The following is a 54744-nucleotide window of genomic DNA, read 5'->3' as shown; positions in this document are numbered from 1 at the left end:
AGGTCTGTGGTTTCGGGACGCAGCGCCAAACAGCGCTTGATCAGCGTGCGCTTGCTCAAGGCGGTGAGCTCGTCCCGCAGCACCGACGGCGAACCGATGATGAGGCCCCACAATGTGTTGAACGTCTGCGTCTTGGCCTTGACGGCGCTGGTCCGCGTAACCCGCAGGGCCCGGATGACCTCGACGGCGCCGTTCTTGCTCTTCGGAATCGCGGTTGAAGCCTGGCTCAGGACAGCCCGGGCGACCTGTTCCGCGTCGAGCCGGTCGGACTTTCCGTCGCGACGCCTGACCGTCACGTTGAGACTGTTGGCCTCGACGACGTGCACCTTCTTGCCGGTCAGGAACCGTGCCAAGCTCGCACCGAAACTCCCGGTGCTCTCGACGCCGACGGCCTCCAGAGGACCGTGCTCGAGGAACCAATCCAACATCGCGTGGTAGCCGCGCTCGTTGGCCGGGAACTCCTGATGTGCCAGAAGGTGGCCTCGGGCATCGACCAGGGCCGCGTAATGAGTGGCCTTGTGGGTATCGACACCCCCGACGTTGCCCATGACATCGGTCGCGAAGGTCGGGGACGGGACGGTAGTGAGGGTCATCAGGGTCCTGTTGGGCTTGTCAAGGTTTCTGTGTAAGCGGGGGTGTTCACAGGTAGGGGTTGATTCGGTCGGGGTAGGCCGCTGCGAGTTGGGCCAGTGCCTGTTTCCAGTTGGTGACGACCTGGCCCTGGACGAGGCGGCCCTTGGCCTTGCGTTCGGCCGCCGGCTTGCCCTTCTCACGGGCTCGTTCAGCGGCTCGTCGGTCCTCGATGTTGCAGATCGCCAGCCACAGCAGCTTGACCGCGGCGTCGGTCGAGGGGAAGTGCCCGCGGGACTTGGTGACCTTCCGCAGCTGATAGTTCAACGACTCGATGGAGTTCGTCGTGTAGATCACCCGCCGCAGCATCGGCGGGAAGGCCAGGAACGGGACGAACCGCTCCCACGCTGCCTGCCAGGTCGCGACCGCCGAGGGGTACTTCCGGCCCATCTCGCTGGCCGCGAAGTCCTCCAACGCGGCTCTGGCGGCCTGCTCGGTGGCGGCGGTGTAGATCGGCTTGAGCTCCTTGGCGACCTTCTTGCGGTCGGTGTACGACACGAACCGTGTGGACGCGCGGATCAGGTGGACCACGCAGGTCTGGACCATCGAGTCCGGCCAGGTCGCCTCGATCGCCTCTGGCAGCCCCTTGAGCCCGTCGCAGCACACGATCAGCACGTCGGACACGCCACGGTTGGCCAGGTCGGCGCACACGTGAGCCCAGAACGCCGATCCCTCGGTGTCCTGGACCCAGATCCCCAGGACGTGCTTGACACCCTCCAGATCGACACCGACCGCGAGATAGGCCGCCCGGTTGAGCACCTGGTGGTCCTGGCGGATCTTGACCCGGATCGCGTCCAGGTAGAGCACCGGGTAGAACTCCTCCAACGGCCGGACCTGCCAGGCCAGCACCTCCTGGGCGACCGCGTCGGTGATCTTGCTGATCGTCTCGTGGGACAGCTCGGTGCCGATCGTGCCAGCCAGGTGGTGCTGGATCTCCCGGATCGTCATGCCCCCGGCGTAGAGGCTGATGATCATGTCGTCCAACCCGCCCAGCCGACGCTGACCCTTGGGGACCAGGCGGGGAGTGAACGACCCGTCCCGGTCCCGGGGGACGTCCAACTCGATCGATCCCACCTCTGAGGCGACCGTCTTCGGGGTGGACCCGTTGCGCGAGTTGCTGTGCGCTGAAGCGTCCACCGAGCCCTTCTCGTAGCCCAGGTGACTGCTGAGCTCGGCCTGCAACCCACGCTCCAGGGCAGCCTTCACCAACGCCGGGACGAAACCACCATCCCCGGTCAGCTCAACCTGCCCGGCATCGATCTGCGCGAACAAGCCGTCCAACTGCCCCGAAGCCTTCAACTCCTCCACCAAGTCCTGCCCCGAGGGCTGGGCACCAGCCCGCTGCTCCTTGTCAGTCATGGTCATGATCCTTCACCGTTCCTCTCAGTACGGCTTACACAGACCATCTGACAGGCCCTTCCTGTTCAGTGGGCAGCAGGGTGTGGGAGCACGCCGACCTAGCGGACGACAGGTCTGTGACGGGACCGCGAGGCAAGCTCCTATCAGGTCAGTTCCGTCGGGTCGGCGAGCACCAGGGTGCTGGACCGCAGCTGACCGACAAATCGAACGCAGGACACCACGGTCATACCTTCGCCGGGGTCAGGCCAGCACGGTCCAGCACCACCAGCGATACTCACAGATCTTCCCGTTGGTCTGCGGCCGATACGGGCGGGTCCGTCTGGGGGTGATCCCCAGGTCGGCGCAGGCCTGGCTCCAGGCGCCGGACCTGTAGGCCGAACCGTTGTCCGACAGCACCCGCTCGACCGTGACGCCACGGTCGGCGAACCACGCGACGGCCCGGCGCAGCACACCGATCGCGGTTTCCTTGCGTTCATCGGCGTGCACCTCGACGTAGGCGACCCGGGAGTGGTCATCGATCACGGTGTGCAGGTGCCCCACGCCCAGTCGTGGCTGGTGCCGGTGGTCGCGGGTGCCTTCCCGGTCCGACGTCGCCGCACGGTGCTTCAGGCCCCGCTGCCGGCCGACGAAGCGGTGCCCACCCCCGTCAGGGATCCGTCCGAACTTCGTGACGTCGACGTGGATCAGCGACCCGGGGTAGGGGTGCTCGTACCGGCGGACTGGTTCACCGGTGACCCGGTCGATGCGGGCCAGCCGGTTCAGCCGGCAGCGCACGAGCACGGCATGGACCGTGGAGGCTGGCATGCCCAGCTCGCCGGCGATCTGTACCGGGCCGAGCCGGCGTCGCCACCTGGCCTTCACGATCTTCTTCACCACTGCTGGTGGTGTCTTGGTCGGCATCACGTGGGGCCGGCTGGTGCGATCTGTCATCCCGGCCGGTCCCTCGTCCCGGTACCGGGCAGCCCATTTGCGGGCCGTGGGTGGTGAGACCAGGAACATCTTGGCTGCCACGGCCACCGGCCACCCCTCTTCGACGATGAGCTTGGCCAGCCGCATCCGAGCGCGTGGAGTCAGAGCGGCGTTAGCGTGGGACATGAAGGCCTCCTGGGTGCGCGAAGCGGTTCTTAGACAGCTCCACTCTCGCAACAGGAGGCCTTCACCTATCAGCGAGTCCCGCAACAACCTCCCTGGACATCACATCTAGTCGATTCTGACCCAGACGTGCTGGCTGGGAGGGGCAGGCCCAGCCGGCCTGGGTTCACGCTGGGTCTTCGCCCTGCGTGCCCCGGCGGGTGATCATCCGGTCGATGTGGCCGATGTGTTCATCGATGCGATCTGCGGGAATGCGCGCAGATGCCTGGAGTGTGGCCAGGCCGTGACAGCAGGCCCACAGGAGCTCGGCTGCGGCTACCGCGTCGCCGATGTGAGGCGCTTGTCGAGCCACGTGCTCCGTGAGCGCGTTGAACGCACCGGTGAGTTCAGGCGGAGTCTCGTTGTCCGCAAAGGGTAGTGGCGTGGGGTTCGTGAACATGGCGTCGTATAGGCGCGGGTGCTCGCGCACGAAGCCGAGATAGGTGTGGCACACCGCTTCGAGGCCAGGGCGTTCGCCAATTCCGGCGTCGAGAGTGCGGACGCGTTTCTCGAGGTCGGGACTGCTGTAGGTTTGGTTGACACTTCGGGTGTGGTGTTTCAGGCCGCGTGAGCGGGCCAGTAGATGGTCTCAAACTCGATCGGGGTGGTCTTGCCCAGAGCCCGTTGCCGGCGTCTGCGGTGGTAGGTCCGCTCGATCCAGGTGACGATGGCCAGCCGGAGCTGCTCCCGGGTGGCCCAGCGGCGGCTGTTCAGGACGTTCTTCTGCACCAGGGCGAAGAAGGACTCCATCGCGGCGTTGTCCGCGCTGGAAGCCACCCGACCCATGGACCCGGTCAGGCCATGCCGGTGCAGCGCGCAGAGGTACGTGCGCGACCGGAACTGGCTGCCCCGGTCGGCGTGGACCACGCACCCGGCGGTGGTGTCGCGGCCCCGGCGGGCGATGGCCATCTCCAGGGCGTCGACGGCCAGCTGGGAGGTCATCCGGTCATTGATGGAGTACCCCACGATCCGCCGTGACCAGACGTCCTTCACGGCGCACAGGTACAACTTCCCCTCGGCCGTGGGGTGCTCGGTGATGTCGGTCAACCACAACCGATTCGGGGCCTCGGCGGTGAAATCGCGCTGGACGAGGTCGTCGTGGACCGGTGGGCCGGGCTTCTTCCATCGTCCCCGGGTACGGGAGTGCGCGGAGACGATCTGCCCCTGGTGGCAGATCTTCCACACGCGCCGCTCAGACAGGGCATGACCGGCGTCCGCGAGTTCATCAGCGATGAATCGATACCCCAGTGCGGGGTCCTCGGCGTGGATCTCGTACGCGGCGTTCATCGCGTAGGCATCCACCAGGTCCCGGTCGCTGACCGGGTGGGCGCACCAGGCGTAGAACGCCTGCGGGGAGAACTTCAGCACCCGGCAGGTCACCGTGACGGGGATCCCGTCAGCGGCAAGGTCACGGACCAGCGGGTAGGTCACTTTGGGGACTGGCCCAGCTTCAGGTTCGCCTGTGACAGGTACGCCGCTGCTCGGCGCAGGACCTCGTTCTCCTGCTCCAGCAACCGGTTACGGCGCTTCAGGGCACGCACCTCCTCGGACTCGGCCACCGTCACGCCCGGACGGGCGCCGTCCTCGACGTCGGCCTGGCGGAGCCAGTTGCGCAGGGTTGATTCCGAGATCCCGAAGTCTTTCGCCGTCTGCGCGATCGACGCCTCGCCACGACGGGCGACACCGATCACGTCGTCACGGAACTCCTTGGGGAGAGGTGCAGGCATGGTGACATCCTTCCAGCAGGGACCCAGTCCCCACAGATCAGGTATCAACCAAACCCTCAGCAGTCCCCCTTGGAACGCAGGCCGGGGTGGTGGATGCGGGAAGACATGGGACCTCTGCTGGCTCGGGGGCGGGGAGTGAGGAAGAACCATCACCTTAGCGGTGACCCCACGGCTCGTGATGCAGCAGGCGCATCGCGTTCACGATGACCACCAGCACCGAGGCCTCGTGCACCAGCATGCCCAGACTCATGGTCACACCGCCGGCGAAGACACCGGCCAGCAGCAGGGCCACCGTCACCAGGGCGATCACGATGTTCTGGTGCATCACGCGCACCGTGGAGCGGGCCAGGCCCAGGGCGTCGCCGACCCGGTCGATGCGGTCGGCCATCAGGGCCACGTCCGCGGTCTCCACCGCGAGGCCGCTGCCCGCTGCACCCATCGCGATGCCGATGTCGGCGCTCGCCAGGGCCGGGGCGTCGTTCACCCCGTCTCCCACCATGGCCACCCGGTGCCCCTCGGCCCGGAGCTGCTCGATGATGGCGAGCTTGTCCTCCGGCAGGAGGCCGGCGTGGACCTCGAGGTCACCCACCTCGGCGGCCACGGCCCTGGCCACCGACTCGCGGTCACCGGTGAGCATCAGCACGCGCTTCACACCGCTGCGGTGGAGCTGTTCCACCACGTCGGCGGACTCGGGGCGCAGGGTGTCGGCGACGGCCACCACGCCCAGCGGCTCTCCGTCGCGGACCACGGCCATGGCCGTGCGCCCCCGGCTCCCGAGCTCGTCCACGAGCTCCCGCAGGGCCGTGGCGTCGGTGCCGGGGAATGCCTGCTCACCCAGCTCGGGCTTGCCCACCGCGATGGTCCGCCCCTCGACCCTGGCGACGATGCCGTGCCCCACCACGGGGCGGAAGTCACCCTCGGGGCTCCCCACGAGCAGGCCCTCCTGGCGGGCTCGGCGGACGATCGGCTCGGCCAGGGGGTGCTCGCTGCCCACCTCGGCCAGAGCGGCGGCACGGAGCACCTCCTCACGGTCGACCCCCGGGGTCACGGGGACGACGTCGGTGAGCTCCGGCGCCCCGGCAGTGAGGGTGCCGGTCTTGTCCAGTGCGACCGCGTCGACGGTGGCGGCCCGTTCCAGGTGCTCACCACCCTTGATGAGCACCCCGGACCGTGCGCCGCGACCGATCCCGGCCACGAGGGCGACGGGGATGGAGATCACCAGCGCGCCGGGGCAGCCGATGACCAGCAGGGTCAGGGCCAGCTCCACGTTCCTGGTGACCAGACCGGTCACCAGGGCCATCAGGACGATGCCCGGGGTGTACCAGCGGGAGAAGCGCTCCATGAAGGTCTGCGTGCGGGCCTTGGCGTCCTGCGCGTCCTCGACCCGGCGGATGATCCGGGCCAGAGTGGTCTCGGCGCCGATGGAGACGGCCCGGGCCCGGACGTGGCCCCCGGTCAGGACGGTGCCGGCGTAGACGGGGTCGCCCTCGGTCTTCTCCACCGGGATCGACTCGCCGGTGATGCTGGCCTCGTTCACCGCGGCCCGGCCGCCGAAGACCTCGCCGTCGACGGGCACGATGCCACCGGCCTTGATGATCACCACCTCGTCCGGGCGGACCTCGTGGGCCGGGACCTCGGTCTCGACACCCTCACGCACCACCATGGCCATGTCCGGGGCGGAGTCCACCAGCTCGGAGAGGGCCGATCGGGTGCGGGCCAGGGTCATGGCCTCCAGCGCCCCGCCGATCGCGAACAGCGTGGTCACCGCCGCGGCCTCCCAGTAGTTGTCGACCAGGACGGCACCGACGGCGGCGACCGTGACCAGCAGGTCGATCCCGACCACCCGGTTGAGCAGCGCGCGCACGGCGCTGAGAGCGATGCGGTGACCCGCCACCACCGCGGCCGCCAGCATGACCAGGTCGGCCGCGCCGTCCCGCCCGGACCAGCCCAGCGTCCACGAGACGACCACGAGCAGCGCGGCCAGGGCGGGGATGGTCCAGGGGGAGCCCTCGAGGCGCCGCCAGAGGGGCGGCCGGGTCATGGGAGTCCTTTCGCGAGGTGCTGGGTGGCGTTCGGGGTGAGGGCCCCGTGCTCAGAAGACGGAGGGGGAGGACTCGTACCCGGCCTTGCGGACGGCTGCCACGAGATCCTCGGGGGTCACGGACTCCGCGTGGTCGACCTCGACCCGGGAGCTCGCGAACTTCACCTCGACCTTCTCCACGCCGGGAAGGCGCTGGACCTGCTTCTCGATCTTGCTGACGCAGGAGGGGCAGGAGAACCCCTGTGCGCGAAGGGTGGTGTGCTGCAGAGCGGTGTTCGTCATGATTCGTCCTTCCGTCCTCGACGGGATCTCCGTCGATGCCCTCACGGTAGGAAGGTCCGCCCCAGGTCTCCTTGACCAAGATCAAGCCGGGCGAGGCAGGATGGATCCATGCCTCAGGACCTCTGCGTGACCCAGGTGCCGATCTTCGCCGGCCTCGACCCGGAGGCCCAGCAACAGGTGGCCTCCTGCGCGCACCCCGAGATGGTGGAGGCCGGGCACGACTTCTACCGGCAGGGCGAGGAGGTCGGTCAGCTGTTCGTGCTGCACGAGGGAACGGTGAAGCTGACCCACGGCCGGGCCGACGGCACCCAGCGGATCGTCCGCACGGTGGCCCCCGGGCAGGTGGTGGGGGAGCACCCCTTGCTGGCCGGTGGGCCCGCCGACCACACGGCCACCGCGATCGAACCGGTCGTGGCCTGCGTGTTCCAGCACGACCAGCTCGCGGGGCTGATGGGGGAGCACCCGCGCATCACGCGCGACCTGCTCGGGGCCATGAGTCGGCGGCTGGCCGACGCCGAGCAGCGCATCGCCCGCCTGACCAGCACCGACATGGCAGCCCGCCTGGCCGACTACCTGCTGGACCTGCCGGCCGCCGTGCAGGGACGGGACGTCCGGGTGAGCCTGCCCATGCGCAAGCGGGAGGTGGCCTCCTACCTGGGTGTCACGCCCGAGTCGTTCAGCCGTGCCCTGGCACGGCTGGAGAAGCGGGGCCTGGTCGAGGTCTCCGGTGCCGAGATCGCCCTGCTCGATCTGGACGGGTTGACCGAGCTGGCAGGCTGAGCGCACCCGAGCGCCGGTGCTGGCGTTGCGCCTCAGCGCTGCTCGCCGTCCACGTAGAACCAGCGCCCGGCCCGCACTGCGAAGCGGGAGCGCTCGCGCAACGCCTCGCACGACCCGTCGGGTTGCCGGGAGCGGGCCGTGAACTCCACCACGCCCTCGGTCTGCCCGGGCCGGCCGCCCACCACCTCGTGCACCTCCAGCCCGGTCCACTCGGCGTCGCCGAGATCCACCGAGGCCGGACGGGTACGGGGGTGCCAGGTGCGCCACAGGTGCTCGGAGTCCCCGCGGGCGAAGGCGGAGTAGCGCGAGCGCATGAGTGCCTCCGCGGTGGGTGGCAGCGTCTCTGCGGCCAGGTGGGGACCGCAGCAGGTCGAGAAGTCCGGCGAGCCGCAGGGGCAGGGGACAGCGTTCATGTCCTCATCGTGCCCGTCGCGGATTCCTGCCGTCGGCCGCGGGGTGGATACAGTCCCCCGGACCCCGTGCCGACCGAAGGACGAAGAGCACACTCCATGACCAGCCAGATCGCGCAGGACGCCGCCCACGAGGCCCCGTCCCCCGGAGCACCCACCGGTCGGCAGACGCCGCTCGGCATCCTGCTCAACCTCGTCCGCGGGGTCCTCATCGGCATGGCCGAGCTCGTCCCGGGGGTCTCCGGCGGCACCGTCGCCCTGGTCACCGGGGTCTACGACGAGCTGCTCGACTCCGCCGCCCACGTCCTGTCCGCCCTCAAGCGGCTGGTCCAGGGGCCCGACCGGTGGAATGGTTTCGTCGGTCAGCTGCGCCAGAGCTCGTGGGGCCTTCTGGTGCCGGTCATGGCCGGCATGCTCGCGGCCGTCCTGCTGGCTGCCGGGGCCATGGCCGATCTCGTGGTCGACCACCCCGAGCACGCCCGCGGCCTCTTCCTGGGGCTCGTGGTGGCCTCCATCGCGGTCCCGCTCCTCATGGCCCGTGACAGCCGTCGCGACGACGAGGCCGCCGGGCGTCCCACGCTCTCCCCGGTCGCCGCCGTGCTCGTCGTGGTCGTGGCCGCCGTCATCAGCTTCCTGCTGGTCAGCATGGCCGGCGGGGAGACCCGGATGCAGCCGAACCTCCTCGTGGTCTTCCTCGCTGCGGCGGTCGCCATCTGCGCGCTCGTCGTGCCGGGGGTCTCCGGCTCCTTCTTCCTGCTGGCCATCGGCCTCTACGCCCCCACCATGGCCGCCATCGACGAGCGCGATCTCACCTACATCGCCGTCTTCGGCCTCGGGGCGATGGTCGGGCTGGCCTCCTTCGTGCGTGTCATCCGCTACTTCCTGCTGCGCCACCGCCGGGTCACCCTGCTGGCCATGAGCGGGCTGATGATCGGCTCCCTGCGGGCGCTGTGGCCCTGGCAGGAGGTCGTCGGGGAGCACGAGACCGGTGCCCTGACATCCCCGGCTGACCCGGTGACCGGGCCGGTCCTGCTGGCCTTCCTCGGCGCCGTGGTGGTCACGGCTCTGGTGGTGTTCGAGCGACGCTTTGGTACCCCGACCCCCGGGGCCTGACCAGCAGGCGGGATGGTTCGGGAACCCCCTCCGGGGGGTGTAAAGTGGCAGAGACCGTGCCTGTGGCCCGACGGCCCGCCGGTCACCCGAGACGTTGACCCAACACCTGAGGGGGAGTCTGTGGCCCTGCAGACGCCAACCGAGCCGGATCGTCTGAAGTCGCCCACCGAGCTGATCGAGCTCTCGGGCGTCCGCCCGCCCATGCAGGAGCGGATGCACCAGTACTTCGAGGCCAGTGTGGACCGCGTTCCCCACCACGTGGCCCTGGAGCTCGAGGACCGGCGGCTGACCTATGCGGAGCTGGACGCGCTGGGCAACGCCCTGGCCCACCACCTGCGGGACCGGGGCGTCGAGCCCGGCCAGCGCATCGGCCTGCTCCTGAACCGCTCGCTGGAGATGTACGTCGGCCTGCTGGGCATCATGAAGGCTGGCTGCGCCTTCGTGCCGATCGACCCCGCCTCGCCCTCGGACCGTGTGAGCTTCATCTCCGAGGACAGCTCGCTGTCGATGCTGCTGTCCACCTCCGGGATCCCGGCGCACCACGCCAGCGCCGCCCCGGTGCTGCTGCTCGACGACCCGTCGACCCAGGACGCGGTGGCCGCGGCCCCGACCACGCGGCCCGCCCCGGACGGGCTCGACGACCCGACGGCCTACATCATCTACACCTCGGGCTCCAGCGGTCGGCCGAAGGGCGTGGACGTCGCCCAGAGCAGCATCGTCAACTTCATCCACGTCATCACCGAGGTGTACGACGTCCGGGAGACCGACCGCATCTACCAGGGCATGACGATCGCCTTCGACTTCGCCATCGAGGAGGTCTGGCCCACCTGGGCGGCCGGCGCGACCCTGGTGGCCGGCCCGACCGACGCTCGCCGCGTCGGGGCCGGGCTCACCGAGTTCCTCGAGACCCGCGGGATCACGATCCTCTACTGCGTGCCCACCGTGCTCTCGACCGTCGAGCGCACCATCGACTCGATCCGCTCGGTGATGGTCGGCGGCGAGGCCTGCCCGGCCGAGCTCGTCGAGCGCTGGGCCCCCGGTCGGCGCATGCTCAACACCTACGGACCCACCGAGGCGACCGTGACCTGCACCTGGGGCGTCCTGCGGCCGGGTCGGGCGGTGACCATCGGTGTGCCCGTGCCCACCTACACCGCGACGATCCTCGACGACGACCGCCAGCCGGTGCCCTTCGGTGAGGTCGGCGAGCTGTGCATCGGCGGCCCCGGTGTGGCCCGCGGCTACATCAACCGCCCCGAGCTCAACGTCGACCGGTTCATTCAGGACCCCGAGGGCTCCGGGGAGCGGATCTACCGCACCGGTGACCTGGCGCGCTTCCAGGAGGACGGCGAGATCGTCTACCTGGGCCGCGCCGACGCCGAGGTGAAGATCCGCGGCCACCGCGTGGACCTCGGTGAGATCGAGAGCGTGATGATGCGCGACCCGCGGGTGCCCACCGCCGCGGTCAACTACTGGCCCGACGGTGGTGGTGGCGACCTGGCCGGCTACATCACGGTGAACGAGGACGAGACCGACGTCGACGGCCTGCGGCAGAAGCTGTGGGAGGACATGCGGGACACGCTCCCGTCCTACATGGTCCCCTCGTTCCTCGAGACCATCGACGAGATGCCGATGCTGCCCAGCGGCAAGGTCGACCGCAAGGCCCTGCCTCGGCCGAGCACCCCGCGCCTAGTCGGTGGCGGTGAGCACGTCCCGCCCGCGACCCCGACCGAGGAGTGGATGGCCGGGGTCTGGGCCGACGCCTTCGGGGTGGAGCCCGACCAGCTGTCCGTGCAGGCCAACTTCTTCGACGACCTCGGTGGTCACTCGTTGGTCGCGGCCTCTCTCGTCTCCCGTCTGCGCGAGGACCCGCGAGGGGCCCAGCTGTCGGTGATGGACCTCTACGCCACGCCCACCGTCCGCGGCATGGCCGGCACCCTCGACGAGAGCGGGGCCACCGAGGACGTGGGCGAGGCCCTCACCACCGAGCCGATCGAGCACGCCTCGACGGGCCGGATCTGGCTCTTCGGCCTGGCCCAGGCCGTGGCCGTGCTGCTCATGCTCATGGTCGCCATGTCGCCGGTGGCCCTCGCCTACTGGTGGTACTCGGGTGTGCCGTCGATCAGCCTGCTGCAGCTCATGGCGGTCTCGCTGCCGATCTCCTACCTGGGAACCCGCTGGGTCGGCCCGCTCGTCGTGGCCCGCCTGCTGGGCGACGTGAAGCCGGGCAGCTACCCGCTCTACTCGATGGAGCACCTGCGGGTGTGGATGGCCGGCCGGGCCATGGAGCTCTCCCCGATGAACCACCTCGCCGGCTCGGCCCTGGCCGCGCCCTACCTCCGGCTGGCCGGCGCCCGGGTGGACGACTCCGCCCACGTCGGGACGCCGATCACCACCCTGCCCGCGCGGGTGACGATCGACGCGGGGGTCGCGATCGGGTACGCCACCCGCCTGGACGCCTGGTCGGTGTCCGGCGGTCGCATCGAGGTGGGGGACATCCACCTGCGCGAGGACTCCACCGTCCTGGCCAACTCCGTGGTGGTCGCCCCCTGCGAGATCGGGATCGGCGCGATGGTGCAGGAGCAGTCGGTCGTCGGCCCCGACCTCACGATGCCCCCCGGCGAGGTCCGTGCCGGCTCGCCGGCCACCGTGGTGCCCGCCCCCGGGGACGACATCGTCGTGACGATGGCCGCCTGCGACCGAGCGCCGCGCCGCTGGGGGCTGACCCAGGTCGTCGGCTTCGTGTGGGGCGTGCTCGGGCTGGAGCTCCTCCCGATGCTGGCGCTGCTGCTGCCCGTGGTCCTGGTGTGGGCCACGCTCCTCGCGGGCGGCGTCTGGTGGGGGCTGCTCGCCTCGCTGCTCACCGGCCCCCTCTTCGTGGTGAGCGCCTGCGCTCTCATCCTGGGGCTGCGGAACTTCGGCCTGCCCCGGATGCCGGTGGGGATCCACCACCTGCGCTCCCAGCTGGGCGTCGACAAGTGGTTCGCCGACCGGCTCCTGGAGGCCAGCCTCCTGCTCACCAACAGCATGTACTCGACGCTGTACACCCCGCCGTGGCTCCGGCTGCTGGGCGCCCGGGTGGGCAAGCGGGCCGAGGTGTCCACGATCGCCAACATCGACCCCAGCCTGCTGACCCTGCACGACGAGTCGTTCGTGGCCGACATGGCCTCGGTCGGCAGCGCGACCTACTGCCGCGGGCACGTCGCCTTCCGGCCCACCGAGGTCGGGGAGCGGGCCTTCGTCGGCAACGCCGCCTTCGTCCCCTCGGGGTCGAAGATGGGGCAGGACAGCCTGCTCGGCGTGGGGTCCACCCCGCCGGCCGCCGGCATCCAGCCCGGTGAGTCCTGGCTCGGCTCGCCCTCCTTCTTCCTCCCGCAGCGCGAGATGTTCGAGGGCTACTCCGAGGAGGACACCTACCGTCCCTCGCGCAAGGTCGTGATCGGTCGCTATCTCATCGAGTTCGTGCGCGCCACGCTGCCGGGCACGCTGCTCGGTCTGTCCACCTTCGCCACCCTCCAGGTGGCCTCGGCCCTGGCCTTCGCCGAGCTGCCCGTGTGGGCCATGATCATGCTCCTGCCGGCGGTGGCCATGCTCGCCGGACTGGCCACGACGCTCTTCGTGGCCCTCATGAAGTGGGTGCTCATGGGCCGCTACCGGAAGCGCGTCGAGCCGCTGTGGAGCCAGTTCGTGCGCGTCAGCGAGCTCGTCACGGGCGTGTTCGAGGCCGCGGCGGTGCCGGTGCTGCTCATGCACCTCCAGGGCACCCCGATGCTCGGCCCGGTGCTCCGCCTGTTCGGTGTGCGGGTGGGCCGCCACGCCCTGGTGGAGTCCACCTACATCACCGAGTTCGACCTGGTCTCGATCGGGCGCCGTGCATACATCGGCCCCGCGGTCTCGCTGCAGACCCACCTCTTCGAGGACCGCGTCATGAAGATGGACGAGGTGCGGGTCGCGGACGAGGCCGAGGTCGGTGCCCGCTCCGTGGTCCTCTACGGCTCCGACGTGCAGGAGAGGTCGCGCCTGCGGGCCCTCTCGCTGGTCATGAAGGGTGAGACGACGCCGGCACGGACCGTCTGGCAGGGCATCCCGGCCCAGCCGGTCCGGGCCGCGGTCGAGGACGCCACCACCGTTGAGAAGACCCTGGAGGTCGCCCGATGAGTCCCGCCATCCGCGCCACCGAGTTCGTCTCGGACGCCGCCACCTCCTTCGACTCCCTGGACGGGCCCAACACCGGTCTGAGCACCGAGGTCGTCCCCGACACCCCGCACGCGTGCGAGCCGGCGGGGCGGGCGACCCCGGAGGACCAGGGGCCGACGGAGCACCGCCTGACCGGTCTCGACGCGGCCCGAGGGCTGGCGCTGCTGGGCATGATATCGGTCCACATCTTTCCCGCCTTCACCCCCGAGATCACGGTCCACCCCGCGTGGACGGTGGCCTCGGGCACGGCCTCGGCGCTCTTCGCCGTCCTCGCCGGAGTGTCGCTGGCGCTCATGAGCGGGGGATCGCGGCCGCTCTCCCGGGGCCGCTGGACGCCGATGCTGCGGCAGGGGGTGCGGGCGATCCTCATCCTGGCCATCGGCCTGATCATGGGGCTGATCATCCCGGTTGACGCGGCCGGCGTGATCCTGCCCTACCTGGCGGCCCTGTTCGCCCTGGCGATCCCTTTCCTCGGGCTGCGCGCCAGGCCGCTCTTCGTCCTCGCCGCGGTCGGGGCCGTGCTGGGCCCGGTGCTGAGCTACTGGCTCCGGCAGGGCGACCCGGTGCCGGACCTGGGCAACCTGGTCCCCGGGGACCTGTTCACGCGGCCGCTCGAGTTCCTGGAGACCCTGGTGGTCACCGGACTCTTCCCCGCCCTGAGCTGGCTGCCCTACATCCTGCTGGGGATGGGCATCGGCCGCCTGCGGCTGCGGCGGCGCATCTCGGCGGTGCACCTGGCGCTGGCCGGCGTGGCCGTCACGGCCCTCTCCTGGGTGGTCTACCAGGTGCTCACCGGGCCGCTGGGGGCGCTGGAGCACGTGGCCGAGGGGCAGATGGCAGCCGGGTGGACCCTGGACGAGACGGCTGACCTCCTCGTCTGGGGGCCGGACGGCACCGTCCCCACCACCTCCTGGTGGTGGCTCAGCACGATCGCCCCGCACAGCGGGACGCCGGTGGACCTGCTCCGCACCAGCGGTGTCGCCCTCCTGGTGATCGGCGTCATGCTCGGGCTGGGGACCCTGCTCTCGCGGTCGCTGCTGCTGCTCACGGCGCCCGGACGCATGACCCTCACGCTCTACTGCCTGCACCTGCTGATGCTGCTGCTCCCCCTGGAGACCTTCGGGGTGGGGGTGGAGTTCGCCCTGCAGGTGCTGGTCGTCGTCGTCTTCGCGCTGGCCTGGCTGAGCGTGCAGCGGCAGGGACCGTTGGAGTGGCTGGTGGGTCATGCCACCCGGGCGCTCGTCCCCGCCTCCTTCGTCGCGCGGCGACGGGTCAGACGTTGGGGGAGACGTCCTTGGCCGAGGGGGTGATGCGGAGCTTCCCGTCGTAGTTCGCCACCAGCCAGCGGTCGCCCTCGGGGACGACCCGCAGGTTCACCCGGCGGTTGACGTCCTGCGAGACCAGCTGCTTGTCCCAGGTCAGACCGGCTCGGGTGACGACGGTCATCGAGATGTCGAATCCCTCGCCCTCGGCCGGGTACACCTCGCCGTCGGTCACCCAGGAGCCGTGATGGACCGGTTCCATCCGGCGTCGGTTGAAGTTCTTGGGCCACTCGTGGAAGTGCAGGAGGTTCACCGTGTCGCGGGCGTCGAGATCGCCGGCGAGGTCGGCCTCCACGTGCCGCTCCCAGGCCTTCGCGCTACGGGGGGTCATCTGCCGGACCACGGGCTCGGTCAGGTCCGCGGCGGTGGTGGGCCTCTCGGGGTCGAGCGCCCCCTCGCTGGTCGCGTTGTCCAGGGCCCAGCCCGAGATCTGCTCCCAGGCCTCCTCGGCCTCGGCCTGCTCCTGGGCGTCCATGTCCTCCGCCAGGTAGGGCGGGTCGACGAAGCGCTCGGGCATCACCTCGGTGGGTGCCTGCGGCGAGCAGGCCGACAGGCCGACACCGGCGACGAGCGCTCCGGACAGCAGCGCACGCCGGCGGAGCGGGGTGGTCCGGCGACGGGTGTGGATGGGCATGTTCTCTCTCCCCAGGGGGTCGGGATGGTGTGCGTCCCGGCGAGGACACAGGCCGCACAATCCTAACGGGTCCGCGGGGGTGGGCCGGTCGTCCCCGGGGGAGGGGTCAGCCTCCGGGCGAGACCAGGGCGGCGAGCGTGGCCCCGAGCTCGTGGGCCTGCTCCAGCGCGGTGGGGCCGAGGTCGCCGAGCACCTCCAGCACGGGAGCGGCCCGCCGCCAGGGCAGGGCGGACACGATCGACTCGACCGAGCGCACCGCGCCGGTCAGGTCGTAGCGGCCGTGGACGTAGAGCCCGTAGGGGATGGTACGGGTGCTCTCGTGCCCACCGGTCGCACCACCGTCCGTGCCGAGGCCACCGCCGATGTCCAGGAAGGTGCGGTCGAAGAAGTGCTTCAGGGCCCCCGACATGTAGCCGAAGTTGGCCGAGGTGCCCAGGAGGACGGCGTCCGCGGCGAGGACCTCTTCGGCCGTGGCCTCCAGGGCGGGACGGACGTGGACCTCCACCCCCTCGATGGCGTCGTCGCGGGCTCCTCCGAGCACGGCGTCGGTGAGCGCCGTGGTGGTTGCCGAGGGGGAGTGGTGGACCAGGAGCAGGCGTGCCATGCCCTCAGGGTGCCACCGCCACTCCGCTGAGGTCGGGGCGGGAGCGGACGGCCCCGGTCGGGCCGGGACCTGCCTTCGCAGGGGCAGTAACCTGTCGCGGACGCCGGCTCGGTCCGGCCCCAGTCGTCCACGTCGTCGAGCGGTCGCGCCCAGCCGGCCCGGGGAGGTTCCGTGACAGCTCGCTGGCCCGTCCTGCTCCTCGGTCTGCCCCTGCTGGCCGGGTGAGGTGCGGATCCCGCCGGGCCCGGGGTGGACGGGGGTGAGGGACAGGAGCGCACCCTCACCGTGCTGGCCGCCGCCAGCCTGCGGGAGCCCTTCGAGGAGATCGCCGGGCAGTTCGAGGAGGACCACCCCGGGACCACCGTGCGGCTGAGCTTCGGGGGCTCCTCCGCCCTGGCCGCGCAGGTGGCCGCCGGGGCCCCCGCCGACGTGATCGCGACCGCGGACGAGCGCACCCTCGCCCCGGCCGTGGAGGCGGGGCGGGTGGGCTCCCCGGAGGTCTTCGCCCGCAACCGCCTCCAGCTGGCTGTGCCGCCGAGCAACCCCGGTGACGTCCACGGGCTGGCCGACCTGGCACGGCCGGGGGTCGAGCTCGCGCTCTGCCAGCCGGAGGTGCCCTGCGGTGCGCTGGCCGAGGCCGTGCTCGCCGACCAGGGGCTGGACGTGGAGCCGGCCACCCTCGAGCCTGACGTGCGCGCCGTCCTGGCCAAGGCGGAGCTCGACGAGGTGGACGCCGGGCTCGTCTACGCCACCGACGTCCGGGCGGCGGGGGACCGGGTGCGGGGTATCGACCTCCCGGAGCGGGCCGCGGGGACGACCGACTACCCGATCGCCGTCGTCGAGGGCAGCGCGCAGGCCGACCTGGCGCAGCAGCTCGTCGACGCGGTTCGGTCCGAGGACGGCGGGCGCGCCCTCGACGAGGCCGGCTTCGCCCCGGCGCCATGACGAGGCCCACCCCACCGGTCTCCCGTCGGTCCGGCACCGACTGGTCAGCCGCGCCGCTGGCGCTGCTGGCGGCCGCGGCCGTGGCCCTCGTGGCCGTGCCGCTGGTGGCGCTCCTGCTTCGGGCCGACTGGGTCGCGATGCCCGGGGTGCTGGGGCGGGAGTCGGTCCAGCAGGCCCTCGTGCTCTCGCTGACCAGCTCGAGCGTGGCCACGGCGCTCTCGGTCCTGTGCGGCGTCCCCCTGGCCTGGTGGCTGGCAGCGAGCGACCAGCGGGGAGCGTTCCGCCGCCGGGTGGCCGCCGGGGTGCGCGCCCTGGTGACCCTGCCCCTGGTCCTGCCCCCGGCCGTCGGCGGTGTCGCCCTGCTCATGGCCTTCGGGCGCACCGGGCTCCTGGGGCAGCGGCTCGACGCCTGGTTCGGCGTCACCCTGCCCTTCACCCCGGCCGCGGTGGTGCTGGCCCAGACCTTCGTGGCGATGCCCTTCCTCGTGACCACCGTGGACGGTGCCCTCGCCCAGCGGGACCGCAGCCTCGAGGAGGCGGCCTGGACGTGCGGGGCCGACGCCTGGCAGACCTTCCGCCGCGTCACCCTGCCGCTGGCCCTGCCCTCGCTCGTGGCAGGCACCGTCCTGTGCTGGGCGCGGGCGCTGGGGGAGTTCGGGGCCACCATCGTGTTCGCCGGCAACCTGCCCGGCAGCACGCAGACGATGCCGCTGGCCGTCTACCTCACGATGCAGACGGACCCGCAGGCCGCGATCACCCTGAGCGTGGTGCTCCTGCTCGTCTCGGCGCTGGTCATCGTGGCCCTGCGCGGGCGGTGGGCCGGTGGGCTGTCCCGCTTCACCAGCCGCCGGGCGGGCTGAACCCGGCCCGCCGGGCGGCGTCCGGGTCGTCCACGTCGGCGAGGAGCACGTCCTCGAGCGGGATCTCCTGACGGACGAGATCACCGAGCACCCGGCGCGCCGAGCGGTCCCGCACCTCCCCGGCCAGCGCGGCCCGCAGGGGTGCCGCCCGGTAGCGGCCACAGAGCAGCTGGGGCCACCCGGAGGAGTCCGTGGCCACAACCGCCGCGGCCCCGCGGGGAGGCTCGACGGCGGCAAGGGCGGCCACGACCTCCGGGGCCCGGGGGAGGTCGCAGGTGAGCAGCTGGACCCATTCCACCCCGGCCGGCACCCGCTCGATGCCGGCCGCCAGGCCCGCGCACGGTCCCCCGCCCGGCGGGTCCTCGCGGGTCACGACGAGGTGCTCCGGCTGGGGCGGGCCGTTCAGCTCGGCGCGGAGGGAGACCGGTCCCACGAGCACGACCGGACGCGCCCCGGGGCAGGCTGAGAGCGCGATCTCCAGCAGCGTCACACCGTCCCGCACGAGCGCGTGCTTCGGCCTCCCCATGCGGGCGGATCGCCCGCCGGAGAGAACGATTGCTGCGGTGTTCTCGAGGGTGACCTCCTCGCCGGTTCTCATCCGCCGGCGAAGGGCGGCAGCACGTCGAGCGTGCCGGCCTCGGTGGGGAAGGGCTCCTCACCCTCCAGGCGGCGGCCGTCGACGAGGAAGCTGCAGCGCTCCAGGACGGCCGCCGCGCCCGGGCGGTGGGCGGCGAGCACCTCCCGGATGCTGCCGGGCCCGCTGAGGGTGGCCGTCTCGGACTCGGTGCCGGCAGCCTGGGCCGCGCCGGCGTACCAGCGGATCTGCAGGGTCATGGTCGTCATCCTCCGATCGCGTTCATGGGTCGCTCGGGTTGCACGAAGTCCTCGCCGAAGCCACCGGCGTCCGAGCCGTGGGCGCGGGGCTTGGCGGCCATCGTGCCCAGCCAGGCGCGGGCGATCTGCTCGTCGTCCGCGCCGCCGCGGAGCAGGCCGCGCAGGTCGGTCTCGTCCTGCGAGAACAGGCAGGAGCGCAGCTGGCCGTCGGCGGAGATCCGGGTGCGGTCGCAGGAGCCGCAGAAGGGCTCGGTGACCGAGGCGATGGTGCCGATCCGGCCCATCTGCTCCCCGTCGCGCCACAGGTCGAAGAGCTCGGCGGGAGCGGCCCCGCGGGCCGGCACCTCGCGCAGCTCGTACCGGGTGGCGACCTGGGCGCGCACCTCCTGGGCGGTCACGAGGTTCTCCCGGGCCCAGTCGCGGGGGGCACCGATCGGCATCTGCTCGATGAAGCGCAGCTCGCAGCCGGTCTCGACGCAGTGGTCCACGAGGTCGAGCAGGCCGTCGTCGTTGATCCCGCGGGTGGGGACGCAGTTGACCTTCACCGGGGTGAGCCCGGCCGCGACCGCCGCGGAGAGCCCCTCGAGCACCTCGTCGAGGCGGCCCCGGCGGGTGATCTGGGCGTAGGTGTGCCGGTCGACGGTGTCCAGGGAGACGTTCACGCGGGACAGCCCGGCCTCGCGCAGGGCACCGGCCTTCCGGGCCAGGCCGAGACCGTTCGTGGTGAGCGCCAGCTCCACCTCGGGCAGGGCGCGGTGCAGGTCGGCGACGATCTCGACCAGGTCGGGGCGGGTGAGCGGCTCGCCCCCGGTGAGGCGGATCTTCTCGATGCCCAGGGTCCGGGTGCCGATGCGGGCGAGGCGGACGAGCTCCTCGCGGTCCAGGACCTCGGCACGGGGCAGCCAGCCGTCGACCACCTCCGGCAGGCAGTAGGTGCAGCGCAGGTTGCAGACGTCGGTCACGGAGAGTCGTAGGTCCGTGGCCACCCGGCCGAACCGGTCGACGAGCGGCAGGTGGGACATGACCTCAACCCTACGATGCGGGACATGGTCACCAGTCACGTCGTCACCGCGTCGGACCGGCCGAGCGCCGGTCGAGCCGAGGACCGCTCCGGGCCGCTGCTCGCCGAGTGGCTGGCCGGGAGGGGGCACACGGTGGAGCGGGTGGTGGTGCCGGACGGGGAGCCCGTGGCGCAGGCCGTGCGGCGGGCCGTCGAGGCGGGGGCCGAGCTCGTGCTCACCACCGGCGGCACCGGGGTCACGCCCCGCGACCGCACACCCGAGGTGGTCGCGCCCCTGCTGTGCGTCGAGATCCCAGGGATCATCGAGCAGGTGCGGGCCGTCGGCGCGGCGAAGGGCGTGGCCGGGGCGCCGCTCACCCGGGGGGTGGCCGGCCTCGTCGAGGGGGAGCACGGGCGGACCGTCGTCATCACCCTGCCCGGCAGCACCGGCGGGGTGCGCGACGCGATCGGCGTGCTCGATCCGCTGCTGGACCACCTGCTCGACCAGGTGCGCGGCGGTGACCACTGAGGGGCCGCCGGCCCCGGGACCCGGTGGGCGGGCTCAGCCCTCGCGGTGCCAGTCGCCGGACTTGCCGCCGGACTTCGCGATCAGCTCCACCCCGCCGATGCGGACGGCCTTGTCGAGCCCCTTGACCATGTCCACCACGGCCAGGGCGGCCACGCTCGCGGCGGTGAGGGCCTCCATCTCCACCCCGGTGCGGTCGGCGGTGCCGCACTCGGCGGTGATGGTGAGCAGCTCGCCCTCGCGCTCCAGCTCGATGCGGGCGTGGTGCACGCCGATGACGTGGGCCAGGGGCAGCAGGTCCGGCGCCCGCTTGGCCGCCGCGATGCCGGCGATGCGGGCCACCGCCAGCACGTCCCCCTTGGGGACCTCGCCGTCGTCCATGACCGTGGCCACGGTGGGCCCGAGCTCCACCGTGGCCCGCGCGGTCGCGTGCCGCACGGTCGGTTGCTTGTGGGTGACGTCGACCATGCGGGCGGCGCCCTGCTCGTCGAGATGGGTGAAGGGTTGGCTCATGGCACCATCATGACCTCGACGAGGTCCCCCTCCTGCACGCCCTCGGCCGCAGCCGGGACGATCGCGAATCCGTCCACCCCCGCCAGGCGGGAGGCCAGGTGCGAGAGGGAGCCCTCGGCGCTGCGCCGCCGGGCCACCAGCCGGCCCTCCTCGGGGCTGAGGGTGACGGGCATGTACTGGGTGCGGCCCGGCTTCTTGGCCCACCCGTCGCCGAGCACGGTCGTCACCGGCCCGGGGGTCTCCCGGCCGCTGGCGGCATCCAGCCACGGGCGGGCGAAGGCCAGGAAGGACACGACCGCCGAGACCGGGTTGCCCGGCAGGCAGAGCACGGTCACGCCGTCGAGCTGCCCGACGCCCTGCGGCTTGCCCGGCTGCATGGACACCTGCCCGAACTCGATGCCGCGGGGCTCCAGGCACTGGCGGACCACCTCGAAGGCGCCGGCGCTCACCCCGCCGGTGAAGACGAGCAGGTCGGTGTCCGCGGTGAGCTCCGGCAGGCGGCGGCCGAGCTCCTCCGGGTCGTCGTGGTCGAGCAGGACCCGCTCGGTGGGATGGCCGAGCGCCGTGGCCAGGCCGTGCACCAGCCAGGAGTTGCAGTCCGGGAGCTGCCCCGGGCCCAGCTCGGTGCCCAGCGGGGCCAGCTCGTCCCCCGTGGCCACGGCCCGGACCCGCACCGGGCGGGTGGCCTCGACCTCGGCCACCCCCACCGCGGCGACGGCGCCCAGGGTGAGGGCGTCGAGGACCGTCCCGGCCTCCGCCACGACCTGCCCGGTGGTCACGTCGCTGCCGGCGGCGCGGATGTTGTCCCCGGCCGGCAGCTCGTCCACGCGGACCTCCTGGGGCAGCGGGACCGGTCCGCGGGGGATGTCCGTGAGCTCCACCGGCACCACGGTGTCGGCCCCCTGCGGCACGGGGGAGCCGCTCGGTGCGGGGGCTCGGCGCGAGCGCGGTGACGGCTGCGGCGTGCTCGGCCGGGGTGCGCTGCCAGGCGGTCTGCGGGGCGGAGTGGGGCTGGGTCATGGGCCCATCCTGCCTGCGCCGTACGCTGGGCCGCATGCCTGCCTCCACCGTCCAGTCCACCCCGCTGGAGGCGGCGGCCGTCCGGGCGGACCTGGCCGACCGGACCCACGGCGCCGTCGTGCTCTTCGAGGGCGTCGTCCGTGACCACGACCACGGCCGGTCCGTGGTCTCGCTGGGCTACTCCGCCCACCCGGAGGCCGAGCGCGTGCTGGCAGAGGTGGTCGCCGAGATCGAGGCGGAGTTCGACGTGGTGGCTGTGGCCCAGCATCGGGTGGGCGATCTGGCGATCGGCGAGGTGGCCCTGGTGGCCGGCTGCGCCTCGGCCCACCGGGCGGGGGCCTTCCCGGCCTGCGCCGAGCTGGTGGAGCGCATCAAGGAGCGGGTGCCGGTGTGGAAGAAGCAGGTCTTCACGGACTGGAGTGACGAGTGGGTGGGTCTCGGTGAGTGCTGACGCGCTGCAGGACGACCAGTGGGCCCGGCAGCGGGTGCTGCTCGAGGAGGGCAACCGGGTGCTGCGGGCCTCCTCGGCGCTCGTCGTGGGCTGCGGCGGGCTGGGGGCCGGGGCGATCCCCGCGCTCGTGGCCAGCGGGGTGGGGCGGGTCGTGCTCCTCGACGACGACGTCGTGGAGCTGAGCAATCTCAACCGGCAGACCCTCTTCACGCACGCCGACCTCGGTGCGCTCAAGGTGGAGCGGGTCGTGGCCCGCATGCGGGAGCTCTCGCCCGAGTCGCGGATCGAGGGGGAGGTCCGCCGCCTCACCGCACAGGACGCCGAGTTCGTGCAGGGCTTCGACGTGGTGCTCGACTGCACCGACAAGGTCGCCTCCCGCACGGCCATCTCGACGAGTTGCCGGGAGGCCGGCGTGCCCTGGATCTGGTCGGCGATCGACGGCTGGCAGGGCGTGCTCAGCGTGTTCGTCCCCGGCGGGCCGCAGTGGGAGGACGCCAGCGCCATGCGCGAGGAGCTGCCCGCCCCGCCGCAGATCCTCGGGGCCACCCCGGCGATGCTCGGTGCCTGGCAGGCCGCGGAGGCGGTCAAGCTGCTCACCGGGCAGGGGCGGCCCCTGGTGGGCCGCATCGCCGTGGTCGACCTGCTGGCCGGCACGGTGCGCGAGATGCCGCTCGTGGCCCGCGGGGCCTGAGCCATGGACACGCTGCGCTCGCTGGGACTCTTCGTGCTCGCGGCCCTCTGCGAGATCGGGGGCGCCTGGCTGGTCTGGCAGGGACTGCGCGAGCACCGCGGGCTGGTCTGGGTCGGCGCCGGGGTCATCGCGCTGGGGCTCTACGGGGTGGTCGCCAGCTGGCAGCCCGAGGGGGAGTTCGGCCGGGTCCTGGCCGCCTACGGGGGCGTCTTCGTCGCCGGCTCGATCCTCTGGGGGATGGTGGCCGACGGCTACCGGCCCGACCGCTGGGACCTCCTCGGCGCTGCGGTCTGTCTGCTCGGCATGGCCGTGATCATGTACGCCCCGCGCTCCGGCGGCTGAGGCTCACGTGGTGGTGTCGGCCCTGGGTCCCTGACGGGCCTTCTCGATAGCATGAGGCCATGGAGACGATGCCGGTCACGACGCCGGGGCGCGCCCTGGCGCGGCACCGGTCTGCGCTCATCGCCCTGCTTGCCAGTCACGGGTTGACCAACCCCCGCGTCTTCGGGTCCGTGGCACGTCGTGAGGACGTCCCCGGGAGCGATCTCGACGTTCTCGTCGACGTCACACCTCAGCTTGATCTGCTGGAGCTCATCGACGCCGCCGAGGAGGCCGAGGCCCTGCTGGAGGTGCCGGTCGAACTCGTGGCCTCCCGAGCGCTCCGCCCCGGGCACGAGATCCTGCGGACCGCGGTGGCCCTGTGAGCACGCTCCGTGAGCTCGAGCCGGGGACGGCTGCACGCCTACACGACGTCCACCGGCTCTGTCTCCGAGCCGAGGCCCTCGCCGCCAGAGGGCGTGGGTGGTTCGACTCCGACCCGGAGTTGGGTGTGCCCCACCTGGCCGCGGACTCCTTGGTGCTGAAGCTGGGTGAGGCCGTGCGTCGGCTTCCCGAAGAGTTCCTCGAGGAGCGACGTGCGGATCCCACGTGGAGGCGTGCCATCGGCATGAGAAACCGCATCGCCCACGAGTACGACGCCGTGGACTACGAGATCGTGTGGCAGGTGGTGTCCCAGCACGCAAGGGCTCTCCGGATCACGATCGAGGAGATCCTCGGCCAGGACGGCTGAGGCTCAGCCGGTCTCGTCGAGCCCCGCGTCGTGACCGAGGGTCGCCACCTGGGTGCGGTTGGCGTCCAGCTTCGTGACGACGTGCGCCAGGTGTGCCTTGACGGTCGCCTCGGAGAGGAAGAGCTCGGCGGCGATCTCGGCGTTGCTCAGTCCCCGGGCCACGGCGCCGACCACCTCCCGCTCGCGCTCGCTCAGCGGGGCCAGCCGGGCCAGGGCTGGTCAGTCTGCGGTGACTGACCAGCCCCAGCGGGGTGTTGCGGGCGTCAGCCCTTCGGGGTGGCGTTCTTGGGCTGAGTGAAGGTGATCTCTGCCTCCTCGCCCTGGAAGACCACCTCGGTGTCGCCCCTCCTGCCCTCGACGCTGGTCATCACGCCAAAGAGTTCCTCGCCCTCGGTGGCGGGCCAGTACCGGCTCTCGGTGGACTCGGAGGCCTTCTGGCTGCTCGAGGTCGTGGCATCGGAGGAGCTCGTGGGACTCTGCGAGTCCGACCTCACCCCGAAGCCTGCACGGGCTCCCCGGGCGGCGGAGGCGCGGCTCGGCGGCCGTCTGGGCTGGTGTCGCGGACTCACCCTTTTCCCGGCGTGGGCCGACTGGTTAGGTTGGCCGCATGTCACGCCTCGGGGACTAGCTGACCGCCGACCACCCCTCGTGGGCCCCCTTCCCGCAGAGCTCGAGCAGGCCTTCTTCTGGATGGAGGAGCAGGGCCACGTCGTGAAGGGCGAAGAGGGCCCCTTCCTCACCGCGTATCCCGACGACGAGCAGCTCGGCCGGTCTTCGCGGTCGGTCTCGACCTCGCCGACTGGTTCGACGGGCGGACGCCCGACGGGCTCCTCCCCATCGCGGAGGCCTCGGGCGACGGCTCGTGGCTGGCACTGTGGCGCGACGGCGGTGAGGTGCACGCCGTGGTCCTCGGCTCCGACGGGGAGACCGGCACGGTCGCCGAGAACCCGCGCGACCTGCTCGCCATGCTCGCGGTGGGCTTCGACGAGGTCGACCTCCTCGCCCTCCAGTGCCCGCCGGAGGAGCCCGAGGCGGTCGCGGACTTCCGGGCCTGGGTCACCGCTCAGGGCATCGACGTACCGGCCGAGTGGGCGCTCCCCGAGAAGGACGGCTTCCCCGAGTGGGTCGAGGAGTTCATGGGCGGCCAGGAGGTGGACCCCGAGGACTGACCCTGGGGCCCGCGGGCGGCCTGTCGGGGAAGGCGGCTAGCGTGGAGACATGGGTCACGCCGCATCGTTCAGCACCCCGGTCGTCGCCGATCAGGAGCGCGACTGGGCCCTGGTCGACGGGCCGGAGGTGGCCACCGAGCTGGGGACGGACCCCGAGCACGGTCTGAGCTCGGCCGAGGCCGCCACCCGGCTGGCGCAGCACGGCCCCAACGAGCTCGACGCCGAGCCCCCGGAACCGGCCTGGAAGCGCCTCGCCCGCCAGTTCTCCGACCCGCTGATCCACCTGCTCCTGGCCGCCATCGTCATCTCGGTGGCGGCCTGGTGGTTCGAGGGGGCCCAAGGCCTCCCGGTCGACGCCGTGGTCATCCTGCTCATCGTGGTCGCCAACGCGATCATCGGCTACGTCCAGGAGGGCAAGGCCGCCGACGCGGTGGCCGCCCTGCAGCGGATGTCCGAGGTGACCGCCGGGGTGGTGCGCGACGGCCAGCAGCTGCGCGTCCCCGCCACCGAGGTGGTCCCCGGTGACCTGCTGGTCCTCGCCGAGGGCGACTCGGTCCCGGCCGACGCCCGCCTCCTGCGCGCCTCCTCGCTGCAGGTGGCCGAGGCCTCGCTGACCGGGGAATCCCAGCCGGTCACCAAGTCCCCGGCCACGCTCGCCGAGCACGTCCCGCTGGGCGACCGGACGAACATGGTCTTCAAGGGCACCGCGGTCACCCAGGGACTGGGGCGGGCCGTGGTGACCGAGACCGGCATGGGCACCGAGATGGGGCACATCGCCCGGATGCTCAACGAGACCGAGCAGGAGTCCACCCCGCTGGAGAAGGAGATCGCCGGCGTCGGCAAGGTGCTCGGCCGGTCGGTCATCGTCATCGCCCTGGTGGTCATGGGGGCGGTCGCGCTCACCAGCGACATCCGCACCGCCCAGGACGCCGTCGACGTGCTCCTGCTCGGCGTCTCGCTGGCCGTGGCCGCCGTCCCCGAGGGGTTGCCGGCGATCCTCTCGCTCGTGCTCTCCATCGGCGTGCAGGCGATGAGCCGGCGCAACGCCATCATCAAGTCGCTCTCCTCGGTGGAGACGCTCGGCTCGGCCTCGGTGATCTGCTCGGACAAGACCGGCACCCTGACCCGCAACGAGATGACGATGGTGCGGGTCCGCTCCCGCTCCGGCGCGGCCGAGATCAGCGGGGTCGGCTACGCACCGGAGGGGGATGTGCTCGTCGAGGGGTCCCCGCTGCTGGAGCAGGACCCCGAGCTGGACCTGCGCGAGGAGGACATCGTCGTCCTCAGCGGCGGCACCCTGGCCTCGGACGCCGAGGTCCGGCAGGAGGAGGACGGCTCGTGGTCGGTCATCGGCGACCCCACCGAGGCGGCCTTCGTCGTGGCCGAGCAGAAGGCCGGCCTGACCCAGCGGCGGCAGGAGCGGTTCACCCGGATCGGGGAGGTGCCCTTCACCTCGGACCGCAAGATGATGTCGGTGGTCGTCGAGGACGCCGACCACACCGACGCGGAGGGCCGCGTCCAGCGGACCCTCGTCGCCAAGGGCGCCCCCGACGTGCTGCTCGAGCACTGCACCCGGGCCCGGGAGGGGGAGCGCGTCGTGGATCTCACCGCCGCCGACCGGGAGCAGGTGGAGCGCGACGTCGCCGAGATGTCCGACCAGGCCCTGCGTACCCTCGCCGTGGCCTACCGGCCGCTGGAGCCGGGGGAGTACGAGGCGGCCCTGGCCGGCGACGGCTCCCTCGACGGCGAGGCGGGCCTGGCGCTCGAGGAGGGGCTGATCCTCGTCGGGACGGTCGGCATCATCGACCCGCCCCGCACCGAGGCCGCCGAGGCCGTGGCCGAGGCGCATCGGGCCGGCATCCGCGTCGTGATGATCACCGGGGACCACCCGGCCACCGCCCTGCGGATCGCCCAGGAGCTCGGCATCGTCGGGCAGGGCGCCCGGGCGGTCGCCGGTCCGGAGCTCGACGGGATGGACGACGCGCAGCTGCGCGAGGTGGTCCGGGAGGTCTCCGTCTTCGCCCGGGTGGCTCCGGAGCACAAGCTCCAGCTCATCGCCGCCCTGCAGGCCGAGGGGCAGATCGTCTCCATGACCGGCGACGGGGTGAACGACGCCCCGGCCCTGCGCAAGGCCGACATCGGGGTGGCGATGGGCGTCACCGGGACCGAGGTCTCCAAGCAGGCCGCGGACATGATCCTCGTGGACGACAACTTCTCCACGATCGTCTCCGCGGTGCGGCAGGGGCGGGTGATCTTCGCCAACATCCGCAAGTTCCTGCGCTACCTGCTCTCCTCGAACATGGGTGAGGTCCTCACGATGTTCCTCGGCGTGATGCTCGCCGAGTACCTCGGCCTGACCGGCCACGGGGAGGCCGTCGTCGCCCCACTGCTGGCCACGCAGATCCTCTGGATCAACCTCGTCACCGACTCGGCGCCGGCGCTCGCGATGGGGATCGACCCCGAGACCGAGGACGTCATGGCCGCCCGACCCCGCCCGCTCTCCGAGCGGGTCATCAACACCCGGATGTGGACTGGGATCCTCACCATCGGCCTGGTGATGGCCGTGGTGACCCTGCTGGCCCTGGACATGGAGCTGCCCGGCGGGCTCGTCGAGGGGCACCAGTCGGTGGAGAACGCCCGCACCGCGGCCTTCACCACGCTGGTGCTCGCGCAGCTGTTCAACGCGCTGAACTCGCGCTCGGAGACCGTCTCGGCCTTCCACCGCCTCTTCACCAACCGCTGGCTGTGGCTGTCGCTGGCCTTCGGCCTGGTCTCGCAGGTGGCCGTGGTGCACGTGCCCTTCCTGCAGGCGGCCTTCGGCACCGAGGCGCTCACCCTCGACCAGTGGCTGAAGTGCCTGGCCCTGGCCTCGTGCGTGCTCTGGTTCGACGAGCTCCGCAAGGTGGTGCTCCGCTGGCGTGGTGAGCCTGCCCCGGCCGAGCCCACACCGCGCTTGGAACCTGCCCTGACCTGACGGGGCCGCAGTCCCCGGAACACGCCGGGGACCGTCCGGCGACCCGATGAAGGAGGAACCCATGACGCTCGACGACCACGTGGACGGCACCGCCGCCGGCAGTGACGACGACCCCGGCACCGCCACCCGGGTCCCGCTCCTCGGCGAGGCGGAGTCCCGTGGCGGCCGACCCGGGGCGAAGAACGTCCTGGCCACCGAGGCTGGGAAGGTCGTGGTCTTCGAGTTCGCCGCCGGTGACGTGCTGGCCGACCACGCGGCCCGACACCCGGTGATCATCCAGGTGCACCGGGGCCGGGTCGAGCTCACGCTCCCCGACGGCCCGATCGAGCTGGCGCCCGGCGAGATGCTCCACCTCACGCCGATGCTGCGCCACGCCGTGACGGCCCTGGAGCCGACCACGCTGACGGTGACGATGCTCCTGCCCCACTCCTGAGGAGCGGGCAGCCGGCCGACACCCGCCCGGCTCAGCCGGGCCGCGGGGCCGGGGTTGCCTCCTCAGCGGGGCACCGGGACCCGGCCGGTCAGCGCGGCCTGGCGGGACTGCTCCAGCACGGCCCCGAGCTCCTCCTGCGAGAGCTCGGGGGTGGGGCGGACCAGCAGCGTCTGCAGCGGTCGGGGTCCCCAGACGGTGGGGCGAACGGCCTCGTTGAGCACCCGTCGCTGCGCAGGGGCCAGCCCCAGCGCGCGCTGCTGACCGGCCTCGGTCAGCGGCATGACGAGGACCCGGCGGTAGCCGTCGTCGCGAGGGGCCGACTCCATCCGGTGCTCCGGGGGCAGCAGGTCGCCCCAGGGGACCGGTCCGACACCGTCGACCGTCACGCCCCGGGCGTCCAGGACCCACTGGCCCACCGGCCGGTGCCCACCGCGGCGCACGAGGACCAGGGCGACCACCGTGACGGCCAGCAGCAGCGCCGTCCCCGCGGCCACCGCGAGCGCGGCCCCGGTGCCTCCCTCCTGGGTCAGCACCAGGACCACGCCGAGAGCGCCGAGCAGGGCGACGGAGGCGGCGGCAGCGGACAGCCCGCCCACCACCCAGGCGGCGCCGATCCGGGTCACCGGCACCACGACGGTGCCGCGGTTCAGCAGCTCGCCGAGCAGTCGCTGGCCCGGGTCGGGGATCAGTGCGGTCACGGGGTCCTCCCTGTGGGGCTGCCGACGGCGCAGCCCCGTCTCAGTCGTGCAGGCTGTGTGTCGGCTCCTGCGCGTGGATGGCCGGGGTCTCCAGCTGGATCGTGGCATGCTCGAAGGCCACCGGGAAGTCCGTGCGCAGGCACTCGTGCATGTCCTGCAGGATCTCCAGCGCGTGGGCGGACTCGAAGCAGCGTTCCTCGACCACCACGTGGGCCGAGAGGATGGGCAAGTTCGTGCCGATCGCCGAGGCGTGGAGGTCGTGGACGTCCAGGACGTGGTCCCGCTCCAGCAGGTGGCGGCGCACCTCGTCCAGGTCGACCCCCTCCGGGGTGTACTCCATGAGGATGCGCAGCGCCACGCGCAGGATCCGCACGGCCCGGGGGACGATGAGCGCGGCGATGAACAGGCCGGCCAGGGCGTCGGCCCGCAGGAAGCCGGTGAAGCGGATCGTCAGGGCCGCGACGATGACCCCGACCGAGCCCAGCGCGTCGTTGAGCACCTCCAGGAAGGCGGCGCGCATGTTGAGGCTGGCGTCGCGCCCACCGGCGAGGACCAGCATGGCCAGGAGGTTGACCACCAGGCCCACGACGCCGAAGACCAGGAGCTCACCGGGCGGCACCTCCGGGGGAGCCGAGAGCCGCCGGACGCCCTCGACGGCGGTGTAGATCCCGACGACGACGAGCAGGGTGGCCTGGGCCAGGGCTGCGAGCACCTCCAGCCGGGCGAAGCCCCAGGTGCGGGCGCTGCTGGCCGGCCGGGTCATCATCGTGGCCGCCACGAGGGCCACCAGGAGTCCCGAGGCGTCGACCAGGGCGTGGGCGGTGTCGGTGAGCAGGGCCAGGCTGCCGGTGACGACGCTGCCCACGGCCTGGGAGACCGCGACCAAGGAGGTCAGGGCGAAGGCGACCGCCAGCCGCGAGCGGGCCGTGCTCGCCGTGGCGTGCGCGTGGTCGTGGCCGGCACCCATGCCTGCTCCTCCTCCCCTAGGGGAGTCGATCGTAACGAGACCGGGCGGCGCTCCGGGCAGCGGGGACGAGCCGGCCGGAGCAGCTCGGACGGGCTCGGACCGGCGCGGCCGAGATCAGTCCGGATCGATGAAGTAGGACTCGTCCATCGCGGGGTGCGGTTGCACGGGGACCACCTGCAGGCGCACCCGGTCCTCGGCCCACCGGCGGTCCTCCACGGCCTCCCGGGCGCTGTTGAGGGCCTCGCACTGCTCCTGGGTGAGATAGAACTCGAGCTGCTGGCACGAGCGGTCCAGGCGGGCGAGCTTCTCGTAGTCCTCGTGGTCCTCGACGGCCTCCAGGAACTGGTCCACCCGCGTTTGCACGGTCTGCCGCCTCACCCGGCGCATGAGGGTCGGCAACAGATCGATCTTGCCGTCCTCGCTGACGATGATCACCATCGAGCCACGCCCCTGACCGGCCAGGTACCGGATCGCCGAGTTGTAGCGCGCTCCCCGGCTGCCGTCCCCGGTGCCGGTGGCAGCCCCATCGAGGATCACGCCCACCGCGTGGCACGCGCCGCGCGGGTCGACCAGCACCGCGCCGTCGATCTTCGTCAGCGTGCGGAAGGCCCGCTCGCCCAGCACCGTCGGGGTGATGGTGAACGCCTGCGGCAACAGCCGCCGGCCCTCGGTGGCCGCGTCGGGGTGCACCACCAGCATCGTGCCGTGCTGCTGCCCGGCGCAGGCCTGGGCCATGTCCCACAGCACCTCGGCGTCGCCGTCCTGGCCGAAGACCCGGCGCACCGTGTCGGCGAAGGTGTCGGGGTCCATGGCCTCGGTCGGCACCGACGGCTGCCCGTGGTCCATGCGCAACAGCGCCGTGCCGCCGTGCCACAGCTCCCACGCGCCGTTGCCGACCACGTCGATGACGAAGCACTCCTCGGTGGAGGCGTCGTAGGTCCCGGAGAGCGAACCCAGGCCGAAGGCCACCCGCCCGTCGGTGAGCAGCCGCAGGCCCCGGCCGGACATCTCCAGCATCTTGCGGAACAGGCTCGGTGCCGACAGGGCGGTCTCGTGGTCGAAGTGGATGTCCGCGGTGACCGCCGGGTGCTCCCGGGCCGCCAGCACCATCGACCCGAGGCTCGCGCGGCCCTCGTAGGTCTCGGCCGACACCGCATCGAGGGCGTCGCGCAGGCCGTGCGAGAAGTCCTGCCCGGTGCGGGAGACGACGCCGTTGACGAAGCTGTCGGCGGCCGACCGCAGGATGGCCCCCGCATCGATGCCCATCAGGGTGGTGGGCACCACGCGGTCGAGCTCGCGGGAGACGGCGCGCAGCACGTCGGTGATGATCGCCTCGGGGAAGGACTCGTCCACCGGCAGACCACCGACCTGGTGGCGGTGCAGCCGCGGGAGCGACTCCAGGGCGGCCTTGCGCACGGCCAGCACGGGGAAGACCCGGTACTCGCCCACCACCACGCTCAGGCCCACCCGCAGCGTCCGGTCGGCGAAGCGGGCGCCCGTGGTCAGGGCCTCGGCCACCACCTGCCGGCGGCACCCCTCCAGGCGCGCGGCGTCGTAGTGCTCCGATGCGGTGAACTCGTCCTGCTCCTCCGGCTCCGGCAGGGCCTCGAACTGGCGCTGGGCGGCCTCCATCAGCCTGTCCAGGCCGGTGACGTCGAAGGCGCGCCGGGAGGGCTCGATCACCACCGGCAGGCCGGGGTCGTGCTCCGGCAGGCCCACCAGGAAGCCGCGGGCGTCGAGCTCGACCCCCGCGCGGTCGAGGGCCTCGTCGGCGAGCTGCTCCATCGACCACCGCAGGTCGGCCTGTCCATCCCACATCGCACGTCCGGTCACGGGGAGGCATTCTCCCAGCCCACGGGACCGCGAGCGACCGGCAGGTGGCGGCGCTTCCCGACGGCCTGGTGGGCCGCGACCTGCACCTCGTGCGGCTACCGGGTCACGACCCGGTCCGCTCGGTGTGGGCCCACGTCAAGAAGCGGAAGAACTCACGCTGGGAGGTGCCCTTCATCGCCACGATGCGCACCGAGGTCACCCGTGGGGTGCCGAACACCCGGGGGGCGGCGTTCTCGTTGAGCACCGCTCGCAGGGAGGGGTCCAGCAGGTCGGCCTGCTGCTGACCCGCGGGGGTGAAGGGCATCACCAGGGCCAGCTGGTTGCCCTCGTCCCGCGGAGCGGGCTCCATGCGCTGGGTCGGCGGTTCGAGGTCGCCCCAGGGAATGGGCCCCACCCCGTCGATGGTGATGCCTTGCCGGCTGACCACCCACACGCGCCCCGGGCGGCTGCGGCTGGCACGTCGCGCCCACCACGCGCCGGCCGCGAGGGCGATCGCGAGCGCGAACACGCCGACGGCGGCGACCGCGGCCGAGGGCTCGGACTGGACCACCGCGACGCCGGCAGCCACGAGGCCGAACAGGAGCGCCCCGATGCTGAGCGGAAGCAGGATGGAGGAGGCGAACAGGAACGCCGGACGGGCCGCCTCGACGACGACCTCGCCGCGAGCCCGCCACTCGGCCAGGAGGTCCTCTGCCGAGCGGCGACCTCCCGTGCCGGGGGTTCCGGACTGCTGTCCCGACACCCCGGGGCGGGGGCTCGAGGCAGGGTGCGGCGTCATGGGTTCCTCATCTCTGCGTGGGCCTGGGCCAGGAAGGCGACGAACTCCCCGCGGGGGGTTCCCTTCATCATCGGGATCCGCACCGGGTGGAGCAGGGGGGTGTGCGAGCCCACCGGGGTCGCGGCCACGTTGAGTACCGCGCGCGCCTGCGGGTGGAGGTCGAGGGCCCGGCGCTGCCGCGCGCCGAGGGCCACCAGCGTCAGGGAGAGGGCCCGGACCCAGTTGAGGCCTCCATGGGTGGGGGTGAACTCCAGCCGCCACCGGGGCGGTTCGAGCTCGCCCCAGGGGACGGGCCCCACCCCGTCGATGGTGACACCCCGCCGGTCGACGGCCCACACCGGCGCAGGGCGACGGTGACAGGCCCGGCGCTGCCGCGCGCCGAAGGCCACCAGCGTCAGGGAGAGTGCCACCAGCGCTCCCGCGATGATCCCCAACCGCACGGCGCCCACGGCGATCGCCAGGACCAGCAAGGTCAGGCCGGTGACCCCCGGGGCGACGCTCAGGCCGAAGAAGATGTTCGAGACGAGGTACGCCGAGGCGTTCACCGCCTCCAGCACGACCTCGCCGCGGGTGCGCCACTGCCCGTGGAGCTCCTCGGCGGTCCGTGGCCGCCCCGTGGATCTACCTGTGGTGTCGCTCATAGTCACCCCCCTCGTGTCGTTGCGGGGTCCTGTCCGCCCGCCCGGTCATGCAGAGACCCTAACGGCGCCCCGATGTTCCTGAGCCCGGTTGCGGTCGGAATCGGGCAGGTTGTCACCGGGCGGCGCTAGCGTGGGGACAACGGATCAACCAGGACAGGGGAGGGACCATGACCGAGCGCGACACCCTCATCGAGGCACTGGCTCGCCACCGCGGTTTCCTGCTGCAGGCCGCCCAGGGTCTGAGTGAGGAGCAGGCCCGGACCCGCAGCACCGTCAGTGAGCTCACAGTGGCGGGGTTGTTGAAGCACGTGGCGGACACCGAGGAGGAGTGGATGGCGTTCGCGGCCCGCGGCGCGCAGGCGATGTCAGGCAGTGGCGTGTACTCCACCGAGGTCGACTGGGAGGCGGTGGAAGCGCAGTCGCAGGCCTCCGGGGATGACTGGGCGGGCAGCGAATGGGTCGACACCCGCTTCGAGCTGTCGGAGACGGAGACCCTGGATCGGCTGCGGGAGCGGGTCCTCGAGGTCGCAGCGGCTACGGAGGAGTTCCTCGGATCGGCGGACCTGGAGGCCGAGCACGACCTGCCAGAGGCTCCGTGGTTCGAGCAGGGGGCGCGCTGGTCCGTCCGGCGAGTGGCGCTTCACGTGCTGGCCGAGGTGAGCCAGCATGCAGGACACGCCGACATCATCCGCGAGGCCCTGGACGGTCAGAAGACGATGGGGTGACGCCGCCGGGCGCCGGTCGTGGCACCGCGGAGTGGCTGCGTTGGCCTCAGGCGCTCTTGCTGGCGGACCCGGAAGTCTTTTTCGAAGACGTGGAGGTCTTCTTCGACGTGCTCTTCTTGCTGCCCGAGCCGCCCGACGAACCGGAGCCGCTCTTGCTGCTAGAACCGGACTTCTTCGCCGAGGAGGTCGACTTCTCACCCGAGCCCGAGCCGCCCGCCTTGCGGTCCAGGGACGACTTGAGCGCCTCCATCAGGTCGATCACCTCGGCGTCGTCATCCGCCTCCGCTGCGCCGTCGGGGGCTGCCTTGCCCTCGGTGGCGTCGGTGTCGAGCGTGTCCCCGGCCTCGAGCTTGGCGTCGATGAGCTCACGCAGCTCCACCTGGTACTCGTCCTCGAACTCCTCGGGGGTGAAGTCCGAGGCGTACTGCTCCACGAGCGCAGCGGAGAGCTTGAGCTCCTTCTCCCCGATCTTGGCCCGTGACTTCGTCCCGGCGAACTCGACCTCGCGGACCTCGTCGGCCCACAGCATCCCCTGCAGCAGGAGCACCTTGTCCCGCACTCGTAGGGCGCCCAGCCGGGTCTTGTTGCGCAGCGAGAACTGCACGATGGCCACGCGGTCGGTGTCCTGCAGGGTCTGGCGCAGCAGCAGGTAGGACTTCGGCGACTTCTCCTCGGGCTCCAGGAAGTAGCTGCGCTCGAACATGATCGGGTCCACCTGGTCGGCCGGGACGAACTGGAGCACCTCGATCTCCTTGTCCTCCGCCGCGGGCAGCTCCTTGAGCTCCTCGGCCGAGAGGATGATCGTGTCGTCCCCCTCGGAGTAGGCCTTGTCGATGTTCTGGTAGTCGACCTTCTTGCCGCACACCTCGCAGGTGCGTTGGTAGCGGATGCGTCCCCCATCGGCGTCGTGCACCTGGTGGAAGGAGATGTCGTGGTCCTCCACGGCGGTGTAGGCCTTGACCGGCACGTTGACCAGTCCGAACGAGATGGCACCGCTCCACACTGCACGCATGGCCCCAGCGTAGGGGCGATGGGGTGGGCTGTCGCCCCAGCGGTGGGCCCGGTGGCCCGCTCGCCAGGCGTCAGCGGTCGTCGTGCAGGGTCACCACGGCCTGCACGGGCTCGTGGTCGGATCCGGCCACCCCACCCGGGCGCGCGGCGTTGACCCCCACCCCCTCGACCGCGATGCCGTGACCCACCACCATCCAGTCGATCCGCCGGCCGATGCGGGGCTGCCGGTAGCTGCTCACCGTCCCCCAGGGCGGGGTCAGCCGCCGCCCCAACGCCCACGCGTCCTGCGGCCCGCCACCGCGGGTGAGCTCGTCCCAGGTGGCCGAGCCGGGGCGGGAGTTCGCGTCCCCCATCACGACGGCCGTCCTGCCGCGCGTCGGGCTCCGTTCCAGCCCGGGCGAGCGCCCGGTCCCGCGACTACCCTCGCAGGGACGCCCCCCCGTGGAGAGGACCCGCATGGCCCGCAGCGAGCGCAGGACCGTCCGCGTGGGCGAGCGCACCCTCTCGGTCTCCAGCCTGGACAAGGTGCTCTACCCCGAGGCGGGCACCACCAAGGCCGACGTCGTGCACTACTACCTGTCGGTGGCCGAGGTCCTGCTGCCGCAGCTGGCGGGCCGTCCGGTGACGCGCAAGCGCTGGGTCGACGGGGTAGGCACGGAGGGCGACCCGGGGGAGGTGTTCTTCCGCAAGGACCTGGAGGACTCGGCGCCGGACTGGATCCCCACCGGGCGGATCGTGCACGCCAACCGGGCGAACTCCTACCCGCTGGCCACCGAGGCGGCGGTGTTGGCCTGGTTCGCCCAGGTGGCGGCACTGGAGCTGCACACCCCGCAGTGGCGCTTCGGGCCCGACGGGCAGCCCCGCCGCCCCGACCGGCTGGTGCTGGACCTCGACCCCGGCGAGGGGGTGGGGCTGACCGAGTGCGCCCAGGTGGCGCGGTGGTGCCGCGAGGTGCTCGACGGCATGGCGCTGGAGGCCTTCCCCGTGACCTCGGGGTCGAAGGGCATCCACCTGTACGCCGCGCTCGACGGGACGCACGATGCCGAGGCGGTCTCGGCGGTCGCCCACGAGCTCGCGCGGGCCTTGGAGGCCGACCACCCGGACCTCGTCGTCTCCACCATGAAGCGTGCCCGCCGGGCCGGGAAGGTGTTCCTGGACTGGAGCCAGAACAACGCCTCCAAGACCACCGTGGCTCCGTACTCGTTGCGCGGCCGCGCCCGGCCGACGGTGGCCGCCCCCCGTACGTGGGAGGAGCTCGACGACCCGGGCCTCGCGCAGCTCGAGCTCGATGAGGTGCTCGACCGGGTCGCGGACGGCATCGACCCCGTCGCGAGCCTGGGGGCGGGCACGGGGCCCGGGGGTGCTGGCGAGGTGTCGTCGCCGGCGCCCGACCGGCTGAGGACCTACCGCTCGATGCGGGACCCCGACCGGACCGCCGAGCCGGTGCCGGCCGACCCGCCGCGGGAGCGCGAGGCGCCGGACGGGGAGCTGCCGAGCTTCGTGATCCAGGAGCACCACGCCAGCAGCCTGCACTGGGACTTCCGGCTGGAGCACTCCGGCGTGCTGGTCTCCTGGGCCGTGCCCAAGGGGCCGCCGCTGGAGCACGACACCAACCGGCTGGCGGTCATGACCGAGGACCACCCGCTGGAGTACGGCACGTTCGAGGGCACCATCGCCGCGGGGGAGTACGGCGCCGGCGAGGTGACCATCTGGGACGCGGGCACCTACGAGCGCAAGAAGTGGCGGGAGGGCAAGGAGGTGATCGCCGTCCTGCACGGCCGCCCCGATGGGGGGCTCGGCGGGGTGCCACGCCGGTTCGCCCTCATCCAGGCCACCGGCATGGGCAGCGAGCGCAACTGGCTGCTGCGCCTCACCGACGAGCAGCCCGGGGCGGGGCATCCCCAAGACGGTTCCCCCGAGGAGGTGACGGCGGCACCGTCACCGAGCCGGTCCCGTGCTGACCGGTCGGACTCGCGCACCGCCAGAAGGGCCTTGCGCCGGCGGCCCGCGCCGGGGTTCACCGTGGCCGACCTGCCGGCGGCGATGGCGGCCACGGCCGGGACCCCGGAGCAGGTGGAGCGGGCGGTGGCCGGCGGCCAGGAGTGGGCGTTCGAGATGAAGTGGGACGGCTATCGCGTGGTCGCGGGGGTCCGGACGGCGGGGCAGGGTCCTGCCGATGCCGATGCCGATGCCGATGCCGGTGCCGAGCGCGAGGGCGCCGTCGTGCTTGCCAGCCGCAACGGAAAGGACCTGACCGACACCTTCCCCGCGGCCGTCGAACTCACCCGGCTGCTGCGGGGGGAGGCGGCCGAGCGGGGCGGGGCCGTCCTCGATGGCGAGCTGGTGGCGTTGGACGACCGGGGCCGCCCCGACTTCGGTCTGCTGCAGGCGGCGCTCGGCGACGGGCCCGGCGTCAACGCGGCCGGCGACCCCATCGAGCTGCGCTATCTCGTCTTCGACCTGCTGCAGCTCGGCGCGCCCGGGGACCCGGAGGACCGGCAGCGCTCCCTGCTGCGCATCCCCTGGGGTGAACGACGCGAGCTCCTGCGCGAGGTGCTGGGTACTGGTGGCGATGCCGTGTCGGTGCCGCCGGCCCACACCGGCACCCTCGCCCAGGCGCAGCGGGCGAGCCGGGGGCTGGGGCTGGAGGGGGTCGTCGCCAAGCGGGTCGATGCGGTCTATCTGCCCGGCCAGCGCGGTTCGGCGTGGGTGAAGCTCAAGACGCAACGCCACCAGGAGGTGGTCGTCATCGGGGTCCGGCAGGGGCGCGGCGGCCGGTCCGGTGGCATCGGGTCGCTGCTGGTGGCGGTGGGGGACGACGAGGGCGAACTGCGCTACGCCGGCCGGGTGGGGACGGGCTTCAGCGCCGCCCAGCTGGCCGACATCGAGAAGACGCTGCGCCGCATCGAGCGCAAGACGCCCCCGGTGGACGACGTGCCGGCGGCCGACCGCACGGACGCCTGGTGGGTGACGCCGCGGCTGGTGGGCGAGGTGTCCCTGGCCGGGCGCACGCGCGACCAGCGGGTGCGGCAGGCGGTCTGGCGGGGGTGGCGACCGGACAAGGAGGCCGGCGAGGTCCGATGGGAGGTGTAGCGCCCCAGCCACGGCCGGCGGCCTCGACGCCGATGACGACCGTGCCGGGGCCGGCGGTCGTCGATGATGTGTGGCGGGTCGCTACTGGCCCAGGGAGCGCAGCACGTCGCCAAAGTCCCCGATGTCGCTGCCGCTGGCCCGGCCCAGCGTGCGCCGGGCCTCGGTCAGAGGGTCGTCCGAGACGTTCGCCGCGGCGCTGAGTCCCCGGCCGGAGCCGGGCCCGGCGGTCAGGGCGGCGAGCTCGGAGGCGGCCCGGTCGATGCGGCGGTCCAGGGCGAGGGTGCCGTCGCCGAAGTCCGCGGTCGCGGCGTAGACGCCGGTGGGCACGGTGGCCGCTCCGAGGTAGGAGAACAGCGGCCGCAGGGCGTGCTCGACCACCAGCGAGTGGCGCTCGGAGCCGCCGGTGGCGGCCAGGAGCACGGGGGTCCCTCGCAGGGTGTTGGGGGCCACCAGGTCCACGAAGGACTTGAACAGTCCCGCGTAGGAGGCCTGGAAGGTGGGGGTCACCACGATCACGGCGTCGGCCTCTTGCACGGCGGTCAGCGCCGCCTCGAGGTCGTCGCTGGTGAACCCGGTGAGCAGCGCGTCGGCGATCGCGTGGGCGTGCTCGCGCACCTCCACCACGGTGGTCTCGACCGGACCCGGCAGGGCTTGCTCGCTCGCCTCGGCGAGACGGTCGGCCAGCGTGCGGGTGGATGAGGGGGAGCGCAGCCCTGCGCTCACGACGGCGAGGTGGGTCATCAGTCGGCCTCCAGGGTGTTGTGGTCCTCCGCCCGGGTGCCGGTCCAGCGGTCCGTGGCGGGCGTGGCTGCGGCCTGCGTGCCCCGGCCGGCGGCCAGGGCGGCGGCGTGGGTGGGGGCGTCGGGCACGCCGGGGGCGCGCACCGCATCGAACTCCTTGCGGAGCGTGGGCAGGATCTCCCCGAGCAGGTCCAGCTGCTCGAGCACGACCTTCTGGGGCAGCCCCGCGTGGTCGATGAGGAAGAGCTGGCGCTGGTAGTCGCCCACGTACTCGCGGAAGGACAGGGTGCGCTCGATGACCTCCTGCGGGCTGCCGACGGTCAGCGGCGTGTTGCGCGAGAACTCATCCAGCGAGGGGCCCCCGCCGTACACCGGCGCGTTGTCGAAGTACGGGCGGAACTCGCGCACGGCGTCCTGGCTGTTGCGGCGCATGAAGAACTGGCCGCCCAGGCCGACGATCGCCTGCTCGGGGGTGCCGTGGCCGTAGTGGGCGAAGCGCTGGCGGTAGCGCTCCACCATCTGCTGGGTGTGGTGGGCCGGCCAGAAGATGTGGTTGGCGAAGAACCCGTTGCCGTAGTACGCGGCCTGCTCGGCGATCTCCGGCGAGCGGATGGAGCCGTGCCACACGAAGGGCGGGATGCCGTCCAGCGGGCGCGGGGTGGCCGTGAAGCTGTGCAGCGGCGTGCGGTAGCGGCCCTGCCAGGTGACCTCCTCCTCGCGCCACAGCTTGTGCAGCAGGGCGTAGTTCTCGATGGCGAGGTTCACGCCCTCGCGGATGTCCTTGCCGAACCAGGGGTAGACCGGGCCGGTGTTGCCGCGGCCCAGCATCAGGTCGACGCGGCCGCTGGAGAGGTGCTGCACGTAGGCGTAGTCCTCGGCGAGGCGCACCGGGTCGTTGGTGGTGATGAGGGTGGTCGCGGTGGTGAGCTGCAGGCGCTTGGTCTGCGCGGCGATGGCCGCCATGAGGATCGGCGGGTTGGCCGGCGCGATGAACGGCGGGTTGTGGTGCTCACCGGTGGCGAAGACGTCCAGGCCGATCTCCTCGGCCTTGAGGGCGATCTCCACCGTGTTGCGGATGCGCTCGTTCTCGGTGGGGGTGCGGCCGGCCGTGGGGTCGGTGGTGACGTCCCCAATGGTGAAGATGCCGAACTGCATGACGCTCCTGGCGGGCGGGTGGAGGAAAGGTGACGTGTCAGGTAACAGGTGGGCCGGCCTGACTATTCCCGGCACTTGTGCGCGGGGCGATGAGGCGGTAGACCGGGTGGTGAGGGTGGTGCACCCCGCGCCACCGCAACCAGGAGGACGGCCATGGCAGAGCACACGGTGTATGCAGGTTTCGAGGGCAGGGTGGCACTGGTCACCGGGGGTGGTTCCGGCATCGGGGAGGCGTGCTGCGTCGACCTCGCCCGGCAGGGCTGCAAGGTCGTGGTGGCCGACATCGACCTCGCCGCGGCCACGCGGGTGGCCGAGAGCATCACCTCCACCGGCGGTGAGGCCGCCCCGTTCGAGCAGGACGCCTCCGACCCCGACGCCAACAAGGCAGCGGTGGACTTTGCCGTGGAGACCTTCGGCGGGCTGCACCACGCGGTGAACAACGCCGGTATCGGGGGCACCACGGACCCGGCCGGCGAGCTCGCCCCGGAGGACTGGTTGAAGGTCATCAACGTCAACCTCAACGGCGTGCTCTACGGCATGCGCTACGAGCTGCCCGCCATCGAGGCAGCCGGCGGCGGTTCCATCGTGAACATGGCCTCCATCCACGGCACCGTGGCCACGGGGGTGGGCAACTCGGCCTACACCGCGTCCAAGCACGGCGTGGTGGGGCTCACCAAGCAGGCTGGCGTGGACTACGGGCCGCGTGGTGTGCGGATCAACGCGGTGGGTCCGGCCTACATCGACACCCCGCTGCTCCAGGGCATGGACGACAGCGCCCGCGAGGGCCTGGTGGCGCTCCACCCCATCGGGCGGCTGGGCAAGGCCGAGGAGGTCGCGCACCTGGTGACCTTCCTGCTCTCGGACGACGCGTCCTTCATCACCGGCAGCTACCACCTGGTCGACGGCGGCTACACCTCGCCGTGACCTGACCGTGCAGGGCCCCCGCGGCCACAGCGGCGCGGGGCCCTGCACGTGGGGAATTTGCTAGCCTCCCGTGGGCCCAACCGGCTCCCGGACGAGGGTGGTCGTACCCGGTCACGCGCAAAGACGACCACGAGGAGCGTGTCTGTCATGGCGTGGATCGTGCTCATCCTCTCGGGGATGTTCGAGGCCGTCTGGGCCACCGCCCTGGGGAAGATCGAGGGACCGCAGAGCGTCGGGGCCATCACGGCCTTCGTGCTCGGCAGCGCCGTCTCGCTCGGCGGACTGTGGTGGGCGATGAAGGACCTGCCCACCGGCACCGCCTACGCCGTGTGGGTGGCCGTGGGTGCCTCGACCACCGTGGCCTACGCCGTCGCCACCGGTGAGGAGCCGTTCAGCATCGCCAAGCTGCTGCTCCTGCTGGGCCTTATCGGCTGCGTCATCGGCCTGAAGGTCGTCGACGGCTGAGGCCCGCCGGCCAGTCGACCTCGGCGGCCACCTGGCGCCACTTGTCGGCCAGGGTGTCGATGTTCTCGTGCGCGTTGAGCCCGCTGGGTTGGGGCACCACCCACAAGGGAGCACCGGCGACCCGCCCCTCCTGGCGGCCGAGCTGGGCGTGGCGGTCGCCCCAGGCCGTCCGGAAGGCCGTGATCCCCGCGACCGCCACCACGGGGAGCCGCCCCGTGCCGGCGTGCAGTCCCTGCACCAGGCCCTCCAGGCGGTGGTGCCCCAGACGCAGTTCCTCGGCGCCGAGCTCGTCGGCGCGCACCGAGGCCCGGGCCACCAGGTTGGTGATGCCGATGCCGCGCTCGCGCAGGTGGGCCGCGTCCGCATCGGACAGCCCGTGGGTCACGTCCAGCTGGCGGTCGGTCAGGCCCGCTCGGTGGAGCGACGGCCAGAAGCGGTTGCCCGGGCGGGCGAAGGGGGCGTTGACCGCCGCCGTCCAGAGCCCTGGGTTCACGCCCACGATGAGGAGTCGCACCGCATCGTGCAGCACGTCGTCTACCGTCTCGTTGGCGAACCGGGCCAGCTCGTCACGATGCGGACGGCGCCCGCCCAGGGGGGACGGGCGCCGCGGCACGACGGGAGGATGCACCGGTGTCAGCCCTGCGGGGCCCGGGTGGCGCCGTCGGCCGAGGCCTCGTCGTCCGTGAGCTGCGTGCCGGTGCCGGTGCCGGTGCCGGCTGCTGCGTGGGCCGGCTCGCGCCCGGCGTCCTTGGCCTTCTCGTCGCGACGGTATCCGCTGCCGTGCTTGCCGTGTTCCACCTCGTGGGCGAACGGGCCGAAGGGCAGCACGTGCAGCACCGCCACGATGATCGCGCCCCAGACGAGGCCCAGCGCCATCGCCACCAGGGTGTCGGCGAGCCAGGCCAGCAGGCCACCGATCACGGGGGTGCCCGCGACCATGTCGGCGAGGTGGTGGGCGAGGTCATAGGGGGCGCTCAGGCCGTACTCGTCGATGCCGACCATGATGATGTGGCCACCCACCCAGAGCATGGCCAGCATCCCGACGAAGCCGATGATGTCCAGCACGGTGGGCATGGCCTTGACCATGCCGCGGCCCAGCTTGTGGCCCGCCGAGCCCTCATCGTTCTTCTTGGCCAGGTGCAGGCCCACGTCGTCCATCTTCACGATGAGGGCGACCGCGCCGTAGACCACGACGGTCATGAGCAGCGCCACCACGACCAGGATCAGTCCGCGGCTCAGCAGGGACTGGTCGGTCACCTCGTTGAGGGAGATGACCAGGATCTCGCAGGAGAGCACGAAGTCGGTGGTGATGGCGCTCTTGACCACCTGCTCCTCGTCCTGCTCCGAGCGCTCGTCGGCGGCCTTGCCGTCGTCACCGTGGCCGGAGATCTTCTCCCAGACCTTCTCCGCGCCCTCGAAGCACAGGTAGGTGCCGCCGAGCATCAGCAGGGGCGTCAGGATCCAGGGGGCGAACTGGCTGAGGAGCAGCAGCACCGGCACGATGATCGCCTTGTTCCGCAGCGACCCCTTGGCGATGCGCCAGATCATCGGCAGCTCACGGTTGGGCTCCGCGCCCTCCAGGTACTGCGGGGTCACCGCGGCGTCGTCCACCACCACGCCGGCCGCCTTGGTGCTGGCCTTGGCCGCGCCGGCAGCCACGTCGTCCACGCTGGCCGCGGCCAGGCGCGCCATGGCGGCGATGTCGTCGAGCAGGGCAGCGAGTCCGCCGGCCATGGGGAACCTCCGGGCTGGGGTGGGGTGAGGTGAGGGGGCCGGGACAGCCTAGCGGCAGCAGGCTGGTCGGCATCGTTGGCCGAGGGGCGAGGAGGAGGCGACGCACCCGGGTGGGCTCACCGCATCGGCGTGGTTAGGGTGTGTGGCGTACCCCACGGGAGCTCGGGCACGAGCTGAGAGCGGACTGTTGCCGTCCGGACCGTTCGAACCTGTCCGGTTAGCACCGGCGGAGGAAGCGAGGACGACGATGTCGTGCACCCATGAGACCGACCAGCAGTGCGAGGCCCGCCTCGAGCAGCACCCCGAGAATCACCCCCAGCACCGCCTGGTGACCGTGACCGACGGGGAGGTGACCGTGCCGATGACGGCGATCAGCCAGCACGACTCCCCGGACGGCAGCCCCAACGAGGACTTCGTCGTGTACCGCACGATGGGGCCGGGGTCCGACCCGCAGGTGGGCCTGGAACCGGTGCGGCAGGCGTGGATCGAGGCGCGCGGCGACACCGCGACCCATGCCGGGCGGGAGCGTGACCTCGCCGACGACGGGCGCTCGGCCCTGCGGCGCGGGGAGCCCTCGCAGGCGTGGCGGGGTCGGGTGCAGGAGCCGCGGCGCGCGCAGCCGGGCCGGACGGTGACGCAGCTGCACTACGCCCGCCGGGGCGAGATCACCCCCGAGATGCGGTACGTGGCCCTGCGCGAGGGCTGCGAGGTGGAGCTGGTGCGCTCGGAGGTGGCGGCGGGGCGCGCCATCATTCCGGCGAACGTGAACCACCCCGAGTCCGAGCCGATGGTCATCGGCCGGGCCTTCCTCACCAAGGTGAACGCCAACATCGGCAACTCGGCCGTCACCTCCTCGATCGCCGAGGAGGTGGAGAAGATGTCCTGGGCCACCCGCTGGGGCGCCGACACGGTGATGGATCTCTCCACCGGGGAGGACATCCACACCACGCGGGAGTGGATCCTGCGCAACTCCCCGGTGCCGATCGGCACGGTCCCCATCTACCAGGCCCTGGAGAAGGTCGACGGCGTGGCCGAGGAGCTCACATGGGAGGTCTTCCGCGACACGGTTGTCGAGCAGGCAGAGCAGGGCGTGGACTACATGACCGTGCACGCCGGGGTGCGGCGGCGGCACGTGCCTCTGACGGCCGGGCGTGTGACCGGCATCGTCTCCCGCGGCGGGTCGATCATGGCCGGGTGGTGCATGGCCCACCGCCGCGAGTCGTTCCTGTACGAGCACTTCGACGAGCTGTGTGAGATCTTCGCCGCGCACGACGTCGCCTTCTCGCTGGGCGACGGGCTGCGGCCGGGGTCGCTGGCCGACGCGAACGACGCCGCCCAGCTGGCCGAGCTGCGCACCCTGGGCGAGCTGACGCAGCGGGCCTGGGAGCACGACGTGCAGGTGATGGTGGAGGGCCCCGGCCACGTGCCGCTGCACCTGGTCAAGGAGAACGTGGACCTGGAGCAGGAGTGGTGCCACGGGGCGCCCTTCTACACGCTGGGCCCGCTGGCCACCGACATCGCGCCGGGCTACGACCACATCACCAGTGCCATCGGGGCGGCCCCCATCGCCCAACACGGCACGGCGATGCTCTGCTACGTCACGCCGAAGGAGCACCTGGGCCTGCCGAACCGGGACGACGTGAAGACCGGGGTGATCACCTACAAGATCGCCGCGCACGCCGCGGACGTCGCCAAGGGCCACCCGCGGGCCCGGGACTGGGACGACGCCATGAGTAAGGCGCGCTTCGAGTTCCGTTGGCACGACCAGTTCGCGCTGGCGCTGGACCCGGTGACCGCGCAGGAGTTCCACGACGAGACGCTGCCGGCCGAGCCGGCCAAGAACGCGCAGTTCTGCTCGATGTGCGGGCCGAAGTTCTGCTCGATGCGGATCAGTCGTGACATCAACGAGGCCTACGGCGGGCAGATGGCCGCCGAGGCGGGTGCCGCGGCCGTCGGCGAGCCGGTGTTCGTCGAGTTGAGCACCAGGCCGTGAGCAACACGGCCCTCGCCGCCCGGGATGCGTCCCGGGCGGCGGGCCCGGCGCGCCCGCGTCGGTCGTCGGGGCGACGGCCCCGCCCCGTGGGTGCGCCGCGTTCCCCTGCCCCGGGGCGGGCGGCGCTGCGGGCCGGGGTGTTCGGCAACTTCGTCGACCAGGTGCACATCTTCCTGCCGCTGGTGGCGCTCGCACCGGCGTTGCCCACCATCGCGGGGGAACGGGCGCTCGCGGTGGTGGGCTCCTGGGTGGTCGTGGCCACCCTGCTGGGCCGGCCGGTGGGGGCGATGGTGTTCGGCCCGCTGGCCGACCGGGTGGGGCGGACGGCGACCACGCGGGTGGCCATCCTGGGGACGGCGGCGTGCACGGCGGGCATCGCGGTGGTGCCCTCGCACGCGAGCATCGGGATCGCGTCGGTGGTGGTGATCCTGTTGCTGCGCTTCCTCGGGGGCGTGTTCCTCGCCGGGGAGTACACCGCGGCGATCCCGCTGGCGATGGAGTGGAGCCCACCCCGGCGGCGAGGGCTGGTCTCGGGGTTGATCATGGCGATGGCGCCGTGGGCCCAGGCCGCGATCGCCGGCAGCACGGCCGGGTTGCTGTGGCTGCTGGGCCCGGAGCAGTACGCCCAGTGGGGGTGGCGGGTGGTGTTCGGCGCCGGCGCGGTGGCCTCGCTGGGGGTGTACCTCTACTACGCGCGGAGCCTGGTGGACGAGCCCGGGGCCGCGCGGCGGCGGGAGGTGGCGACCGCGCACGGGGGAGCAGTGGCGGTGGGTGCGGGTGGGCAAGCGGGTGCGGTGGATGGCGGTGGTCGTCCTGCCGTGCGGCGCCCCGGGCTGGTGGAGCTGCTCGTCGGGCGGCACGCGCGGTCCTCTGGCAGGTCTTCGGCCTGATGACCGGGTTGTGGTGCCTCACGAACATGGTGGTCATCGCGATGACCGGACTGCTGGGCACCGAGCTGGGCCTGGGTGCCGGTGAGGTGTCGCTGGTGATGGCGGCCGCGGCCGTGGCGCAGGCCCTCGTAATGTCGGTGACCGGGCACCTGTCGACGCTGGCTGGCCGGCGGGTGTTCTTCGTGGGGGCCGGGCTGGTGACGGCCGTGGCGGCACCGGTCCTGTGGTGGCTGACGCTGGCGGGTGCCGGCGGTGCCGCGGGCGCCTGGGGTGTGGCTGCTGGTGTGGTGGCACTCCAGGTCGTGACCGTGACCGCCTACGGGCCGGTGGGCGCCTACCTGTCGGAGCGCTGGCCGGCAGAGGTGCGGTCCACCGGGTACGGGACGGCGTACTCGCTCTCGATCGTCCTGCCCGCGCTCTGGCCGGTGTGGCTGCCGTGGGTGCAGGGCGTGGTCGGGGAGCGGCCTGCGGAGATGGCGGTCCTGGCGGTCGGTGGGCTGCTGGTGGCCGGGTGCGGGCTGCTCGGCCCGGCGCTCCGACCCCCGGAGCTGCACCGCTCGGTCGAGGAGGTCGCGACCTCCCCCTGAGCGTCAGCCCTGCCCGGGGCGCGGCTCACCCCATCGGGTCCGAGGACGATGCTGGCCGCGCCCCCAGGAGGGAGCGCGGCCAGCGGTCGATGGGCCCGGTGCGGTCGGGGCCGGGCGGGTCAGGCCTGCGCGAACTCGTCGATGATCGTGGTGAAGGTCGTCGACGGGCGCATCACGGCGGCGGTCTTCGCGTCGTCCGGGTGGTAGTAGCCACCGAGGTCGACCGCGTCACCCTGGGCGGAGAGCAGCTCGTCGGCGATCTGCTGCTCCTGGGCGCCCAGCTTCTCGGCCAGGGCGCCGAAGGTCTTCGCCAGTTCGGCGTCCTCCGACTGCGCGGCCAGCTCCCTGGCCCAGTACAGGGCGAGGTAGAAGTGGCTGCCGCGGTTGTCGATCTCGCCGACCTTGCGGCTGGGGGAGCGGCCCTCGTCCAGCAGGGTCTCCGTGGCGCGGCCGAGGGCGTCGGCCAGCACGCGGGCCTTGGGGTTGTCCTCGTGCTCGGCCACGTGGTCCAGGCTCTCGGCCAGGGCCAGGAACTCGCCCAGGGAGTCCCAGCGCAGGTGGTTCTCCTCGACCAGCTGGTCCACGTGCTTCGGGGCGGAGCCACCGGCGCCGGTCTCGAACAGGCCACCGCCGTTCATCAGCGGCACCACCGACAGCATCTTGGCGCTCGTGCCGAGCTCCAGGATGGGGAAGAGGTCGGTGTTGTAGTCACGCAGGACGTTGCCGGTGACGCTGATGGTGTCCTCGCCCTTGCGGATGCGGTCCAGCGAGAACTGGGTCGCCTCCTCGGGGGCCATGATGCGGATGTCGAGGCCCTCGGTGTCGTGCTCGGTGAGGTACTTCTCGACCTTCTTGATGAGCTGCGCGTCGTGGGCGCGCTCGGAGTCCAGCCAGAACACGGCGGGGGTCTCCGAGGCGCGGGCGCGGTTGACGGCCAGCTTCACCCAGTCGCGGATGGGGGCGTCCTTGGTCTGGCAGGCGCGCCAGATGTCACCGGCGGAGACCTTGTGCTGCAGCAGCACCTCGCCGGAGGAGTCGACGACCTGCATGGTGCCGCTGGAGGGCACCTCGAAGGTCTTGTCGTGGGAGCCGTACTCCTCGGCCTTCTGTGCCATCAGCCCGACGTTCGGAACCGAACCCATGGTGGTGGGGTCGAAGGCGCCGTTCTCCTGGCAGTCCTCGATGACGGTCTGGTAGACGCCGGCGTAGGAGCTGTCGGGGATGACGGCGAGGGTGTCCTGCTGCTCGTCGTTCTTGTTCCACATCTGGCCGCTGGTGCGGATCATGGCCGGCATGGAGGCGTCGATGATGACGTCGCTCGGCACGTGGAGGTTGGTGATGCCCTTGCGCGAGTCGACCATCGCCAGGTCGGGGCCGTCGGTGAGGCCCTGGTCGATGCTGGACTGCACCGCATCGGCGGTCTCGGCCGGGAGGTTCTTCAGGCCGGAGAGGATGGCGGCGAGGCCGTCGTTGGGGGAGAGGCCGGCCTCGCGGAGGGCATCGCCGTGCTCGGCGAAGACGGCCGGCAGGAAGGCGCGCACGACGTGGCCGAAGATGATGGGGTCGGAGACCTTCATCATCGTGGCCTTGAGGTGGATGGAGAACAGGAGGTCCTCGGACTGTGCGAGCTCCACCTGCTCCGAGAGGAAGGTGTTGAGGGCCTTGACGTCCAGGAAGGTGGCGTCCACGACCTCGCCGTCGAGGACCGTGATGCCGTCCTTGAGCACGGTGGTCTGGCCGGAGTCGTCGACCAGCTGGATGGTCAGGGTGTCGTCGCCCTTGATGACCACGGACTTCTCGTGGGAGGCGAAGTCGTCCTCGCCCATGGTGGCCACGCGGGTGCGGGAGTCGGCCGACCACTCGCCCATGGAGTGCGGGTGCTTGCGGGCGAAGTTCTTGACGGCCTGGGGGGCGCGGCGGTCGGAGTTGCCCTCGCGCAGCACGGGGTTCACTGCGGAGCCCTTGACGGCGTCGTACGTGGCGCGGACGGCGCGGTCCTCGTCGGTCTGCGGGTCCTCGGGGTAGTCCGGGATGGCGTAACCCTGGCCCTGCAGCTCGGTGATGGCCTCCTTGAGCTGCGGCACGGAGGCGGAGATGTTGGGCAGCTTGATGATGTTCGCCTCGGGCGTCTTGGCGAGGTCACCGAGGTTGCCCAGGGCGTCCTCGACGCGCTGGTCCTCGGAGAGCTGCTCGGGGAACTGCGCCAGGATGCGACCGGCCAGAGAGATGTCACGGGTCTCGACGTCGATGTCGGCCGTGGTGGCGAAGGCCTCCACGATCGGCTTGAGCGAGTAGGTCGCCAGGAGCGGCGCCTCATCGGTGCGGGTCCAACTGATCTTGGCCATCTGGGGTGTTCTCCCTCGTCTCGGATGGGTACCCACGCGTCAGCGCCCTCGCGCTGGGGGGTGGGTGCCGTCTTGCCTCCAGCCTAAGTGGTGGGGGGTGGCTGGTGCGAAGTCGTGGGGTGGTGCGCGGCCTCGTGGGGGTCTCTGGCGTTCGGTCAGGTGGGGGTTGGACGGGGTGAATCGGCCCGGATTCTCTGCCGCTACTGTGCGGGTTCGGGCTCTCGGGTGACGCCTGTGGAGCGTCTCGAACTCTTCCGGGGTGAGCACCCCCCCTGGGCGTGCTCGCGCACGGCTGAGGTGACGCGTCACCCAGCGGGTGCGTATCGTGGGCGCGCAATCCCCCCCGAGACTCTTCTGAGGAGAATCCATGCGCATTGGCGTGATCATCGGCAGCACCCGTCCCGGCCGCAAGGGCGAGAAGGTCGCTACCTGGTTCATGGACCAGGTGACCGCTCACCAGGAGGGCTCGGAGTCGAACGATGTGACCTACGAGCTGGTGGACCTGGCCGAGTTCGACCTCCCGCTGCTGAGCGAGCCCACGGTTCCCGGCGCGGCCAACGGCGAGTACGAGAACCCCGCCACCATCACGTGGGCCGAGAAGATCGCCACGTTCGACGGGTACATCTTCATCACGGCCGAGTACAACCACTCGGTGCCTGCTGCTCTGAAGAACGCCTTCGACGTCCTCTACGTCGAGTGGGTGAAGAAGTCGATCGCCTTCGTCAGCTACGGCGCGCTCTCGGGCGCCCGCGCGGTGGAGCACTGGCGGGGGATCGTGGCCAACGCGAACATGCTGCAGGCCCGCAACCAGGTGTCCCTCCCGCTGTTCGACTCCCTGCAGGAGGACGGTTCCGTCGAGCCGCCGAAGCCCGTGGCCGACGGTGTGCGCGGCATGCTCAAGGAGCTCGAGGACCTCACCCGCCTTGCGCAGCAGCACCGCGGCTGACGGCGGGCCCGGGGCGATCGGGTCGAGCGCCCGCCCGCCCCGCACGGGAGCCGGAGCCCGCACGGGGTGCTCCCACCAGCGGCTGGTGGTCCACCCGTCGCGGGTGGGAGCACCAGCCACGGGCGGGCCACCTGTCACCGCGTCGTCAGGATCTCGCGCTCCCGCCGTGCGCCCAGGAACTCCGGGCGGGGGGCAGGCGCTGCGAAGGGCTCACCGCACTGGTTGTCCGCCGCGGTGAACACGATGAAAACGTTCGACCGGGGCGCGGGGGTGATGTTGCCGTTCGAGGCGTGCATGCAGTTCGAGTCGAACCAGGTGGCTCCACCGGCGGCGCCCGTCAGCACGTCGATGCCGTGGCGCTCGTACATGCGGGTGAGGACGTCCTGATCCGGCGTGCCGGCTCCCTGCATCACCAGCGAGGACTTGTAGTTGTCCTCGGGTGTCTCACCGACGCACGACACGTAGTGGCGGTGCGAGCCCGGCATGATCATCAGCGGGCCGTTGTACGTGTGGTTGTCGGTCAGGGCGATCGAGACGCTGATCGCCCGCGGGGTGGGCATCCCGTCCTCCGCGTGCCAGGTCTCGAAGTCCGAGTGCCACGAGAACTCCTTGCCCGCGAAGCCCGGCTTGAAGTTCACCCGGCTCTGGTGGATGGTCACCGGCCCGCCGAGCACCTGCTCGGCCCGGGCCACCAGTCGCGGGTCGTGGGCCACCGAGCGGAACAACTCGTTCGAGCGGTGCACTTCGAAGACCGTGCGGAGCTGTCCGCTCCCGGCCTCGGTGATGGTGCGCTCGTCGGCCAAGACGTGCTCGTCCCGGGAGAGAACGTCCAACTCCTCGCGCATGCGGTTGATCTCGACAGGGGAGAACAGTTCCGGCACCTGGGCGTAGCCCGCGGTCTCGATGTGGTCGAGCTCGCGTCCGTCGAAGGGGCCGTCATCCGGGCCTCCCACCACGACCGGGTCAGTGCGTTCCAGGACCGCGGGGCGATCGCCCGTACGGGTGGGGTACCGGTCGTGGGGCTCGGCCGTGTCACCCGGCCGGGCGGATGGTGCGATGGGCTTGACACTCGTGGTGGTCACGTTGAACCTCCTCGTGTGCACGCGGTGGTGCGATCCGTGGGTCGTTCCTTTCGGCGGGTGCCGTGGTGGGAGCCGCCCGCGCGGGGCGACTCCCTCCACAGCAGGAATGAGGACCCCATGGGTCCCGTCCAGCTCAGGCCTTGGGCGTGTCCAGGCGGTTGCCCTCAGCGTCCAGCAGGGGGTACACGCCGTTCTCGTCGTGGACCTCGCGTCCGGTCACCGGCGGGTTGAACACGCAGGTGCAGTGGACGTCCTCATCGGCGATGAGGGTGTGCTTGTCCGAGTCGTTCAGCAGGTACATGGTCCCGGGGCGCAGCTCGTGCTCCTCGCCGGTGTCGCGGTTCACCAGCGTGCCGGAACCCTGGTAGACGTACACGCACTCCACGTGGTTGGCGTACCACATGTCCGTGCTCGTGCCGGCCTTCAGGACCGTGACGTGGAAACTGAAGCCGACGCCCTCGTCGGCCAGGAAGAACCGGCGGGAGCGCCAGTTGCCGTGCTCGACGTCGTTCTCGGTGCCGTTCAGCTCGTCCAGGTGCATGACCTTCATGTGTGTCTCCTTCTCTCAGGCTCTGTGTGTCAGTGGTTCGTGGGGTGTGGGGCGGGCCCTCGCTGGGGCCGTTAGGCGCCGACGGCAGCGACGGACTCCGTGAGGATCCGCAGCGCCTCGTCGATCTCCTCGTCGGTGACCGTCAGCGGCGGCAGGAGCTTCACGACCTCGTCGGACGGGCCGGAGGTCTCCACCATCAGGTGGCGCTCGAACGCGGCCGCAGCGATCTTGCCCGCGGCCTCGGGGTCCTCGAAGGCGATGCCGCACATCAGGCCGCGTCCCCGCACCTCGGCAGAACCGGAGGCGTTCGCGGCGATCGTCGCCAGGCCCTCGTGCAGACGCTCGGCCTTGGCGCGCACCTCGGCGCCGAAGGCGTCGTCGGCCCAGTAGTTCTCGATGGCAGCGGCGGCGGTGACGAACGCGGGCGTGAAGCCGCGGAAGGTGCCGTTGTGCTCGCCCGGGGTCCACTGGTCGAGCTCGGGGCGGATCAGCGTGATGGCGAACGGCAGCCCCAGGCCGGACAGCGACTTGCTGAGGCACACCACGTCCGGCGTGATGCCCGCGGGCTCGAACGAGAAGAAGGTGCCGGTGCGGCCACAGCCGGCCTGCACGTCATCGACGATCAGCTTCACGTCGTGCTTGGCGCAGAGGTCGGCCAGCTTCTTCACCCACTCCATCGAGGCGGCGTTCAGCCCGCCCTCACCCTGCACGAGCTCCACGATGGCGCCCGCGGGCAGGTCCTCGGTGCTCGCCGCAGCCCACTGCGCGTCGAGCTGGTCGAGGTCCACCAAGTCGTCGCCATCGGACGGGGTGTGAGAGTCGTACGCCACCTGCTGGGTGTCCGTCAGCGGCACGCCGGCACCGGCGCGCTTCATCTTGTTGGCCGTCACCGACAGCGAGCCCAGGGTCATGCCGTGGAAGCCGTTGGTGAAGGCCACGACCTCGCTGCGGCCCGTCGCCTTGCGCACGGCCTTCAGCGCCGCCTCGACCGTGTTGGTGCCCGTCGGGCCGGGCATGAGGACCTTGTGGTCCATGCCGCGCGGCTCCAGGACGTGGGAGGTCAGCACCTCCAGGAAGTGCCGCTTGGCGGGGGTGTGCATGTCCATCGAGTGGATCACGACGTCCTGCGCCAGGTGGTCCATCATCGCGCCCTTGATGGCGGGGTTGTTGTGCCCGTAGTTCAGGGCGCCGGCGCCGGCGAAGAAGTCGAGGTACTCCTCGCCGGTCTCGGTCTGCTGGTGCGCGCCGCGGGCGGTGGTGAACACCACCGGCCACTGGCGGCAGTAGGAGCGCACGGACGACTCGCGGGCGCCGAAGATGCTGGTGTCGCCGTCGCGGTGCTCGGTGGAGCCGGCGGTCGCAGTGGTCTGGGTCTCGCTCATGGTCAGGTCCTCCTCGAGAGGGGGTTGTTCACGGTGATGGGGTCAGGGGCCCGCCCGGTCAGGCCGGCGTCAGGGGCTCGATGCGGTGCAGCAGCTCCGCGTCGTGCACGTCGTCGGGGGGGAAGTGGTCGCGGGTGATGAACTCGGTGACGGTCTCGGTCGCGCCGCGGCGCTCGGCGAAGCGGGCGAACAGCGCGTTGGAGGCGTCGTTGTCCGTCGTCACCGTGCTCTCCAGGGCGCGGGCGCCGGTGGCGTCCACCACGGCATCGAGCAACCGCCCGGCCAGGCCGCGGCCCCGCTGCGAGGCGTCCACGGCGATCTGCCATACGAAGACGGTGTCCGGGTCCTGCGGGCGCAGGTAGGACATGCAGTAGCCGACGATCTCGCCGTCCACCTCGGCCACGGCGCTGTGGGCGCCGAAGTCCCGCGCCATGAGCAGGTAGGCGTAGGAGGTGTTGACGTCGAGCACCTGGCTGTCCCGGGCGATCCGCCACATGGCGGCGCCGTCGTCCAGGGTTGCCGCGCGGAAGGTGACCGCGGGCTGGGCGTCCGCACCCGTGGGCTGCGCGTCGCTCGTCATGCGCCCACCCCCTGCTCGATGAGGACCTCGGCCACCTGGACAGCGTTCAGGGCCGCACCCTTGCGGAGGTTGTCGCCGGCGACGAAGAGCACCAGGCCCTTGCCGTCGGGCACGGACTGGTCGGCGCGCACGCGGCCCACCAGGACGTCGTCGATGCCGGTCGCCTCGAGCGGGGTGGGTAGGTCGGCCAGCTGCACGCCCGGGGCCTCCTGCAGCAGCGTCCGTGCCTCCTCGGCGTCGATGGCGCGGTCGAACTGGGCGTGCACCGCCAGCGCGTGGCCGGTCATCACCGGAATGCGCACGCAGGTGCCGGAGACCAGCAGGTCGGGCAGCCCCAGGATCTTGCGGGACTCGTTGCGGAGCTTCTGCTCCTCGTCGGTCTCCTCGGAGCCGTCCTCGACGACCGACCCGGCCAGCGGGAGCGCGTTGAACGCGATGGGGGCCGCGTACGCCGAGGGCTCGGGCAGTTCCGCGTCCAGGGCGTGGCCGTCGTGCACCAGGGACTCCAGCGCGCCCTCGCCGGCGCCGGTCGCGGCGCGCACCTGGCCCGCGAGCTCGTCCACGCCGGCCAGGCCGGAGCCGGAGACCGCCTGGTACGTGGCCACCTGCAGACGTGCCAGGCCGGCGGCGTCGTGCAGGGCCTTGAGCACCGGCATCGCGGCCATGGTGGTGCAGTTGGGGTTGGCGATGATGCCCTTGGGGCGCTCGGTGGCGGCCTGCGGGTTCACCTCGCTGACCACCAGCGGCACCTCGGGGTCGCGGCGGAAGGCCGAGGAGTTGTCCACGACCACGGCGCCGGCCTCGGCGAAGCGGGGGGAGTGCTCCTTCGAGGTGCTGCCGCCGGCCGAGAACAGGGCGATGTCGATGCCGCGCAGGTCCTCGGTGGAGGTGGCCGCCACGTCCTCGACGGTGA

At 71.9% G+C, this 54744-nt stretch carries 55 protein-coding genes, 2 pseudogenes and 2 riboswitches (2 of these 59 only partly in view); of the genes and pseudogenes, 23 read left to right on the top strand and 34 right to left on the bottom strand.

Features of this window, described 5'->3' with window-relative positions; translation table 11 throughout:
- The 7 genes and pseudogenes from KSED_RS09895 to KSED_RS09860 form a co-directional block, all read right to left on the bottom strand.
- Nucleotides 1–593 carry the 5' portion of an IS110 family RNA-guided transposase gene (locus tag KSED_RS09895; RefSeq protein ID WP_015779954.1) on the bottom strand. 544 nt of this gene lie to the left of the window's left edge, so the window shows 593 of its 1137 coding nt (coding positions 1–593); the start codon lies at nt 591–593; the stop codon falls past the left edge of the window.
- A gap of 46 nt (nt 594–639) precedes the next feature.
- The gene (locus KSED_RS09890) at nt 640–1995 is read right to left on the bottom strand and encodes an IS256 family transposase (RefSeq protein ID WP_373419159.1); all 1356 of its coding nucleotides are present in this window, start codon (nt 1993–1995) and stop codon (nt 640–642) included.
- A 273-nt stretch (nt 1996–2268) separates the two neighbouring features.
- Nucleotides 2269–3084: pseudogene (locus KSED_RS09885) on the bottom strand (IS481 family transposase); the annotation flags it as partial.
- A gap of 163 nt (nt 3085–3247) precedes the next feature.
- Complete coding sequence (locus KSED_RS09880) at nt 3248–3574, bottom strand: TetR-like C-terminal domain-containing protein (RefSeq protein WP_015779953.1); 327 nt, start codon at nt 3572–3574, stop codon at nt 3248–3250.
- Between the two features lie 104 nt (nt 3575–3678).
- Nucleotides 3679–4847: pseudogene (locus KSED_RS09875) on the bottom strand (IS3 family transposase).
- A gap of 154 nt (nt 4848–5001) precedes the next feature.
- On the bottom strand, nt 5002–6888 hold the full coding sequence (locus KSED_RS09865; RefSeq protein ID WP_015779950.1) for a heavy metal translocating P-type ATPase: 1887 nt from the start codon (nt 6886–6888) through the stop codon (nt 5002–5004).
- A 51-nt stretch (nt 6889–6939) separates the two neighbouring features.
- Entirely contained in the window at nt 6940–7170 is a 231-nt protein-coding gene (locus tag KSED_RS09860; RefSeq protein WP_015779949.1) for a heavy-metal-associated domain-containing protein, read from the bottom strand.
- Nucleotides 7171–7278: 108 nt separating this feature from the next.
- Here KSED_RS09860 and KSED_RS09855 point away from each other — a divergent pair, with 108 nt between their 5' ends.
- Nucleotides 7279–7950, top strand: a complete 672-nt coding sequence (locus tag KSED_RS09855) for a Crp/Fnr family transcriptional regulator (protein ID WP_015779948.1) — start codon at nt 7279–7281, stop codon at nt 7948–7950.
- 32 nt (nt 7951–7982) lie between these two features.
- On the opposite strand, the gene KSED_RS09850 is transcribed toward KSED_RS09855, so the two are convergent.
- Nucleotides 7983–8363 carry a YchJ family protein gene (locus KSED_RS09850; RefSeq protein ID WP_015779947.1) on the bottom strand — a complete coding sequence of 127 codons (381 nt, stop codon included), beginning with the start codon at nt 8361–8363 and terminating at the stop codon, nt 7983–7985.
- 96 nt (nt 8364–8459) lie between these two features.
- Between KSED_RS09850 and KSED_RS09845 the strand changes: the two genes are divergently transcribed.
- The 3 genes from KSED_RS09845 to KSED_RS09835 all read left to right on the top strand — a co-directional run bounded on the left by KSED_RS09845 (nt 8460) and on the right by KSED_RS09835 (nt 14977).
- Nucleotides 8460–9473: a DUF368 domain-containing protein gene (locus tag KSED_RS09845; protein ID WP_015779946.1), complete on the top strand. Its 1014-nt coding sequence runs from the start codon at nt 8460–8462 to the stop codon at nt 9471–9473.
- A gap of 120 nt (nt 9474–9593) precedes the next feature.
- Nucleotides 9594–13628 (top strand): Pls/PosA family non-ribosomal peptide synthetase, encoded by a 4035-nt coding sequence (locus KSED_RS09840; RefSeq protein WP_015779945.1) that lies wholly within the window; start codon nt 9594–9596, stop codon nt 13626–13628.
- Nucleotides 13625–14977 (top strand): heparan-alpha-glucosaminide N-acetyltransferase domain-containing protein, encoded by a 1353-nt coding sequence (locus KSED_RS09835; RefSeq protein ID WP_015779944.1) that lies wholly within the window; start codon nt 13625–13627, stop codon nt 14975–14977. Before KSED_RS09840 ends, KSED_RS09835 begins: the two co-directional genes overlap by 4 nt.
- Here KSED_RS09835 and KSED_RS09830 read toward each other — a convergent pair.
- Nucleotides 14940–15623, bottom strand: coding sequence for a hypothetical protein (locus KSED_RS09830; protein ID WP_015779943.1), 684 nt, complete (start codon nt 15621–15623; stop codon nt 14940–14942). The two genes, KSED_RS09835 and KSED_RS09830, sit on opposite strands and share 38 nt — an antisense overlap.
- Nucleotides 15624–15729: 106 nt before the next feature.
- Nucleotides 15730–16227 (bottom strand): flavodoxin family protein, encoded by a 498-nt coding sequence (locus KSED_RS09825; RefSeq protein WP_015779942.1) that lies wholly within the window; start codon nt 16225–16227, stop codon nt 15730–15732.
- Between the two features lie 249 nt (nt 16228–16476).
- Here KSED_RS09825 and modA point away from each other — a divergent pair, with 249 nt between their 5' ends.
- The gene (modA, locus tag KSED_RS09820) at nt 16477–17172 is read left to right on the top strand and encodes a molybdate ABC transporter substrate-binding protein (protein ID WP_015779941.1); all 696 of its coding nucleotides are present in this window, start codon (nt 16477–16479) and stop codon (nt 17170–17172) included.
- Entirely contained in the window at nt 17169–18032 is an 864-nt protein-coding gene (locus tag KSED_RS09815; protein ID WP_015779940.1) for an ABC transporter permease, read from the top strand. Before modA ends, KSED_RS09815 begins: the two co-directional genes overlap by 4 nt.
- Here KSED_RS09815 and mobA read toward each other — a convergent pair.
- Genes mobA through moaA form a run of 3 tightly spaced genes read right to left on the bottom strand, consistent with a single transcriptional unit; the run spans nt 18010 to nt 19888 of the window.
- Nucleotides 18010–18630, bottom strand: a complete 621-nt coding sequence (gene mobA / locus KSED_RS09810; RefSeq protein ID WP_015779939.1) for a molybdenum cofactor guanylyltransferase — start codon at nt 18628–18630, stop codon at nt 18010–18012. The genes KSED_RS09815 and mobA overlap by 23 nt on opposite strands.
- Nucleotides 18627–18866, bottom strand: coding sequence for a MoaD/ThiS family protein (locus KSED_RS09805; protein WP_015779938.1), 240 nt, complete (start codon nt 18864–18866; stop codon nt 18627–18629). Before KSED_RS09805 ends, mobA begins: the two co-directional genes overlap by 4 nt.
- Before the next feature lie 5 nt (nt 18867–18871).
- A complete protein-coding gene (gene moaA, locus KSED_RS09800; protein WP_015779937.1) occupies nt 18872–19888 on the bottom strand; it encodes a GTP 3',8-cyclase MoaA in 1017 nt (338 codons plus the stop codon).
- Nucleotides 19889–19912: 24 nt separating this feature from the next.
- On the opposite strand from moaA, the gene KSED_RS09795 reads away from it, so the two are divergent.
- The gene (locus tag KSED_RS09795) at nt 19913–20395 is read left to right on the top strand and encodes a MogA/MoaB family molybdenum cofactor biosynthesis protein (RefSeq protein ID WP_015779936.1); all 483 of its coding nucleotides are present in this window, start codon (nt 19913–19915) and stop codon (nt 20393–20395) included.
- A gap of 33 nt (nt 20396–20428) precedes the next feature.
- On the opposite strand, the gene moaC is transcribed toward KSED_RS09795, so the two are convergent.
- Both moaC and KSED_RS09785 read right to left on the bottom strand, forming a co-directional pair.
- The gene (moaC, locus tag KSED_RS09790) at nt 20429–20905 is read right to left on the bottom strand and encodes a cyclic pyranopterin monophosphate synthase MoaC (protein ID WP_015779935.1); all 477 of its coding nucleotides are present in this window, start codon (nt 20903–20905) and stop codon (nt 20429–20431) included.
- Entirely contained in the window at nt 20902–21816 is a 915-nt protein-coding gene (locus tag KSED_RS09785) for a molybdopterin molybdotransferase MoeA (RefSeq protein WP_015779934.1), read from the bottom strand. Before KSED_RS09785 ends, moaC begins: the two co-directional genes overlap by 4 nt.
- Before the next feature lie 143 nt (nt 21817–21959).
- Here KSED_RS09785 and KSED_RS09780 point away from each other — a divergent pair, with 143 nt between their 5' ends.
- Genes KSED_RS09780 through KSED_RS13785 form a run of 5 tightly spaced genes read left to right on the top strand, consistent with a single transcriptional unit; the run spans nt 21960 to nt 24136 of the window.
- A complete protein-coding gene (locus KSED_RS09780) occupies nt 21960–22376 on the top strand; it encodes a molybdenum cofactor biosynthesis protein MoaE (RefSeq protein WP_041291559.1) in 417 nt (138 codons plus the stop codon).
- Nucleotides 22366–23067: a HesA/MoeB/ThiF family protein gene (locus tag KSED_RS09775; protein ID WP_015779932.1), complete on the top strand. Its 702-nt coding sequence runs from the start codon at nt 22366–22368 to the stop codon at nt 23065–23067. The genes KSED_RS09780 and KSED_RS09775 overlap by 11 nt, the downstream gene beginning before the upstream one ends.
- Before the next feature lie 3 nt (nt 23068–23070).
- The gene (locus KSED_RS09770; protein ID WP_015779931.1) at nt 23071–23409 is read left to right on the top strand and encodes a YnfA family protein; all 339 of its coding nucleotides are present in this window, start codon (nt 23071–23073) and stop codon (nt 23407–23409) included.
- A 59-nt stretch (nt 23410–23468) separates the two neighbouring features.
- The gene (locus KSED_RS09765) at nt 23469–23771 is read left to right on the top strand and encodes a nucleotidyltransferase family protein (RefSeq protein WP_015779930.1); all 303 of its coding nucleotides are present in this window, start codon (nt 23469–23471) and stop codon (nt 23769–23771) included.
- Nucleotides 23768–24136: a HepT-like ribonuclease domain-containing protein gene (locus KSED_RS13785; protein ID WP_015779929.1), complete on the top strand. Its 369-nt coding sequence runs from the start codon at nt 23768–23770 to the stop codon at nt 24134–24136. The genes KSED_RS09765 and KSED_RS13785 overlap by 4 nt, the downstream gene beginning before the upstream one ends.
- Before the next feature lie 3 nt (nt 24137–24139).
- Here the strand turns inward: KSED_RS13785 and KSED_RS14225 are convergent, their stop codons facing one another.
- Both KSED_RS14225 and KSED_RS09750 read right to left on the bottom strand, forming a co-directional pair.
- Complete coding sequence (locus tag KSED_RS14225) at nt 24140–24340, bottom strand: response regulator transcription factor (RefSeq protein ID WP_258172037.1); 201 nt, start codon at nt 24338–24340, stop codon at nt 24140–24142.
- Between the two features lie 59 nt (nt 24341–24399).
- Nucleotides 24400–24630 (bottom strand): hypothetical protein, encoded by a 231-nt coding sequence (locus tag KSED_RS09750; protein ID WP_015779928.1) that lies wholly within the window; start codon nt 24628–24630, stop codon nt 24400–24402.
- Nucleotides 24631–25038: 408 nt separating this feature from the next.
- Between KSED_RS09750 and KSED_RS13780 the strand changes: the two genes are divergently transcribed.
- The 3 genes from KSED_RS13780 (at nt 25039) to KSED_RS09735 (ending at nt 28712) form a co-directional block, all read left to right on the top strand.
- Nucleotides 25039–25305: a hypothetical protein gene (locus KSED_RS13780; RefSeq protein WP_015779927.1), complete on the top strand. Its 267-nt coding sequence runs from the start codon at nt 25039–25041 to the stop codon at nt 25303–25305.
- 49 nt (nt 25306–25354) lie between these two features.
- Entirely contained in the window at nt 25355–28279 is a 2925-nt protein-coding gene (locus tag KSED_RS09740) for a cation-translocating P-type ATPase (RefSeq protein ID WP_015779926.1), read from the top strand.
- Nucleotides 28280–28340: 61 nt separating this feature from the next.
- Nucleotides 28341–28712, top strand: a complete 372-nt coding sequence (locus KSED_RS09735; protein ID WP_015779925.1) for a cupin domain-containing protein — start codon at nt 28341–28343, stop codon at nt 28710–28712.
- 62 nt (nt 28713–28774) lie between these two features.
- Here the strand turns inward: KSED_RS09735 and KSED_RS09730 are convergent, their stop codons facing one another.
- The 5 genes from KSED_RS09730 to KSED_RS09710 form a co-directional block, all read right to left on the bottom strand.
- Nucleotides 28775–29410 carry a hypothetical protein gene (locus KSED_RS09730; protein ID WP_015779924.1) on the bottom strand — a complete coding sequence of 212 codons (636 nt, stop codon included), beginning with the start codon at nt 29408–29410 and terminating at the stop codon, nt 28775–28777.
- A 40-nt stretch (nt 29411–29450) separates the two neighbouring features.
- Nucleotides 29451–30377 carry a cation diffusion facilitator family transporter gene (locus KSED_RS09725; RefSeq protein WP_015779923.1) on the bottom strand — a complete coding sequence of 309 codons (927 nt, stop codon included), beginning with the start codon at nt 30375–30377 and terminating at the stop codon, nt 29451–29453.
- Nucleotides 30378–30491: 114 nt separating this feature from the next.
- Complete coding sequence (locus tag KSED_RS09720; RefSeq protein ID WP_015779922.1) at nt 30492–32210, bottom strand: DNA integrity scanning protein DisA nucleotide-binding domain protein; 1719 nt, start codon at nt 32208–32210, stop codon at nt 30492–30494.
- A gap of 103 nt (nt 32211–32313) precedes the next feature.
- The gene (locus KSED_RS09715) at nt 32314–32988 is read right to left on the bottom strand and encodes a hypothetical protein (RefSeq protein WP_015779921.1); all 675 of its coding nucleotides are present in this window, start codon (nt 32986–32988) and stop codon (nt 32314–32316) included.
- On the bottom strand, nt 32985–33629 hold the full coding sequence (locus KSED_RS09710) for a hypothetical protein (protein ID WP_015779920.1): 645 nt from the start codon (nt 33627–33629) through the stop codon (nt 32985–32987). Before KSED_RS09710 ends, KSED_RS09715 begins: the two co-directional genes overlap by 4 nt.
- Nucleotides 33630–33796: 167 nt before the next feature.
- On the opposite strand from KSED_RS09710, the gene KSED_RS09705 reads away from it, so the two are divergent.
- Nucleotides 33797–34354, top strand: a complete 558-nt coding sequence (locus tag KSED_RS09705; protein WP_015779919.1) for a DinB family protein — start codon at nt 33797–33799, stop codon at nt 34352–34354.
- A gap of 46 nt (nt 34355–34400) precedes the next feature.
- On the opposite strand, the gene ku is transcribed toward KSED_RS09705, so the two are convergent.
- The gene (ku, locus tag KSED_RS09700; RefSeq protein WP_015779918.1) at nt 34401–35366 is read right to left on the bottom strand and encodes a non-homologous end joining protein Ku; all 966 of its coding nucleotides are present in this window, start codon (nt 35364–35366) and stop codon (nt 34401–34403) included.
- A gap of 70 nt (nt 35367–35436) precedes the next feature.
- Entirely contained in the window at nt 35437–35823 is a 387-nt protein-coding gene (locus KSED_RS09695) for an endonuclease/exonuclease/phosphatase family protein (protein ID WP_169307791.1), read from the bottom strand.
- Between KSED_RS09695 and KSED_RS09690 the strand changes: the two genes are divergently transcribed.
- Nucleotides 35822–38458: an ATP-dependent DNA ligase gene (locus KSED_RS09690; protein WP_015779917.1), complete on the top strand. Its 2637-nt coding sequence runs from the start codon at nt 35822–35824 to the stop codon at nt 38456–38458. The two genes, KSED_RS09695 and KSED_RS09690, sit on opposite strands and share 2 nt — an antisense overlap.
- An 81-nt stretch (nt 38459–38539) precedes the next feature.
- Here the strand turns inward: KSED_RS09690 and KSED_RS09685 are convergent, their stop codons facing one another.
- Nucleotides 38540–39199, bottom strand: coding sequence for an FMN reductase (locus KSED_RS09685; RefSeq protein ID WP_015779916.1), 660 nt, complete (start codon nt 39197–39199; stop codon nt 38540–38542).
- Entirely contained in the window at nt 39199–40353 is a 1155-nt protein-coding gene (locus tag KSED_RS09680; protein ID WP_015779915.1) for an LLM class flavin-dependent oxidoreductase, read from the bottom strand. The genes KSED_RS09685 and KSED_RS09680 overlap by 1 nt, the downstream gene beginning before the upstream one ends.
- Nucleotides 40354–40506: 153 nt before the next feature.
- Between KSED_RS09680 and KSED_RS09675 the strand changes: the two genes are divergently transcribed.
- Together KSED_RS09675 and KSED_RS09670 are read left to right on the top strand one after the other, a co-directional pair.
- Nucleotides 40507–41277, top strand: coding sequence for an SDR family NAD(P)-dependent oxidoreductase (locus KSED_RS09675; RefSeq protein ID WP_015779914.1), 771 nt, complete (start codon nt 40507–40509; stop codon nt 41275–41277).
- A 67-nt stretch (nt 41278–41344) separates the two neighbouring features.
- Nucleotides 41345–41410: riboswitch (guanidine-III (ykkC-III) riboswitch) on the top strand.
- Nucleotides 41411–41424: 14 nt separating this feature from the next.
- Nucleotides 41425–41742, top strand: coding sequence for a DMT family transporter (locus KSED_RS09670; protein WP_015779913.1), 318 nt, complete (start codon nt 41425–41427; stop codon nt 41740–41742).
- Here the strand turns inward: KSED_RS09670 and KSED_RS09665 are convergent.
- Together KSED_RS09665 and KSED_RS09660 are read right to left on the bottom strand one after the other, a co-directional pair.
- Nucleotides 41714–42355 (bottom strand): mismatch-specific DNA-glycosylase, encoded by a 642-nt coding sequence (locus tag KSED_RS09665; protein ID WP_041290924.1) that lies wholly within the window; start codon nt 42353–42355, stop codon nt 41714–41716. The two genes, KSED_RS09670 and KSED_RS09665, sit on opposite strands and share 29 nt — an antisense overlap.
- Nucleotides 42356–42375: 20 nt before the next feature.
- A complete protein-coding gene (locus KSED_RS09660) occupies nt 42376–43476 on the bottom strand; it encodes a DUF808 domain-containing protein (RefSeq protein WP_015779911.1) in 1101 nt (366 codons plus the stop codon).
- A gap of 144 nt (nt 43477–43620) precedes the next feature.
- Nucleotides 43621–43730, top strand: a riboswitch (TPP riboswitch).
- Between KSED_RS09660 and thiC the strand changes: the two genes are divergently transcribed.
- The 3 genes from thiC to KSED_RS15380 all read left to right on the top strand — a co-directional run bounded on the left by thiC (nt 43724) and on the right by KSED_RS15380 (nt 46946).
- A complete protein-coding gene (thiC, locus tag KSED_RS09655; protein ID WP_049758523.1) occupies nt 43724–45469 on the top strand; it encodes a phosphomethylpyrimidine synthase ThiC in 1746 nt (581 codons plus the stop codon). Its footprint overlaps the riboswitch before it by 7 nt.
- Complete coding sequence (locus KSED_RS15385; RefSeq protein WP_237699524.1) at nt 45466–46359, top strand: MFS transporter; 894 nt, start codon at nt 45466–45468, stop codon at nt 46357–46359. Before thiC ends, KSED_RS15385 begins: the two co-directional genes overlap by 4 nt.
- Nucleotides 46359–46946: an MFS transporter gene (locus KSED_RS15380; RefSeq protein WP_081439826.1), complete on the top strand. Its 588-nt coding sequence runs from the start codon at nt 46359–46361 to the stop codon at nt 46944–46946. The genes KSED_RS15385 and KSED_RS15380 overlap by 1 nt, the downstream gene beginning before the upstream one ends.
- Nucleotides 46947–47065: 119 nt before the next feature.
- Here the strand turns inward: KSED_RS15380 and KSED_RS09645 are convergent, their stop codons facing one another.
- Nucleotides 47066–49291, bottom strand: coding sequence for an NADP-dependent isocitrate dehydrogenase (locus KSED_RS09645; protein ID WP_015779909.1), 2226 nt, complete (start codon nt 49289–49291; stop codon nt 47066–47068).
- 367 nt (nt 49292–49658) lie between these two features.
- On the opposite strand from KSED_RS09645, the gene KSED_RS09640 reads away from it, so the two are divergent.
- On the top strand, nt 49659–50237 hold the full coding sequence (locus KSED_RS09640) for an NADPH-dependent FMN reductase (RefSeq protein ID WP_015779908.1): 579 nt from the start codon (nt 49659–49661) through the stop codon (nt 50235–50237).
- Nucleotides 50238–50371: 134 nt separating this feature from the next.
- On the opposite strand, the gene thpD is transcribed toward KSED_RS09640, so the two are convergent.
- The 5 genes from thpD to KSED_RS09615 all read right to left on the bottom strand — a co-directional run.
- The gene (gene thpD / locus KSED_RS09635; protein WP_015779907.1) at nt 50372–51319 is read right to left on the bottom strand and encodes an ectoine hydroxylase; all 948 of its coding nucleotides are present in this window, start codon (nt 51317–51319) and stop codon (nt 50372–50374) included.
- A 133-nt stretch (nt 51320–51452) separates the two neighbouring features.
- Complete coding sequence (locus KSED_RS09630) at nt 51453–51869, bottom strand: ectoine synthase (RefSeq protein ID WP_015779906.1); 417 nt, start codon at nt 51867–51869, stop codon at nt 51453–51455.
- Between the two features lie 71 nt (nt 51870–51940).
- Nucleotides 51941–53251, bottom strand: a complete 1311-nt coding sequence (ectB, locus tag KSED_RS09625) for a diaminobutyrate--2-oxoglutarate transaminase (RefSeq protein ID WP_015779905.1) — start codon at nt 53249–53251, stop codon at nt 51941–51943.
- A gap of 58 nt (nt 53252–53309) precedes the next feature.
- On the bottom strand, nt 53310–53831 hold the full coding sequence (gene ectA / locus KSED_RS09620) for a diaminobutyrate acetyltransferase (RefSeq protein ID WP_015779904.1): 522 nt from the start codon (nt 53829–53831) through the stop codon (nt 53310–53312).
- Nucleotides 53828–54744, bottom strand: the 3' portion of a protein-coding gene (locus KSED_RS09615; RefSeq protein WP_015779903.1) for an aspartate-semialdehyde dehydrogenase. Its footprint extends 181 nt past the window's final position; the window shows 917 of its 1098 coding nt (coding positions 182–1098); its start codon lies off the right edge, out of view — the gene reads right to left on this strand; it ends in the stop codon at nt 53828–53830. The genes ectA and KSED_RS09615 overlap by 4 nt, the downstream gene beginning before the upstream one ends.

The organism is Kytococcus sedentarius DSM 20547 (assembly GCF_000023925.1).
In the GTDB taxonomy this organism is placed as follows: domain Bacteria; phylum Actinomycetota; class Actinomycetes; order Actinomycetales; family Dermatophilaceae; genus Kytococcus; species Kytococcus sedentarius.
Note: the sequence above shows the minus strand (reverse complement) of the source record. Positions and strands in the feature narration are given on the sequence as shown.

What these genes read in the sequence shown, in the direction of transcription:
- KSED_RS09715 (WP_015779921.1), bottom strand. Translation starts at nt 32,988, where the DNA reads ATGACGCCGCACCCTGCCTCGAGCCCCCGCCCCGGGGTGTCGGGACAG.
- ectA (WP_015779904.1), bottom strand. Translation starts at nt 53,831, where the DNA reads ATGACGAGCGACGCGCAGCCCACGGGTGCGGACGCCCAGCCCGCGGTC.
- KSED_RS09825 (WP_015779942.1), bottom strand. Translation starts at nt 16,227, where the DNA reads ATGGCACGCCTGCTCCTGGTCCACCACTCCCCCTCGGCAACCACCACG.
- KSED_RS09855 (WP_015779948.1), top strand. Translation starts at nt 7,279, where the DNA reads ATGCCTCAGGACCTCTGCGTGACCCAGGTGCCGATCTTCGCCGGCCTC.
- moaA (WP_015779937.1), bottom strand. Translation starts at nt 19,888, where the DNA reads ATGTCCCACCTGCCGCTCGTCGACCGGTTCGGCCGGGTGGCCACGGAC.
- KSED_RS09850 (WP_015779947.1), bottom strand. Translation starts at nt 8,363, where the DNA reads ATGAACGCTGTCCCCTGCCCCTGCGGCTCGCCGGACTTCTCGACCTGC.
- KSED_RS09830 (WP_015779943.1), bottom strand. Translation starts at nt 15,623, where the DNA reads ATGCCCATCCACACCCGTCGCCGGACCACCCCGCTCCGCCGGCGTGCG.
- KSED_RS09690 (WP_015779917.1), top strand. Translation starts at nt 35,822, where the DNA reads ATGGCCCGCAGCGAGCGCAGGACCGTCCGCGTGGGCGAGCGCACCCTC.
- ectB (WP_015779905.1), bottom strand. Translation starts at nt 53,251, where the DNA reads ATGAGCGAGACCCAGACCACTGCGACCGCCGGCTCCACCGAGCACCGC.
- KSED_RS09805 (WP_015779938.1), bottom strand. Translation starts at nt 18,866, where the DNA reads ATGACCCTGCAGATCCGCTGGTACGCCGGCGCGGCCCAGGCTGCCGGC.
- mobA (WP_015779939.1), bottom strand. Translation starts at nt 18,630, where the DNA reads ATGAGAACCGGCGAGGAGGTCACCCTCGAGAACACCGCAGCAATCGTT.
- KSED_RS09765 (WP_015779930.1), top strand. Translation starts at nt 23,469, where the DNA reads ATGGAGACGATGCCGGTCACGACGCCGGGGCGCGCCCTGGCGCGGCAC.
- ku (WP_015779918.1), bottom strand. Translation starts at nt 35,366, where the DNA reads ATGCGTGCAGTGTGGAGCGGTGCCATCTCGTTCGGACTGGTCAACGTG.
- KSED_RS09780 (WP_041291559.1), top strand. Translation starts at nt 21,960, where the DNA reads ATGCCTGCCTCCACCGTCCAGTCCACCCCGCTGGAGGCGGCGGCCGTC.
- KSED_RS09695 (WP_169307791.1), bottom strand. Translation starts at nt 35,823, where the DNA reads ATGCGGGTCCTCTCCACGGGGGGGCGTCCCTGCGAGGGTAGTCGCGGG.
- KSED_RS09680 (WP_015779915.1), bottom strand. Translation starts at nt 40,353, where the DNA reads ATGCAGTTCGGCATCTTCACCATTGGGGACGTCACCACCGACCCCACG.
- KSED_RS09835 (WP_015779944.1), top strand. Translation starts at nt 13,625, where the DNA reads ATGAGTCCCGCCATCCGCGCCACCGAGTTCGTCTCGGACGCCGCCACC.
- KSED_RS09865 (WP_015779950.1), bottom strand. Translation starts at nt 6,888, where the DNA reads ATGACCCGGCCGCCCCTCTGGCGGCGCCTCGAGGGCTCCCCCTGGACC.
- KSED_RS09740 (WP_015779926.1), top strand. Translation starts at nt 25,355, where the DNA reads ATGGGTCACGCCGCATCGTTCAGCACCCCGGTCGTCGCCGATCAGGAG.
- KSED_RS09675 (WP_015779914.1), top strand. Translation starts at nt 40,507, where the DNA reads ATGGCAGAGCACACGGTGTATGCAGGTTTCGAGGGCAGGGTGGCACTG.
- KSED_RS09710 (WP_015779920.1), bottom strand. Translation starts at nt 33,629, where the DNA reads ATGAGCGACACCACAGGTAGATCCACGGGGCGGCCACGGACCGCCGAG.
- KSED_RS15380 (WP_081439826.1), top strand. Translation starts at nt 46,359, where the DNA reads ATGACCGGGTTGTGGTGCCTCACGAACATGGTGGTCATCGCGATGACC.
- KSED_RS09845 (WP_015779946.1), top strand. Translation starts at nt 8,460, where the DNA reads ATGACCAGCCAGATCGCGCAGGACGCCGCCCACGAGGCCCCGTCCCCC.
- KSED_RS09685 (WP_015779916.1), bottom strand. Translation starts at nt 39,199, where the DNA reads ATGACCCACCTCGCCGTCGTGAGCGCAGGGCTGCGCTCCCCCTCATCC.
- KSED_RS09860 (WP_015779949.1), bottom strand. Translation starts at nt 7,170, where the DNA reads ATGACGAACACCGCTCTGCAGCACACCACCCTTCGCGCACAGGGGTTC.
- KSED_RS09795 (WP_015779936.1), top strand. Translation starts at nt 19,913, where the DNA reads ATGGTCACCAGTCACGTCGTCACCGCGTCGGACCGGCCGAGCGCCGGT.
- thiC (WP_049758523.1), top strand. Translation starts at nt 43,724, where the DNA reads ATGTCGTGCACCCATGAGACCGACCAGCAGTGCGAGGCCCGCCTCGAG.
- KSED_RS09890 (WP_373419159.1), bottom strand. Translation starts at nt 1,995, where the DNA reads ATGACCATGACTGACAAGGAGCAGCGGGCTGGTGCCCAGCCCTCGGGG.
- KSED_RS09770 (WP_015779931.1), top strand. Translation starts at nt 23,071, where the DNA reads ATGGACACGCTGCGCTCGCTGGGACTCTTCGTGCTCGCGGCCCTCTGC.
- KSED_RS09705 (WP_015779919.1), top strand. Translation starts at nt 33,797, where the DNA reads ATGACCGAGCGCGACACCCTCATCGAGGCACTGGCTCGCCACCGCGGT.
- KSED_RS09735 (WP_015779925.1), top strand. Translation starts at nt 28,341, where the DNA reads ATGACGCTCGACGACCACGTGGACGGCACCGCCGCCGGCAGTGACGAC.
- KSED_RS09815 (WP_015779940.1), top strand. Translation starts at nt 17,169, where the DNA reads ATGACGAGGCCCACCCCACCGGTCTCCCGTCGGTCCGGCACCGACTGG.
- KSED_RS09725 (WP_015779923.1), bottom strand. Translation starts at nt 30,377, where the DNA reads ATGGGTGCCGGCCACGACCACGCGCACGCCACGGCGAGCACGGCCCGC.
- KSED_RS09630 (WP_015779906.1), bottom strand. Translation starts at nt 51,869, where the DNA reads ATGAAGGTCATGCACCTGGACGAGCTGAACGGCACCGAGAACGACGTC.
- moaC (WP_015779935.1), bottom strand. Translation starts at nt 20,905, where the DNA reads ATGAGCCAACCCTTCACCCATCTCGACGAGCAGGGCGCCGCCCGCATG.
- KSED_RS09660 (WP_015779911.1), bottom strand. Translation starts at nt 43,476, where the DNA reads ATGGCCGGCGGACTCGCTGCCCTGCTCGACGACATCGCCGCCATGGCG.
- KSED_RS09670 (WP_015779913.1), top strand. Translation starts at nt 41,425, where the DNA reads ATGGCGTGGATCGTGCTCATCCTCTCGGGGATGTTCGAGGCCGTCTGG.
- KSED_RS09645 (WP_015779909.1), bottom strand. Translation starts at nt 49,291, where the DNA reads ATGGCCAAGATCAGTTGGACCCGCACCGATGAGGCGCCGCTCCTGGCG.
- KSED_RS09640 (WP_015779908.1), top strand. Translation starts at nt 49,659, where the DNA reads ATGCGCATTGGCGTGATCATCGGCAGCACCCGTCCCGGCCGCAAGGGC.